This is a genomic window from Desulfopila inferna, assembly GCF_016919005.1.
Lineage (GTDB): Bacteria > Desulfobacterota > Desulfobulbia > Desulfobulbales > Desulfocapsaceae > Desulfopila_A > Desulfopila_A inferna.
On sequence record NZ_JAFFQE010000001.1, the window covers coordinates 1 to 57671 of the forward strand.

General features: G+C 47.6%; 47 protein-coding genes, 1 tRNA gene, 1 pseudogene and 1 riboswitch (1 of these 50 running past the window's edge). Of the genes and pseudogenes, 29 read left to right on the forward strand and 20 right to left on the reverse strand.

What is annotated here, in order from left to right; all coding sequences use genetic code 11:
- Window positions 1-358: 358 nt before the first annotated feature.
- From selA to JWG88_RS00020, 4 genes are all read left to right on the forward strand, one after another.
- The gene (gene selA / locus JWG88_RS00005) at window positions 359-1759 is read left to right on the forward strand and encodes an L-seryl-tRNA(Sec) selenium transferase (RefSeq protein WP_205231629.1); all 1401 of its coding nucleotides are present in this window, start codon (window positions 359-361) and stop codon (window positions 1757-1759) included.
- Between the two features lie 4 nt (window positions 1760-1763).
- Window positions 1764-3902 carry a tetratricopeptide repeat protein gene (locus JWG88_RS00010; protein WP_205231630.1) on the forward strand — a complete coding sequence of 713 codons (2139 nt, stop codon included), beginning with the start codon at window positions 1764-1766 and terminating at the stop codon, window positions 3900-3902.
- Entirely contained in the window at window positions 3892-4584 is a 693-nt protein-coding gene (locus JWG88_RS00015; RefSeq protein ID WP_205231631.1) for an LOG family protein, read from the forward strand. Before JWG88_RS00010 ends, JWG88_RS00015 begins: the two co-directional genes overlap by 11 nt.
- A gap of 182 nt (window positions 4585-4766) precedes the next feature.
- Window positions 4767-5849, forward strand: coding sequence for a type IV pilus twitching motility protein PilT (locus JWG88_RS00020; protein WP_205231632.1), 1083 nt, complete (start codon window positions 4767-4769; stop codon window positions 5847-5849).
- Between the two features lie 22 nt (window positions 5850-5871).
- Here the strand turns inward: JWG88_RS00020 and JWG88_RS00025 are convergent, their stop codons facing one another.
- Together JWG88_RS00025 and JWG88_RS00030 are read right to left on the reverse strand one after the other, a co-directional pair.
- The gene (locus JWG88_RS00025) at window positions 5872-8325 is read right to left on the reverse strand and encodes a DNA internalization-related competence protein ComEC/Rec2 (RefSeq protein ID WP_205231633.1); all 2454 of its coding nucleotides are present in this window, start codon (window positions 8323-8325) and stop codon (window positions 5872-5874) included.
- The gene (locus JWG88_RS00030; RefSeq protein WP_205231634.1) at window positions 8322-9584 is read right to left on the reverse strand and encodes a 3-deoxy-D-manno-octulosonic acid transferase; all 1263 of its coding nucleotides are present in this window, start codon (window positions 9582-9584) and stop codon (window positions 8322-8324) included. The genes JWG88_RS00025 and JWG88_RS00030 overlap by 4 nt, the downstream gene beginning before the upstream one ends.
- 172 nt (window positions 9585-9756) lie before the next feature.
- On the opposite strand from JWG88_RS00030, the gene JWG88_RS00035 reads away from it, so the two are divergent.
- The 3 genes from JWG88_RS00035 to JWG88_RS00045 all read left to right on the forward strand — a co-directional run bounded on the left by JWG88_RS00035 (window position 9757) and on the right by JWG88_RS00045 (window position 13591).
- Complete coding sequence (locus JWG88_RS00035) at window positions 9757-10497, forward strand: 16S rRNA (uracil(1498)-N(3))-methyltransferase (RefSeq protein WP_205231635.1); 741 nt, start codon at window positions 9757-9759, stop codon at window positions 10495-10497.
- A 152-nt stretch (window positions 10498-10649) separates the two neighbouring features.
- Window positions 10650-11558 (forward strand): DMT family transporter, encoded by a 909-nt coding sequence (locus tag JWG88_RS00040; RefSeq protein WP_337833090.1) that lies wholly within the window; start codon window positions 10650-10652, stop codon window positions 11556-11558.
- 503 nt (window positions 11559-12061) lie between these two features.
- Complete coding sequence (locus JWG88_RS00045; RefSeq protein WP_205231636.1) at window positions 12062-13591, forward strand: trimethylamine methyltransferase family protein; 1530 nt, start codon at window positions 12062-12064, stop codon at window positions 13589-13591.
- 327 nt (window positions 13592-13918) lie between these two features.
- Here JWG88_RS00045 and JWG88_RS00050 read toward each other — a convergent pair whose 3' ends face one another.
- On the reverse strand, window positions 13919-14590 hold the full coding sequence (locus JWG88_RS00050) for a GntR family transcriptional regulator (RefSeq protein WP_205231637.1): 672 nt from the start codon (window positions 14588-14590) through the stop codon (window positions 13919-13921).
- Window positions 14591-15258: 668 nt separating this feature from the next.
- Here JWG88_RS00050 and JWG88_RS21790 point away from each other — a divergent pair.
- The 5 genes from JWG88_RS21790 (at window position 15259) to pruA (ending at window position 20355) form a co-directional block, all read left to right on the forward strand.
- On the forward strand, window positions 15259-15390 hold the full coding sequence (locus JWG88_RS21790; RefSeq protein WP_306793024.1) for a hypothetical protein: 132 nt from the start codon (window positions 15259-15261) through the stop codon (window positions 15388-15390).
- Window positions 15391-15499: 109 nt separating this feature from the next.
- Window positions 15500-16411 (forward strand): proline dehydrogenase family protein, encoded by a 912-nt coding sequence (locus tag JWG88_RS00055; protein WP_205231638.1) that lies wholly within the window; start codon window positions 15500-15502, stop codon window positions 16409-16411.
- 69 nt (window positions 16412-16480) lie between these two features.
- A complete protein-coding gene (locus JWG88_RS00060) occupies window positions 16481-18187 on the forward strand; it encodes an aldehyde ferredoxin oxidoreductase C-terminal domain-containing protein (RefSeq protein WP_205231639.1) in 1707 nt (568 codons plus the stop codon).
- Window positions 18181-18399: a MoaD/ThiS family protein gene (locus JWG88_RS00065; RefSeq protein WP_205231640.1), complete on the forward strand. Its 219-nt coding sequence runs from the start codon at window positions 18181-18183 to the stop codon at window positions 18397-18399. The genes JWG88_RS00060 and JWG88_RS00065 overlap by 7 nt, the downstream gene beginning before the upstream one ends.
- A 315-nt stretch (window positions 18400-18714) precedes the next feature.
- A complete protein-coding gene (gene pruA / locus JWG88_RS00070) occupies window positions 18715-20355 on the forward strand; it encodes an L-glutamate gamma-semialdehyde dehydrogenase (RefSeq protein ID WP_205231641.1) in 1641 nt (546 codons plus the stop codon).
- 135 nt (window positions 20356-20490) lie between these two features.
- Here pruA and uvrC read toward each other — a convergent pair whose 3' ends face one another.
- Window positions 20491-22293 carry an excinuclease ABC subunit UvrC gene (gene uvrC / locus JWG88_RS00075; protein WP_205231642.1) on the reverse strand — a complete coding sequence of 601 codons (1803 nt, stop codon included), beginning with the start codon at window positions 22291-22293 and terminating at the stop codon, window positions 20491-20493.
- Between the two features lie 181 nt (window positions 22294-22474).
- Window positions 22475-22688: riboswitch (cobalamin riboswitch) on the forward strand.
- Between the two features lie 92 nt (window positions 22689-22780).
- Between uvrC and thiC the strand changes: the two genes are divergently transcribed.
- Window positions 22781-24103, forward strand: coding sequence for a phosphomethylpyrimidine synthase ThiC (thiC, locus tag JWG88_RS00080; protein ID WP_205231643.1), 1323 nt, complete (start codon window positions 22781-22783; stop codon window positions 24101-24103).
- Window positions 24104-24105: 2 nt separating this feature from the next.
- Here thiC and JWG88_RS00085 read toward each other — a convergent pair whose 3' ends face one another.
- The 7 genes from JWG88_RS00085 to JWG88_RS00115 all read right to left on the reverse strand — a co-directional run bounded on the left by JWG88_RS00085 (window position 24106) and on the right by JWG88_RS00115 (window position 32488).
- Window positions 24106-25719: an ABC transporter ATP-binding protein gene (locus JWG88_RS00085; RefSeq protein WP_205231644.1), complete on the reverse strand. Its 1614-nt coding sequence runs from the start codon at window positions 25717-25719 to the stop codon at window positions 24106-24108.
- Window positions 25720-25721: 2 nt separating this feature from the next.
- Window positions 25722-25991 (reverse strand): acylphosphatase, encoded by a 270-nt coding sequence (locus tag JWG88_RS00090; protein WP_205231645.1) that lies wholly within the window; start codon window positions 25989-25991, stop codon window positions 25722-25724.
- A gap of 561 nt (window positions 25992-26552) precedes the next feature.
- Window positions 26553-26777 carry a MoaD/ThiS family protein gene (locus JWG88_RS00095; protein ID WP_205231646.1) on the reverse strand — a complete coding sequence of 75 codons (225 nt, stop codon included), beginning with the start codon at window positions 26775-26777 and terminating at the stop codon, window positions 26553-26555.
- Complete coding sequence (locus tag JWG88_RS00100; protein ID WP_205231647.1) at window positions 26777-28504, reverse strand: aldehyde ferredoxin oxidoreductase family protein; 1728 nt, start codon at window positions 28502-28504, stop codon at window positions 26777-26779. The genes JWG88_RS00095 and JWG88_RS00100 overlap by 1 nt, the downstream gene beginning before the upstream one ends.
- A gap of 57 nt (window positions 28505-28561) precedes the next feature.
- A complete protein-coding gene (locus JWG88_RS00105) occupies window positions 28562-30487 on the reverse strand; it encodes a molybdopterin biosynthesis protein (RefSeq protein WP_205231648.1) in 1926 nt (641 codons plus the stop codon).
- Complete coding sequence (locus JWG88_RS00110; RefSeq protein ID WP_205231649.1) at window positions 30484-31749, reverse strand: molybdopterin molybdotransferase MoeA; 1266 nt, start codon at window positions 31747-31749, stop codon at window positions 30484-30486. The genes JWG88_RS00105 and JWG88_RS00110 overlap by 4 nt, the downstream gene beginning before the upstream one ends.
- Window positions 31750-31882: 133 nt before the next feature.
- Complete coding sequence (locus tag JWG88_RS00115; protein ID WP_205231650.1) at window positions 31883-32488, reverse strand: hypothetical protein; 606 nt, start codon at window positions 32486-32488, stop codon at window positions 31883-31885.
- Between the two features lie 249 nt (window positions 32489-32737).
- Here JWG88_RS00115 and gpmI point away from each other — a divergent pair, with 249 nt between their 5' ends.
- Together gpmI and yjgA are read left to right on the forward strand one after the other, a co-directional pair.
- Complete coding sequence (gene gpmI / locus JWG88_RS00120) at window positions 32738-34360, forward strand: 2,3-bisphosphoglycerate-independent phosphoglycerate mutase (protein ID WP_205231651.1); 1623 nt, start codon at window positions 32738-32740, stop codon at window positions 34358-34360.
- A 6-nt stretch (window positions 34361-34366) separates the two neighbouring features.
- The gene (gene yjgA / locus JWG88_RS00125) at window positions 34367-34912 is read left to right on the forward strand and encodes a ribosome biogenesis factor YjgA (protein WP_205231652.1); all 546 of its coding nucleotides are present in this window, start codon (window positions 34367-34369) and stop codon (window positions 34910-34912) included.
- A gap of 106 nt (window positions 34913-35018) precedes the next feature.
- Here yjgA and JWG88_RS00130 read toward each other — a convergent pair whose 3' ends face one another.
- A complete protein-coding gene (locus tag JWG88_RS00130) occupies window positions 35019-35993 on the reverse strand; it encodes an MBL fold metallo-hydrolase (RefSeq protein ID WP_205231653.1) in 975 nt (324 codons plus the stop codon).
- A 245-nt stretch (window positions 35994-36238) separates the two neighbouring features.
- Here JWG88_RS00130 and JWG88_RS00135 point away from each other — a divergent pair, with 245 nt between their 5' ends.
- A complete protein-coding gene (locus JWG88_RS00135) occupies window positions 36239-37423 on the forward strand; it encodes an aminotransferase-like domain-containing protein (RefSeq protein WP_205231654.1) in 1185 nt (394 codons plus the stop codon).
- A gap of 50 nt (window positions 37424-37473) precedes the next feature.
- On the opposite strand, the gene folE2 is transcribed toward JWG88_RS00135, so the two are convergent.
- The gene (gene folE2, locus JWG88_RS00140; protein WP_205231655.1) at window positions 37474-38217 is read right to left on the reverse strand and encodes a GTP cyclohydrolase FolE2; all 744 of its coding nucleotides are present in this window, start codon (window positions 38215-38217) and stop codon (window positions 37474-37476) included.
- 302 nt (window positions 38218-38519) lie between these two features.
- Here folE2 and JWG88_RS21795 point away from each other — a divergent pair, with 302 nt between their 5' ends.
- The 5 genes and pseudogenes from JWG88_RS21795 to JWG88_RS00165 all read left to right on the forward strand — a co-directional run bounded on the left by JWG88_RS21795 (window position 38520) and on the right by JWG88_RS00165 (window position 42871).
- A complete protein-coding gene (locus tag JWG88_RS21795; protein WP_205231656.1) occupies window positions 38520-38912 on the forward strand; it encodes an RNA-binding S4 domain-containing protein in 393 nt (130 codons plus the stop codon).
- Between the two features lie 8 nt (window positions 38913-38920).
- A pseudogene (locus tag JWG88_RS00150) lies at window positions 38921-39496 on the forward strand (IMP cyclohydrolase); the annotation flags it as partial.
- 48 nt (window positions 39497-39544) lie between these two features.
- Window positions 39545-40126, forward strand: coding sequence for a phosphoribosylglycinamide formyltransferase (gene purN / locus JWG88_RS00155; RefSeq protein WP_205231658.1), 582 nt, complete (start codon window positions 39545-39547; stop codon window positions 40124-40126).
- The gene (gene pyrR / locus JWG88_RS00160) at window positions 40123-40656 is read left to right on the forward strand and encodes a bifunctional pyr operon transcriptional regulator/uracil phosphoribosyltransferase PyrR (protein ID WP_205231659.1); all 534 of its coding nucleotides are present in this window, start codon (window positions 40123-40125) and stop codon (window positions 40654-40656) included. The genes purN and pyrR overlap by 4 nt, the downstream gene beginning before the upstream one ends.
- Before the next feature lies 1 nt (window position 40657).
- Window positions 40658-42871, forward strand: a complete 2214-nt coding sequence (locus JWG88_RS00165; RefSeq protein WP_205231660.1) for a U32 family peptidase — start codon at window positions 40658-40660, stop codon at window positions 42869-42871.
- Window positions 42872-42881: 10 nt separating this feature from the next.
- On the opposite strand, the gene JWG88_RS00170 is transcribed toward JWG88_RS00165, so the two are convergent.
- Entirely contained in the window at window positions 42882-43982 is a 1101-nt protein-coding gene (locus JWG88_RS00170; protein ID WP_205231661.1) for a cyclic nucleotide-binding domain-containing protein, read from the reverse strand.
- A 529-nt stretch (window positions 43983-44511) separates the two neighbouring features.
- Here JWG88_RS00170 and rpsT point away from each other — a divergent pair.
- The 6 genes from rpsT to JWG88_RS00200 all read left to right on the forward strand — a co-directional run bounded on the left by rpsT (window position 44512) and on the right by JWG88_RS00200 (window position 49844).
- Complete coding sequence (gene rpsT / locus JWG88_RS00175; protein WP_205231662.1) at window positions 44512-44784, forward strand: 30S ribosomal protein S20; 273 nt, start codon at window positions 44512-44514, stop codon at window positions 44782-44784.
- Between the two features lie 250 nt (window positions 44785-45034).
- On the forward strand, window positions 45035-46540 hold the full coding sequence (gene trpE, locus JWG88_RS00180; protein WP_205231663.1) for an anthranilate synthase component I: 1506 nt from the start codon (window positions 45035-45037) through the stop codon (window positions 46538-46540).
- Window positions 46541-46544: 4 nt separating this feature from the next.
- On the forward strand, window positions 46545-47165 hold the full coding sequence (locus tag JWG88_RS00185) for an anthranilate synthase component II (protein WP_205231664.1): 621 nt from the start codon (window positions 46545-46547) through the stop codon (window positions 47163-47165).
- A 38-nt stretch (window positions 47166-47203) separates the two neighbouring features.
- Window positions 47204-48250 (forward strand): anthranilate phosphoribosyltransferase, encoded by a 1047-nt coding sequence (gene trpD, locus JWG88_RS00190; RefSeq protein WP_205231665.1) that lies wholly within the window; start codon window positions 47204-47206, stop codon window positions 48248-48250.
- 124 nt (window positions 48251-48374) lie between these two features.
- Entirely contained in the window at window positions 48375-49160 is a 786-nt protein-coding gene (trpC, locus tag JWG88_RS00195; protein WP_205231666.1) for an indole-3-glycerol phosphate synthase TrpC, read from the forward strand.
- Window positions 49161-49169: 9 nt separating this feature from the next.
- On the forward strand, window positions 49170-49844 hold the full coding sequence (locus JWG88_RS00200; RefSeq protein ID WP_205231667.1) for a phosphoribosylanthranilate isomerase: 675 nt from the start codon (window positions 49170-49172) through the stop codon (window positions 49842-49844).
- Here the strand turns inward: JWG88_RS00200 and JWG88_RS00205 are convergent.
- Window positions 49828-50544, reverse strand: a complete 717-nt coding sequence (locus tag JWG88_RS00205; RefSeq protein ID WP_205231668.1) for a septal ring lytic transglycosylase RlpA family protein — start codon at window positions 50542-50544, stop codon at window positions 49828-49830. The two genes, JWG88_RS00200 and JWG88_RS00205, sit on opposite strands and share 17 nt — an antisense overlap.
- Before the next feature lie 548 nt (window positions 50545-51092).
- On the opposite strand from JWG88_RS00205, the gene JWG88_RS00210 reads away from it, so the two are divergent.
- Window positions 51093-51168: transfer RNA gene (locus JWG88_RS00210), tRNA-Thr, on the forward strand.
- An 87-nt stretch (window positions 51169-51255) separates the two neighbouring features.
- Here the strand turns inward: JWG88_RS00210 and JWG88_RS00215 are convergent.
- The 5 genes from JWG88_RS00215 to dinB form a co-directional block, all read right to left on the reverse strand.
- Window positions 51256-51495: a hypothetical protein gene (locus JWG88_RS00215; protein ID WP_205231669.1), complete on the reverse strand. Its 240-nt coding sequence runs from the start codon at window positions 51493-51495 to the stop codon at window positions 51256-51258.
- Between the two features lie 320 nt (window positions 51496-51815).
- Window positions 51816-52619: an ABC transporter ATP-binding protein gene (locus JWG88_RS00220; RefSeq protein ID WP_205231670.1), complete on the reverse strand. Its 804-nt coding sequence runs from the start codon at window positions 52617-52619 to the stop codon at window positions 51816-51818.
- 1 nt (window position 52620) lies between these two features.
- Window positions 52621-53685, reverse strand: a complete 1065-nt coding sequence (locus JWG88_RS00225) for a FecCD family ABC transporter permease (protein ID WP_205231671.1) — start codon at window positions 53683-53685, stop codon at window positions 52621-52623.
- 33 nt (window positions 53686-53718) lie between these two features.
- Entirely contained in the window at window positions 53719-55566 is a 1848-nt protein-coding gene (gene sppA, locus JWG88_RS00230) for a signal peptide peptidase SppA (RefSeq protein ID WP_205231672.1), read from the reverse strand.
- 122 nt (window positions 55567-55688) lie between these two features.
- On the reverse strand, window positions 55689-56828 hold the full coding sequence (dinB, locus tag JWG88_RS00235; RefSeq protein WP_240194202.1) for a DNA polymerase IV: 1140 nt from the start codon (window positions 56826-56828) through the stop codon (window positions 55689-55691).
- Between the two features lie 236 nt (window positions 56829-57064).
- Here dinB and JWG88_RS00240 point away from each other — a divergent pair, with 236 nt between their 5' ends.
- On the forward strand, window positions 57065-57671 hold the 5' portion of the coding sequence (locus JWG88_RS00240; RefSeq protein ID WP_205231673.1) for a Crp/Fnr family transcriptional regulator. It continues 56 nt past the right edge of the window; the window shows 607 of its 663 coding nt (coding positions 1-607); it begins with the start codon at window positions 57065-57067; the stop codon falls past the right edge of the window.

Sequence of the window (57671 nt, forward strand, 5' to 3'; positions counted from 1 at the left end):
AAAGATGTTTCGTGGGTTGCGACTGATGTCGCGACGAGATATTTAATCTAATCGATTCTAAAAACTCTGTCAAGATTTATTTCTCGTTTATTTCTGCCTCCGTTGCGCTCAAATCGTTGCCGATCACTCGCGCCCCAAGGACCGAGCAAACCTACATTATCGCCCTCAGACTGTCAACGCCTTTTTTGTGAATATTTAGGCTTGAAATGGTATATTGCATCTATAACCGTATATTACTGCAAAAAATGAAAAATCCTGCTATTCAAAATCTATGATTGTTTCAGCTTGAATGACGATAGCCGAAAACGACAATACCAAACTCTACCTTACTTAATATTTTATCACTCTAAAACGTATAATGGAAAAGAAAAAAGAACTGTTGAGGAGCTTGCCGAAGGTCGACGAAAGTATGGTCCGCCTTTATCCCGTTATTCCAGAAAAAATTTCTTCAGTTCAATTGAAAAATATTGTTCGACAATGCATCGAAAGAGAAAGGCGAAAGATATTAAGCGACGTTGATAATTACACTGCGCTCACCGATGAGCAATGGCAAAATCTCTTCCTCTCCCAAGTAAAACAAGGGTTGAGGTATAATCTCAGGCGAGTCATCAATGGCACCGGGGTTGTTATCCATACTAATCTCGGACGCTCTCTGCTCTCCGATAAGGCGGCTGAACAACTTGTCCAATGCAGCCGGCATTATACAAATCTTGAGTTTGATCTCAGCAGCGGAAAAAGAGGCAGTCGTTATTCTCTCGTGGAACAACTCATCTGCGAACTCACCGGGGCTGAAGCCGCGCTTGTAGTGAATAACAATGCCGCAGCCGTTCTTCTTGTTATTGATACTCTTGCCCACGGAAAAGAGGCTATTGTTTCACGGGGCGAGCTTGTAGAGATAGGCGGCTCTTTCCGAATTCCAGATGTGATGGCGAAAAGCGGGGCTACACTGATCGAGGTCGGAGCAACCAACAGGACACACTTTTATGACTATGAACGAGCCATTACTGAAGAAACTGCTCTGTTGCTTAAAGTTCACACTTCCAATTTCAGGATACTGGGTTTCACCAAACAGGTGTCCACCGAAGAGTTGGTAACGCTGGCTCGGGATAGGAATATCCGAGTGATGGAGGACCTCGGCAGCGGCTGCCTGCTCGATCTCTCCCCGTTCGGCCTCCCGAAAGAACCGACGGTGCAGGAGGTCGTCAAGTCAGGAGCTGACATAGTTACCTTCAGCGGCGACAAGCTTCTGGGCGGTCCACAGGCTGGTATCATAGTCGGTAAAAAAGAGGTGGTTGAGCAGGTAAAGAAAAACCCCCTGAATCGAGCCCTTCGCATAGATAAGTTCACTCTGGCTTCACTGGAGAGTATTCTGCGCACCTATTATGATTTCGACGAGGCCCTTCTGCATATTCCCACACTCAGAATGCTGACTGAGGAGGCGGGTCTCATTAAAAAGAGAGCGCAAAAGGTTTTGAGAAAATTAAAGAAAGCGAGTATAGAAAATTGTACATTTTCCCTGCAGCCGACCATGTCCCAAACAGGAGGCGGCGCCATCCCCGCCTATGGTCTCGAAAGCTGGGCTCTGCAGCTGTGTCCTGCCGAGGTTTCTCTTAACAGGTTCGAAAGCGACATGCGTGATAGTGCTCTTCCGCTGATCGGCCGCATAGAAGACAATCGTTTTTTGATTGATTTCCGCACTATCCTGGATACTGACATTGCAGAACTTACCCTTCTTTTAACAGAATATTTTATAAAATGATTTGATGCAGTCTTTAAACCATCCGGCCCCGGTCGAGCCATTACAAGAAGAAGATCTCCACCTTTTTTACTCCTCCTATAGAGAAGTTGTAGCGGAAAAGATTCCATGTTTTGAAAACCTTCTTTTTTTTAACAAGGACAATGTGATAGACGCTGAGCAATATGTATCGTCTTTCGAAACCCTGAAAAAGATGGAAGGCTACTTTAATAGATGCGAGACCCAGGAGAGTCACGATCACTTCTGCTATTGCGCCAATCAGGCAATCATTTTCACGATCCCCATGAAAGAACGGGAGTGTATCGCCGTCATCAGCGGGGTCGATTCTTACTTTAGTAATCATGTCTCAAGCGATTGGTTGGAGGAATTCCGAAAAACTGTTATCTGGAATTTTTTGCTGATTAAGGGTGCAGGAATTGACCCGGAGACTGGTCTGCCGAACAGCAGGGTGTTCTATAACACGCTTGAGCGGTTCCCGGGGGATATCCTGCCCTCGATCCTGCTTGTCGAGCTTTTCCCCAGGGCACGTTCCTCGAGAGAGTCTCAAATCCATACTGCTAAGGCGGTTCGTTCATTAAGAAGCTGTATTGACTGCCAATTGCCGTTATTTTATTTGGGAAATCATCTCTTCGGCGTAATCGGCAGCTTTGTTGAGAGGAAGAGCTGTCTTATCCTTGGCCGCAAAATATTATCCTGGTTGCGCAGTGATGGTTTTAGAAAAATACATATTGGAATGCGCAGGGAAAATGAACTGATTGACCTGGAAAATACAAATATTCATCGCGAAGCAGTTGAACAGGCGTATTTCGCCCTACAGACTGCCGGAAAAAGAGGACCTTTTTCCCTGTGTGATTATCATCGATTGCGAAACCCCGAAGAACATCCTCTGCGGAAGCCCTCTAAGGCTTTATTGGCAAAATTCAGAAGACGATGGCAGGGAGTCGAACATTTCTCCATTGTACAATTTCAATCTGCACAAAGTAAAGATACCGAATTTTTAGCAGCCAGTCTTATTGATAACAGCGTCATTTGTGAAGGCCAGGATGTGTATGTTTTCCTGCCGGAAACCGGATCCCAGGAAGCCCTACGTCGGAGCAAAAAATGGTTGTCGGCTCTAGATGTGGGGGATATCCTGACTGGCGTGGCTTGTTTCCCTCATTTTTCTTTCACCAAAAGCCAGACTGTATTTAACTGCCGAAAGGCCTTGCATCACGCCTCCTTCTTCGGTCCATGTGGCAGTGCAGTCTTTAATGCTGTAAGTTTGAATGTCAGTGGAGATATATATTATGCTGAGGGAGATCTTACCTCAGCGGTGAGGGAGTACCGAACTGGGTTGATATGCGACCCGGTGGATACCAATCTTCTCAATAGCCTTGGAGTATCCTATGCGGATATGGATAAGCACAGGGAAGCACTTCAATGCTTTGAGAAAGTTCTTTCCTTTGATCCCACCAATTTTATGGCTCTCTATAATGCCGGTCTTGGGGCTGAGCTCAATGGCAGGCAGAGCGATGCCGTTGACTGTTTTGAGCGCGCCTGGTGCCAGGACACCGAGTTTTCTGAGGAAAAAGATGATCTTGCTTTTCATCTGGGCCGATTATATTGTCTGGACGGCCGGTACGGCGAGTCCGTAGATGTACTTCTGCCCTGGTATCAAAAGCAGAGTGGGGGGAAGCCGAAGGAAAAAGCTTTGCCCTATCTGGGACGATCATACCACGGTCTCGGGCAGGATGATAAAGCCATGATTTGGCTACAGAGAGCCTTGAAATATTACGAATTTGATGCGGAGTCCATGGGATTGCTCGGCCTTGTTTATTTGATAAATAAGGAGGGCGATGATATTGCCCTCACCTTGTGTGAGAAGAGCACCACTATTGAACCGGATAATATTAACTTGAAAATGTATCTGGCGAAAGTGCAGATTGCCTGCAGGCTTCATGGTGAAGCCAGAGCAACACTGAAAAAATGTTTACGTAATAAGACCACCAGGACAGAGGCTCAACTATTGTCCGCTCTCAATTATAAAGAGGAGGGGCAGGTAAAAAGGGCGAGGTTTTGGATCAAGACGTTACTGGAAAATACAGCTCTGGATAACGACATAGCAGCTCAGGCTCATACAATAGAAGAGGAATTAGATGGACTTTGAAATCAGTAAAGACCGCAGAAGGGTCTCGCGGGAACCAAAATATAATCTGGATAATACCGTTGTAGGCGATTCCTGGAGGATGTTCAGAATCATGGCGGAGTTTGTAGATGGATTTGATGCACTTTCGGCAATCGATGTTCCCGCCGTCACCATCTATGGCTCAGCCAGGACAGCGAAGAATGATCCTTATTATACGATTACGGAAACCCTGGCCGGCGAGCTGGCAAAGGCCGGATACGGAGTCATTACCGGAGGAGGTCCTGGAATAATGGAAGCCGCCAATAAAGGAGCCTTCGAGGCAGGAGGGATTTCCATCGGTTTGAATATAGCTCTGCCGCATGAACAGGAAGCCAACCCCTATACAAACTTTCCTCTTGATTTTAAGTATTTTTTTGTGAGGAAGGTTATGCTGATGAAGTATTCCATGGCATTTATCTGCATGCCGGGAGGTTTTGGATCTCTCGATGAGCTATTTGAATCGCTGACACTGATCCAGACCCAGCGGGTGCGCCCCTTTCCCATCGTCCTTTTCGGCTCGGAGTTTTGGAGCGGACTTGTCAACTGGATGGAAGATGCCCTTCTGGCCCGGGGAAACATTCATGCAGATGATACCTCGCTTTTTAAGGTTTTGGATGAGGTCGAGGATGTACTGCAATATATAACCAGTAATGTCGTAGCGTAAAAGATTGAATGCAATTATTTTTTTGAATATGTTATCTTAGTCGAACTGATTCCTTTGGAATACATGTCTGGTATTAATTTGCCTGTCTGATAACATCCTATGGTTTGGCGGCGGAGCGAGGATTTTTAAAGTTTCTGATTTGGATTATGATAATTATTCATAGATGTTAAAGAGGTTATCACATGGCTCAAATAGATGCGTTTTTTAAACTTATGAACGATGAGGGTGCCTCTGATCTTCATATGGTTGCCGATCAACAGCCGATTCTGCGTATTCGCGGAGATATGGAGCGAGTAAAGTTTAAACGGCTTAACAATGATGAACTTCGGGCAATGCTGTATGAGATCTGCCCGGAAGAAAAAATTAAAGCATTTGAAGAGAACGGTGACATCGATTTCGGCTATGAAATTCCAGGGCTTGCCCGTTATCGTTGTAACTTCTTCAGACAGAAATATGGAGTAGGAGCGGTCTTCCGTGAAATTCCCAGTGAGATAATGACCTGCGAGCAGCTGGGGCTGCCCAAGGTAATCGCCCGTCTCGCGCATCTGCCGAAAGGACTGGTGTTGGTGACCGGACCCACAGGCTCGGGTAAATCTACAACTCTTGCTGCCATTGTCGATGAGGCAAACAAAAACCGAAAGGATCATATTCTCACCATTGAAGACCCCATCGAATTTGTGCATACCAGTCAGAAGTGCATCATCAATCATCGGGAAGTCGGGACGCATACCAAAAGTTTTACCGCGGCCCTTCGGGGGGCATTACGTGAGGACCCCGATATTATTATGGTCGGGGAGATGCGCGATCTCGAAACCATATCTCTGGCGATGGAAGCGGCCATGACCGGGCACCTCGTTTTCGGTACCCTGCATACTTTGAATGCCATGAAGACGGTTGACCGGATCATTGAGATTTTTCCGGCAAATCAACAGGGGCAGGTGCGATCCACCCTGGCAGATGCACTCAAGGCCGTGGTTTCCCAGACACTGTTTAAGCGAAAAGATATCAAGGGGCGCTGCGCTGCACTTGAAATTCTTATTGCGACCCCGGCCGTCCGCAATCTTATTCGAGAGGGTAAGACATATCAGATACTCTCAACCATGCAGACAGGAAAAAAATTCGGTATGCAGACGCTTGATGATGCCATTATGACATTTCTTGATAAGAAAATGATCAGTGCAGATGATGCCTATTCCAATTGCGTTGAAAAGGCCAAATTTGTCAAATACCTGCGTAAACCGCCGACCGATTTTACCGATGTCTGATGTGATTTAGGCACTTTACGTATTAATCAAGCGAAAGGAGAGTATCTATATGGTACTCTCCTTTTTTCGTTGTAACCGTCACTGTTCCCGCTGTTTTGATCGGCAGCACGGCAACATGATGTCTTCGGCACCTTTCCAGCACAGACGGGGCAGGAAATGTTCCATGGTTGCCGGATGAAACCACCATAACATCGGGCCTGACCTTATCGACAAATAATTCCGAGTTCGAGGTTGATGAACCGTGGTGAGTGGCGAGAAGAAGGTTTGCTTTAAGATCCAGTTGATCGGTGACAAGGTGTTCTTCCATTTTCGCGGAAATATCTCCAGGGAAAAGTGCGGAAAAGCTACCGTGTCTATACTTGAGCACCAGGCCGTTGTCATTGCTGGTGATGGCAGAAGGGGTAGAAGTATTGGTCAGTACTGTAAGAGAAGCATCGCCGTTTTGGTGAAGAATCGTGTTTGAGAGAGGGATCTTAACCGTGACATTTTTCTCGGCAGCAGTAAGAAGAAGCCGATTCCAGCCCTCTGCATCGTAATCTTTCTGGGAAAGCCATAAAGTTTTCACCTTAAAGTGACGTAAAATAAAAATGAGACCGTTATAATGATCGCTATCGGGATGGGTTATGACGATATCATCTATTCTGCCGATTCCCCGCCTGAATATATAGGGCGCAATTACCCTTTCTCCTATATTAAAAGCCGGTGAGGATATAGCGCCACCATCGATGAGCAGCCTCCTTCCACCAGGCATTTCAATAAAGGTGCAGCTGCCATGTCCCACATCCAGGTAAGCGATAGTCGACTCTTTGGTCAATGATTTTGTGACTTCTCCTGGAGGCCAGGCAAGGAATAAAAGAGCCACGGCCGGGAGGAGCAGTGAGGGGAGATGGTAGCGCGCAGGATAATGTTCTTTGAGGAAAAAAGGTAAAAAACTGAGATAATATAGATAGATATATAGAATTGAGGGTGCAGGCAGATAGATTGACGAGTTGGGGATTGCCTTGAACAGAGAAGTTGCCGAGACAGCAAGAGAAATACCTATTCCGCCAATGTCGAAGAGGAAATCCGCCGCCATGGGAAAAATAAAAAGAACAGCGCTGGCGATAAAACCGATATTCAGACTCCAGAGACAAATGAGGGGTTCGATAATGAGGTTGGCGGCAACGCCGACGAGTGAAATTCTATTGAAATGATAGATTAGAAGCGGTGCAGTTCCGAGAGTTGCGGCCAAAGAGATGCCCATCGCCGCAACTACCCAGGTAACAGCTGTTATCGGCCATTTTCGCGTAAGAGCATCCTTTATCCTCCCGTTAATTTTGAATATTAACGGAACTGCTGCTGCAATTGCCATCACGGCGGAAAAGGTCAGCTGGAAAGATGGTGAGAAGAGATACCCCGGAGAGAGAATTAGAAGGAAAAGCGCCGCACAAGATATCAGTGGAACAAAGGAATGTTTTTTTCCCGAGCAGATGGCAAGAATAACGATCAGACTCATTATAAATGAACGCAGTACTGGTGCTTTGGCGCCGGCTATAAGTGCATAGAAGAGAAGAGGGGCAATGCAGAGTATTGCAGCAGTTTTTTTTGTATTGATCCTGAAGATAAGCCATTCCGAGCGGCGCAACAGCCAAAAGAAGATAGTAAAGAGGAAAACTCCAAGCAGCGACATGTGCATTCCGGAAATAGCAAGTATGTGCAATACGCCGGCATTTTTGAAAAGCTCAAGAGTGGAGGGCGAGATGGCAGATCTGTCCCCGGTGAGAAGAGCCTTGTAGACTGCTGCCGGCTCACCGCTGAGGCCCGCATCAATAGCTCTGTTTATCCTCTCCCGGAGAAGTTCAGGGAAGTATCTCAGTGCCTCTGAGAAAGATGTACTGTTGTGCACAACCACAACATGCAAAAGTGAAGAGACATACCCCGTGACATAGATATTCTGATTGGCAAGGTAGGCAGGATAGTCGAAGCTTCCCGGAGTCATAAATCTCTGCGGTTCTTGAAGTTTTGCCCGGACAGCAATGGTTTTTCCCGGAAGAATAGAGGACGGAAGCCTTTCTTTGATGGCGTAGCGAATGGTGCCGTGCGACGATTGATATTCGGAGGTCGCTGTACGTATCAAGATAGGATCAACATCAAACCTGGTCACCTCGCCATTAAAGCTGAAAAGGTGTTTGACTTTTCCCACCACCAGAAATTCTTCCTGATTATTGAGATTATTGAAAATATGAGTCAGGGAGGTTGGAGGATTCTGTGCTTCGCTGCCGGCATAGAGTCCAATCTGCAGGAAGAGCGGCAGCAGCAATAGATGGGCAGCCGTGATCCGTCTGCAGGCGGAGAAAAGCAGGAGCAGTGCAAATGTGATCAGGGTTAGGGAATGGTGATCATATTGCGGGAAACCATGGGAGATAACAATTCCCGAGATGTAGGAGAGAGTAATAGCGACAATAAGATGAGAGCGAAGTATTCGGGAAGGGCTCAAATGATTTCCTTGATGAATTCCAGATGGTTTTTAACGACATCCCGATTTTTCAGGACACATCTGAGTGCGGCATCTCCGCTTTGTCTGCGATAGTCTGGATCCTGGAGAAGCGTATCGAGGACGGCTATGAATATCTCCTGGTCCGGAACACTGAAACCACCGCCGCAGGCAATGAGATCCTCACTTATTTCCTCAAAATCCTCCATATAGATGCCGAAGATAACCGGTTTGCCCTGGGCTGCGGGTTCAAGCGGATTGTGCCCTCCGGCGTTGACGAGGCTTCCACCGACAAAGCAGATATCTCCTTGATTGTAGAAGGAAACCAGTTCACCAATTGTATCAAGGATGAATAGATCGGTGGTGAATTCCTGCTCTTTCGAGCGCAGCTGCGGATCTATGCCCGTAGATTTTGCCAGTAGGGCAATTTCCTCCGCTCTCTGTATGTCTCTTGGAGCGATGATGATCTTGAAATCATGAGTTTTCCGTAATACCAGGAAGGCTTCAAGAAGAAGAGCCTCTTCACCTGGATGGGTCGATCCGGCAATGAACAATGGTTTTCTATTATTCCTGAGAAAGCCGGCGGCAATATCCATATGTTGAGGGGGCAGTGATTCAAACTTGAGATTGCCTAATTTGCAGACCCTGTTTTTATCAATGCCGAAGTCAATAAAACGCTGGCTGTCAGCTTCGGTCTGCACGGCAAGAAAACGAAGCGATTGAAACATCGGTAAAAAGAAAAAGGAGTATCGCTGATATCTTTTCATGGAGCGCCGTGATATTCTGCCATTGACAAGAAGCGCCGGAATGTTTCGCTTTTCAAGCTGTCGGAGAAAATTGGGCCAGAAGTCGGTTTCGACCAGGATAAAAAGGTCCGGTGAGATGCGGTTTATATAATATGAGCACACCGGCAGTATATCCAGAGGAAAGGCAATTATCCGATCGCAATAGGGCGAGAGCATTTTTTTACTGAGTTCATAACCGGTTCGGGTGGAGGCCGAGAAGATCAGCGTGGTATCATCAAGTTCTTTTCTCAAGCCGGAAACAAGAGGAAGGGCAGAGGTAACCTCGCCTACGGAAAGGGCATGAATCCAGATGACACGTTCTCGGGATTTCAGCCTGGATAACTTCTTTCGCAGACCAAAACCCAGACGCCTGGGAATATTCTTACGGTATTTTTCCTGCAGTGCTATATAGAGGCAGAGCAGCGGAAAAAAAAGTATGAGTAATACTATATGTAAGAGATTATAAAATATCAGCAAATTTTACCCTCCATTCTGGAGCGGCATAATACCATAATGTCGTTCCCCGGGAAAGCGTAAGGATTAAAAGAAAGTGCAGGCATTAAAAGAAAACTTGTAATTGAACGGCGGGTCTGCACTTGTCCGCCGCAAAGCTGACTACTGCTGGCTCTGGTGCTCAGGAAGGAAATATATGAATATAATATTGGTTGGCGAACAAGAGATAATCCAGGGAAAGATTATTCTTATCGATCGCAGAGCTGAGCATATTGTCAAAGTTCTTAAAAGTGAGATCGGTGATATAGTAAAGATCGGAATCATTAACGGAAAAATTGGTACGGCAAAGATACTCGGTATAAAAAGGAAATTCCCTTTCTCGGTGGAACTCGAAGGGATTTTTACCTCCATGCCCCCGGATAAGAATCCGGTTGATCTATTGCTGGCCCTGCCGCGGCCGATAATGCTGCGCCGCATTCTCGCTCAGATAGCCTCCCTTGGTGTGGAAACACTGCATGTCGTCAATGCCGCACGTGTCGAGAAGAGCTTCTGGGATGCAGGTCTGCTGGAGCCGGAGGAGTATGAGCAGCATCTGATCTCTGGACTTGAGCAGTCAGTCGACACTGTTTTCCCAAGTATCTTCTTTCACAAGCGATTCAAACCGTTTATCGAAGATTTCTTTCCTTCGATTTCCCACAAATATAAATACCTGCTCTATGCCCATCCTGCCGGAAGAAAGCTTCTCGGCGAACTCCTTGGTCCCGGTAGCGGCAAAATTCTTGTAGCCATTGGTCCGGAAGGTGGATGGGTGGATTTCGAGACCGAAAAACTGGAAGCTTATGGTTTCGAGGGGTTTTCAATAGGACCGCGAATCCTCAAGGTAGATACGGCAGTGGTCAATATCCACGGCCGCGCTATGGCTGGAATCGAGGGTTAATGAGAGTGAGTTTATGGCAACAGCAAAAGGATAACTGCAGCGGTTAGAAATTTCTGTGCCTGCATTCATTGCATAATTGCAGATTTGCGTGTATATCCATTTTCCTTATTTAACTCCCTTGTTGTAGTTGACTTTCAGTCGTGAGAAAACCAGTGAAAGCTATTGTAGGTCTAGGAAAAATATTGCCTCAACTTGGATTGTTGACAGCCATGATGCTATGGGCCAGCTCATTTGTCGCCCTGAAAATTGCCTTTCGTGCATATGATCCTATGGTTGTCATTTTCGGCCGAATGCTGGTGGCAAGTATGTGCTTTCTGATTATTGGCTTTCGCTTTCGCAGGTCTTTTACCTATCAAAAAGGAGACTATCTCCGTATTCTATTTATGGCTTTCTGTGAGCCATGTCTCTACTTTCTCTTTGAAGCCCAAGCCATTGTTTATACAACGGCATCCCAGGCTGGTATTATCACTGCGACTCTACCAATTATGGTTATGGTTTCAGCGTCATTACTTCTCAAAGAGAAAACAGGGATCAAAGGCTGGCTGGGAGCAGTTCTCGCCATTGCCGGAGTGCTCTGGCTTACTCTTGAAAGCTCCCCTGTGGAGAATGCACCAAATCCGGCTCTGGGGAACTTTTTTGAATTTGTGGCAATGATTTGCGCCACCGGCTATATGGTAACTCTGCGTCATCTGGTATTGCGCTATTCTCCATTTTTTCTCACCGCCATACAGGCCTTTGTCGGTTGCATTTTTTATTTTCCATTTCTCTTTCTGCCAACCACGACACTACCATCCTCACTGAGTGTGCCATCTACCCTGGCGATCTGCTATCTGGGAGCGGTTATTACCCTCGGTGCTTATGGGCTCTATAACTACGGAGCTAAATATATTCCTGCAAGCCAAGCTGCCTCATATGTCAATCTGATACCTGTGATCAGTGTCCTTCTGGGATGGCTCATACTTGATGAAAGCTTTGCACGGAATCAGATATTTGCCGCTGCGGTGGTAATGATGGGAGTCTGGTTGACGCAGCAAAAATCCAAGGAAATGCAACAGAGCTAGTTCCTGCCGATATCATATTCGGCAGCCGTCGTTTATCTAGCCTCCATTTTTCACGATGCCTTTCTTCGTAGCTTCTTTGTATCTTCGCGAAATATTTAACCCTGATATTCAGAATTCCTGGAACTATTTCCGTTGTAAGTTCCTGAAAAATTGTAATTTAAGCTATAGCAAATGCTTCAATAAAAATAATGCCAATAATCATTGGCAATCATTGTAAAAAGAATATTGTTGTAATGTATGACTCAATGAGTCATGAAGATAATATATGTATTTATAATGACGAGGAAACGACACAGCGTTTATGTGAAGCAGTTCTTCTGGATAAACACACGAGACGTTACCTGGAAAATATTTCGGAGTCAGTTAGAATTTTAGTGCGGTAAACTCTCAAGAGGCTGCTCGGAATTTATTGAAGTATGGAAACAAAAGTACAAGGAGAGATATGAACTATATGTTTTAACAAAGAGATCCAAACATTTATAAGGCAGAGGATACGGTGAATCATGAGAACACGGGCAAAAAAAATAATTGCACTTTTCGATTCGGCGGTGGCAAATGAACAACGCTACGAGTTTCAAAATGCCAAGAGATACTACAGCAAAATCGTTGAAATCTACCCAAATAGTCCAGAGGCAGGAATTGCAAGGGAAAGAATCCAGGACATGGATGCGCTTAGTCGAGAAAAGAGAATCTATAAAAGAATCGACCGCAATGCCAGACGCGTACTCACCGAAATAGGAATTGATATCTCCAGCAACCCTGAATTGATGAAAATATTAATGGATGCTGATGCTATCGACTTCAACAACGAGCATTCGCTCTATATTCCCCTGACTGAAGAATACGTCGACTCGTGCCTCGCCGAAGTGCCCACTTACATGGCCGAAGATCCCGGAGAAAATGCCTTTGGTACAGGTGCTACCCCGCCGTTCCTGCTGCGGCCCGATCGTCAGGATGTTCTGGCGCCGGCCACGCGGCTGGAGTTCGAGGAGATAGTTCAAACCGCTGCAGAATATACGGATACCCTTGGTATCTTCAGCATTCCGGTGGCTACGGATAAGTCGATAGACGATTTCGAATGCTCCAGATTGATGGAGCAGTTTTCCGATCTGAAAATGACCTATACGAAAAATATGACCGATGAGGAAACAGCCTATTTCCGTAATCGGGACGATTGGCTGGACGGCACCAGTTTGATCACTTCTTTGACCTACATGCCGTCCATGGTCGCTCCTTTTATTCGCAGCATTCAAAGCGGCAACAATGTGCTGCTGCTGGATCTCACTATTGCCGGGTCCACAGGGCCGATAAGTCCGGAAGCCCTGCTTACCCAGATCCATGCTCAGGTACTCTTCATGATGATACTGGCCCAGACCATCAATCCGAATGTGAGCTGCGTTCACGGCGGCATTCCCGATGTTCTCGGGATCAGCGGCGATCTCTGTTACAGCGATCCCAGCCAGCCCATCATCAATTCAGCCATGGCCCGGCTGAACATGTGGGTAACCGGCTTTCCGTCGGCGCAATCAGGCGGAAGCACCAGTATTATTAACGATATCCCGGCGGCGGTTGAGGAATCCGAACTCAGCCGCAACACTTTGCGGGAATACGGTGTCCACATTCTGCGTCATGCCATGGGTGCCATGGGGAGTCTGAACTATTTCAGCCTGGAAAAATTTATTCAGGACTGCGAGCGTGAACGAGAGTCGCGCAGAATTATGCTTAAAACCAGACATGATTTTGTCGTACCCCTCTATTTTCCCGAAGACAAGCATGTTCTCAGCGGAATCCGGGAAATTGCAGTAAAAGGCGGGGCTAAAAATGCTGATCATACCCTCAACAATACCGGCGCTTTCATGAAATGGCAAAAACAGCTTATAGAGATGTCCGAAAAGAAGGTTTACTATCCTGAGTTCCGGAATTCTCTGCAGAAACACAAAAAGAACATTGATCGTACCACAAAAGGAGAGAGAGTAAGCCAGTTGCAGGATACCCTGTTTCCTGATGGAGATATACCAACCGAGGAAATCTGATTGAAATGGCCAAAGGGAGGATCAATCCCCGTGATTGTTGAAATCCCCGATAAACCAGACGACAGGTAAATGTTTGCTATCAATTGTCTTATATAAATATGAATACTCCCTTTGTTTTCCTAGTTACAAAGAGAATAAACAGGAGACATCGAACGGCAGGTATTTTGAATGGCGAGGTGGTAATGGCCTCGGTAAAATAAAGATTAATGCTCCTTTTTGACCATGTAATCTATTTTTGGTAATAAGGAGTCCATTTTGGTGTGCTTTTTACATCAGAAATTTTCTGTCATTAGTGACCCGCTTTCTCTTGATCTGTGGGATCCTGCTTTAAATACTTAAATAATCCTCAGGCACCAGATCCACGGTCTCCAGGTCATTCACCGAGCTGCGAATATGCGCTGCAACAGCATCTGCCGCCAGATCTGCATCGTGCTGTGCAAGAGCACTAATAATCGCTTTGTGATCTTCCAGAGAGGGACTTATGGATAACTTACTGAAGGGGTCAAAAAGGATCAAAAATATCCTCGTTCTGTCGAGAAGTTCCTCAATATAGGAGGTAAGTACGCTGTTTTCGGAGAATTCAGCAATTTTTTGATGAAAGGTATCGTTAACGATATAATATTCATCTAAATTATGTAGATTAAAAACTTTTTCTTCTTCGTCAATCAGCTCGTTGAGAATGGCCACCTGTTCTGCTGTGATAGTCAGTGCGGTGAGCCTTACGGCCATTTGCTCAAGATGACCACGAACCAGAAAAGTTTCTTCAATCTCCTGAAGAGTAGGGGTAATGACAAATGCGCCTCTGTTGGGAATGCTGTTCACCAACCCTTCCGCTTCCAGCCTTTTTATGGCGCTGCGCACCGGGGTTCTGCTGACTCCCAGCTTTTGAGCAAGGCTTCCCTCGACGAGCTGACTACCCTGTCTGATGTAGCGTTTTCGGATAGCATTTTTAATCTTTTGATAGACTGTGTCTTCAGAATTTCCTCGAATTGGTTCCATATTCATCATACGTAAAACCTGGCTGTGGCTAAATGAAATAGGCCATATTGTTGAATGAGCTATCGGTGATATTTTGTCTCCGATCTTTAAGTCATATCGAAAGCTTGAGAGTATATCGTCTAATCAAGCTGAGCTGGATTAGAACCTTAAGCAGATTAAATAGAAAAAAATCTCAATAAAATACTAAATTTCACAGGCCAAACAACGAATATTATCCTAAGCTACCGTCCCTGTCTAGAACGAAAATTGTGCAATGACCAATTATTGCAAAATTGATTATCTTTAGAAAAAATAGCAAGTCATTAAAATATGATCACAATATCAAGCATGTTTTATAGGCAATAAAATAATCTAACCGGTTGGGTTGGGTATATTCTGTTCCACTGTTTAATCAGAAAAGCCGGATGTTGAAAATGTTGCCGTTGATGTGTAAAGTCGTCTTGGTTATCGGCAGCAATATCAAGGAAAAATTGCATTGATATAGCCAAATGTGCGATAATTCTTGACAGTGGCTTTTCAGTGACGTACAACGGTGTTCATAAATAGTATACAATAATACGATACAAAGAAGAAGCTTCATTAGTGAATTATTTCATTTTGGTAAAAGTTCAGAAAAATATTTCTGCGATTGCATTGTCATGAACAAGAGTATGTTGGCAGGGAGTTCATTGAAAAAGAGCAATCCGGCAGGGATGATTGCCGGTGCGGAGATAATTCGAGGGGAGAGTGTTTTATCATTGTCAGTTAGGAAAACAGAAAAACCACCAGAAGCTGCACTGGAAAAAATTGATGAAAGGTAAACGCAGAAACCGATGAGTCGTTATATAAAGAGACCGAGACAGCTACGTGTTTGCTGCCTTATATGGGAAAAAATAATATAAAGAACCTGTGAAGGAAGGAAGAGGAAAAATGTTTAATAAACTTATATCTCAAATTTTGCCGTATGTACCCGAGAAAGTGGTGTGGGTCTTCTCAAAACAGTATATAGCCGGTGAAACTATCGAGGAAGCAGTGCAGGCTGCCAAAAATCTCAATGCTGAAGGCATCATGACCACGATCGATGTGCTTGGCGAGTTTATTAAAAACCTCGATGAAGCTGAAGCCAATAAGCACGAGTATCTTGAGGTAATTGAAGCTGCCGAAAAGGCAAATGTTGACGGCAACTATAGTCTAAAACCTACCTCTTTCGGCCTGCTGATCGATAAGGATACGGCATATAGACATATCCGGGAAATTGTAGAAAAGGCAGCCTCCTACAATAATTTTATACGTATTGACATGGAGGATTCACCTTGTACCGATTTGGAGATTGAGCTTTTCCGGAAATTGAAGGAAGAGTTCCCCAAAAATGTCGGGTTGGTTTTGCAAGCCTATCTGAAGCGAACACATCAGGATATTGAGAACCTCAAAGACCTCAATAGTGAAGATGCTCCACTCAATTTTCGACTGTGTAAGGGAATATATGTAGAACCGGCCTCAATTGCCTATAAAAAATATGAAGAGGTCAATAAACATTTTCTGGAAGATATCGAATTGATGTTTCAGGAGAAAATGTATCCGGCAATAGCGACCCATGATAAACCCATTATCGAAGGGGCCTATAAACTTCTCGAGAAATATAAAGTACCCAAGGACAAATACGAATTTCAGATGCTTTACGGCGTTACCCCCGCACTTCGTAAATCGATATTAGAACAGGGACACAGAATGCGCGTCTATGTCCCGTTTGGCAAAAAGTGGTTCGGCTATTCCACTCGGAGACTGAAAGAGAATCCGGAAATGGCCAGTGTGATAATAAAAGCCCTTTTTTATAAAGGCTAACATAGACTGAACATTGAAATATTGTATGCAGAAGCTAAAATCTGCAGGTTTTAAAAAGGGAGATAACAGATGTTTTCCACATTGAGAATTAATACCGCAACCCGTGAAGTAAAAAAAGAGACCCATTCTTCCAAGGAATATCTTCTTGGTGGAAGAACTTTGTCATCCCGCCTCGTCAGCCGTGAAGTACCGGCTGACTGTGAACCACTTGGCAGAAAGAATTCTCTCTTCTTCTGCAACGGTGCCATGAGCGGCACCACGGTATCGAGCTCGGACCGCATCAGTATCGGAGGCAAAAGCCCCTTGACCGGCGGTATCAAGGAAAGCAACGCCGGAGGGATAGTGGGTACCCGCATGGCGCAGCAGGGTTTGCGCTGTATAACCCTGGAGGATGCGCCACCTCGGAACGCCTCCTGGCAGGTGGTCGTCATTGGCAAAGATAATGTTGAGTTCATTAATGGTGAATTCCTGGCGGGAAAAGGAGTCTACGAGAAATCGGAGCTGTTGAGTGAAAAATTCAGCCCCAAAGCCGGCTGCATCACTATCGGCCCTGCTGCCGAAAAGCTTTTGCTCACCTCGGGTATAGCCTGCTCGGATCCGCACGGCGTTTGTTCCCGTTATGCGGGAAGGGGCGGACTGGGAGCAGTAATGGCTTCAAAGAAGGTTATCGCCATTGTGATTAAAAACGACGGTGAGGTCAAACCTGAATATGTCGATCCCGATGGGTTCAAGGAAGGATCAAAGAAGATCATCAAGCTGCTGCGTGAAAACCCGGTATCTTCTCAATTTACAAAATACGGCACCGCTGCAATGGTTGATATCTGTCAGGCGCTGAAAGTTTTACCTACCCGGAACTTCACTCATGGTGTTATGGAAGGGGCGGAAAAAATCAATGCCCAGACCATGTACGATACCATAAAGGAAAGAGGGGGAGAAGGCCTTACCCAGCATGCCTGTATGCATCCCTGTGCCATCCAATGCTCAAATGTCTATCCCGATAAGGACGGCAAACTGCTCTGCTCGCCGGTGGAATATGAAACTATGGCGTTGATGGGTTCCAATCTTTGTCTGAAGAACCTCGATACCATTGCCACAATGAACCGTATTGCCAATGATGCCGGGGTCGATACCCTCGACTGTGGTGCTGCCATAGGTGTGGCCATGGAAGCGGGACTCGCTGAGTTTGGAGACAATGAAGCCGCTGTGCAGATGATGGAGGAGATACGAAATCTGACTCCGCTTGGCCGCATACTGGCTTCTGGATGTAAGGTGGCGGCTCAGGTGCTTGGTGTCCGACATGCTCCGCATGTCCTCGGCCAGGGTGTTCCCGCCTATGAACCAAGGGGATCGAAAGGCATGGCCATGACCTATCTTTCATCACCCATGGGTGCCGATCATACCTTTGGCTTTACTCTCCGCGATGAGGAAGATCCAACCAGCAAAGAAGGAAAAGTCGCGTTGTCCAAAAAATTCCAGGTAATAGGCTCGCGCATGGATGCCATGGGGATGTGCAACTTTGTTCGTTATTCCGTCCGCGACGATATGACTCCATTGCTGGATCTGATTAAGGCCAGATTTGGGGTCGTCATCAGCGACAAGGAATTTGATGATATGGTGAAAGAAACACTGAAGCTGGAGCATCAGTTTAATAGCGATGCGGGAATACCTGCTCATGCTCATCGATTCACCGAATCCTTCTATGAGGAATCTCAACCGGAAACCGGTGAAAAGGTAGATATTACCGATGAGGAGACTGCCCAGGCTATGCAATGGTAACAGTGATTTTTAAGCTCAGCGCGGCCGGTGTGGTCGAGTTGAAGCTGACGCAGCCGCAATCGCTGGAAACCGTTTTGCAAAAATGTGCTGAAACCGCCAAAATCGAGCTTGGCGGTTTCATCGCAATACGGAACGGCAAAGTTATCACGGCGGAAACGCTGGTCACCGAAAATGATACCATAGATGTCTTTCCCGCTCTTTCGGGAGGGTAGCGATCAGCATCAGGGGCGATCATAGCCCCTGATGCTCCTTAATTTCCACCACTTCACTTTCACTAAACCTACCCTTCTGATCCACCGCGACAAGACATTCTTTTTTGAGAATCCTGAATCAGGTATTACCTTGTAATTAGAACAATTTAAAAAAAATGCAGCTGATCGGCTGAAAATCGTATCTGTTATCTGTCAAAAATTTTGAAAGTACCTATGATTACAGATGAATGCATGATTTACATCTCCATAGGCAATACCAGGATGGGTGATTGCTGCCTATCTATAAAATGATCTATTTTAGAGAAGGAATCGGCTATGAATCTACTGAACAACGCACTCATTCAAATACCGGAACCAGGCAATGAACCGGTCTATGACTATTCACCCGGAAGTAGTGAGCGGATAATACTTGAGGCGGCGCTTGCTGAGGCTGCTGCCCAGACCATCGAGATTCCGCTGATTATCGGGGGAAAAGAAATCACCACCGGAGACCTGGGAAGGGTGGTCATGCCTCATGATCACAAGCACCTGCTGGCAAATTTTCATAAGGCCGGTACCGAGGAGGTACGGATGGCTATCGATACGGCGGTATCGACTCAGGCGGAGTGGCAGTCATTGCGCTGGGAAGAGCGCTGTGCGATTTTCCTCAAAGCCGCCGATCTTCTCTCTCAGAAGTACAGATTCCTTATCAATGCCGGATCAATGCTCTCAACTTCAAAGAATGTACTGCAGGCGGAAATTGATGCGGCTTGCGAACTTATCGATTTTCTGCGTTTTAACGTGTATTTCGCTCAACAGATTTACAGGGAGCAACCTAAATCCTCACCGGGAATCTGGAATTATATGCAGTACAGGCCTCTTGAAGGCTTCGTTTTTGCGGTCACTCCTTTCAACTTTACCGCAATAGCCGGAAACTTGCCGACGGCACCCGCCATAATGGGAAATTGCGTGGTCTGGAAACCTGCCTCCTCCTGTGTCTATACTCCTTATCTTTTTATGAAAATTCTTGAAGAAGCCGGTTTGCCCGATGGAGTGATCAACTTTATCCCCGGTTCGGGAGCCAAGGTGGGGGAGATATGCCTGGCTGATCCTCATCTGGCGGGAATTCACTTCACGGGATCCACCGCAGTCTTTCAGAAGATGTGGAAAACAGTGGGAGAGAATATTGAAAAATACGAATCATATCCGCGCATAGTCGGTGAGACAGGGGGCAAGGATTTCGTTTTTGTCCACAGCAGCGCCGATGTGGAACAGGTTGTCACTGCCCTGATCCGCGGAGCCTTCGAGTACCAGGGGCAGAAATGCTCTGCGGCCAGCCGCGCCTATATCCCGAAAAGTTTATGGCCTGAAGTAAGGAAAGGACTTGAGCGTGGATATGAGAAAATAACCATGGGTCCACCGACGGATTTCACACATCTGGTCAATGCCGTCATTGATCGCTCTGCCTTTACTTCAATAACCAAATATATAGATCACGCCAAAAATCAGCCTGATGCCGAAGTGATCATCGGTGGCGGTTATGATGACAGTGTCGGCTACTTTATCGAGCCGACGATCATTCTCGCTCAAGATCCGAGATTCAAGACCATGGTAGAGGAAATTTTCGGCCCGGTGCTGACAGTGTATGTTTATGAGGATGCCACATATGAAGAGACGCTTGAACTATGCGATGAGTCAACCCCATATGCACTCACCGGTGCCATATTTGCAAGAAGGAGGGAGGCCGTTAGCCTTGCCTTGAAAAAGCTCGAGAATACCGCCGGCAATTTTTATATTAATGACAAGCCAACGGGTTCAGTGGTTGGCCAACAGCCTTTCGGCGGCGGTCGGGCTTCAGGAACCAATGACAAGGCGGGCTCTTTTACCAATCTGCTTCGCTGGGTTTCTCCAAGGACCATAAAAGAAACCTTTGTGGCTCCCACGGATTTTTCCTATCCGTTCATGAAGACTAAGTAGAATCTGGTTACCCCTGAAACTCAGCATTTTCTGGTCTTGAGCTGAAGATTAGGGTAATCAGGAAGTAGAAAGAATGCTTTAGGAAATCATTTTTAACTGGAGTCTTTTCCCTTCCGGAATGTGAAAAAGTTATTGCTATTGCCTGAAAAATTGAAAAATCTCTTCGGCCAGTTCTTTGCCGACGCCGGGGACGGTGCCTAGTTCTTCAAGGCTTGCATGTTTGATCTTTTTCAGGCTGCCCATGGTTTTCAACAGCTGTTTCTTCCGTGCCGGACCAATACCCGGGATGTCGTCGAGTTCCGATGCCAGGGTAGATTTATTGCGAAGTTTGCGGTGGAAGGTAATGCCGAAGCGATGCGATTCGTCGCGAATTCTCATGAGGTGCAGAAGAACGGGATCATGCGGAGCAAGCAGAATGGGATTTTTACGTCCCGGCTTATACAGTTTTTCGCCTTCCGATTCCTTTTCCTTGGCGATGCCGAGCCAGTCGAGTCGATGTTCAATCCCCAGCTCCCGAGCAATTCTGAGGGCCATGCCGAGCTGGCCTTTGCCGCCATCCACCATAAACAGATGAGGGAAATTATCTTCCTCCATTGCCCGGCTGAAGCGTCGGTGCAAAACCTCTGCCATCATGGCGTAATCATCAGGTCCTTCAACCGTGCGTATTTTGTAATGGCGGTATCTTTCCTTGGCCGGTCCTCCTTGATAAAAACAGACCAGAGAACCGACAGCCTCCTTGCCGCTTAGATTGGAAATATCGAGGCACTCTATATATTCAGGAACGGTATCGAGCTTGAGCTTTTTGATAAGTGATGTAGAGAGAGATTTCCAGGATTGTGCCTTTTTCTCTTTTTCTTCGAAAAGTTGAGCGGCATTGGTTTGCGCCATGCCGAGAAGATGGGTTCTATCGCCTCTCTGGGGAATGATAATTGACGTCTTTGCCTGTCTCAACTCAGTAAAGCGTTCAGCGAGCAGTTCCATATCCGCTACCTCAAATGGCAGGATAATCTCTTTGGGAATATTGTCGCCATGAAAATAGAACTGGTTGAGTACCTGGGATACAATAGCCTGATCATCACCGAAGGGGTCCGCCAGAAAATAACTTCTGCTGCCGCTGATCAGGCCGCCCCTGATTATCAACACCGCAATGGCCACAGCAGCATCTTCCCTGACGAAGCCGAAAACGTCCTGGTCCCAAATATGACCGGCGGAAACCACCTGCTTTTCTAGGGTCCGGGAAAGGGCGCTTATCTGGTCCCGTTTTTTGGCAGCCCGCTCGAAATCGAAGGCGGCGGAGTACTGCTTCATCTGCCTCTCCAAAGTAGCAAGAAGGTCTTTATTTTTTCCTTCCAGGATCATAATTATCCTGGCCACATTATCCATATATGATTTTTGATCGGCATGACCGGAGCAAGGCGCCAGACATTGTCCCATCTGATAATTAAGGCATGGACGTTTCCTGGTTTGCAGTTTTCCGCCCTTGCAGCGCCGTAGCGGAAACAGTTTCGATATGAGTCGCAGTGTTGCCCACATGGCCGATGAAGAGGAATACGGACCGAAATAACGCGCTCCGTCCTTTTGTCTTCGCCGCGCCATCGTCACCCGTGGCCACTTTTCCTGGACTGTGACTTTAATCAGCGGATAATTTTTATCGTCGCGAAGGATAATATTGTATTTCGGCGCATGTTTTTTGATCAGAGAGGCTTCGAGGATAAGGGCCTCTTTTTCGGTACGGGTAATGATGGTATCGACCCTGTCTACCTGGGCGAGCATAATGGAGGTTTTGCTGTGGCTGCCGCCATTGAAACGGCTGTAGGAGGAAAGCCTTTTGACCAGGTCCTTGGCCTTGCCTACATAGAGCACCGCGGACTTGGAATCGAGCATCAGGTAGACGCCTGGGGAATGCGGTATGGAGCTGATAAGATCTTGAGAAAACATTAGAAAAATTATTTTAAAGTTTTGATTTGCGGTCAAATATTATAGTCATTGCACGGCGGCAATGCAACCAGCCTGGTAACTATTCAGCAAGAAGCCAAAACCGGCAGTTTTCCTTGAATAGTTACTCAGCATGAAGAAAACCATTTTTCCACTTTACATGGAAGCATCTTTCCGGTATTGAGTGAATAAATATCTTGCAGGTGTCACCAGGATGGTAAAATCGACGGTGATGAAAAGGGAATACGGTGCAAATCCGTAACGTTGGGCCGGCGCTGTAAGCGGGGACAAAAGCTGTATATACCACTGTTGCACTCATCTTGACGGTGAGAAGACGGGAAGGTTCAGCTGGAGGACGATCCGCAAGTCAGAAGACCTGCCTGTAAGACAAAAGACTTTGTAGTCCAGACAAGTCCATGGTGGAGTTCAGCTCTTCCATGGACTTTTTTTTTGCCCGCGGACTATCCATACTTAAAGAAGGATAACAGCAATGAAAACACAGATCGAAGTGGCAAAAGAAGGCAAAATCAGCGAACAGATGAGCGCGGTCGGGGAACAGGAAGGTATTGCCGCAGAGGATATCAGGCAAAGAGTGGCAGATGGCCATATCGTCATTCCGGTGCATCCGCATAGACCGCAGCAGAAAATTGTAGGCATCGGCAAAGGCTTGCGCACTAAAGTCAATGCCTCCATCGGCACTTCATCGGATATCTTCGATATCGATCTTGAAGTGCGAAAAGCGAAAATTGCGGAACAGGAGCAGGCTGACACCCTGATGGAGCTCTCGACCGGTGGAGATCTCGATTTAATACGCCGGGAGATTCTCGCAAATTGCTCACTCCCAGTAGGAAATGTTCCACTCTATCAGGCCTTTGCCGAAACCGCGGCAAAATACGGCAACCCCAATAAACTGGAGGCCGAATATCTTTTTGAGCTGATTGAGCGGCAGCTTGAGGACGGCATCTCCTTTATGGCAATTCATTGCGGTATCAATAGATATACCATCGAAAGGCTACGCAACCAGGGCTATCGCTATGGCGGTCTGGTCTCCAAGGGCGGCACCTTCATGGTCTCCTGGATGGAATACAATAACCTTGAAAATCCCCTGTATGAGCAGTTTGACAGGGTGTGTGCATTGATGAAAAAATATGACGCAGTGCTTTCCCTGGGCAACGGTATCCGCGCCGGAGCAATCCACGACAGCCATGACCGGGCGCAGATGGCGGAAATGATCATAAACTGCGAATTTGCCGAACTCGGCAGGGATATGGGTTGCCAGATGATGGTGGAAGGACCCGGTCATGTGCCGCTCGACGAAATTGAAGGCAATATAATGCTGGAGAAGGCCATGAGCGGCGGGGCGCCTTATTATGTCCTGGGGCCATTGCCTGCCGATTCCGGAGCCGGTTATGATCATATTACCGCGGCCATTGGTGCGGCAAGCTCAGCCTGGCATGGGGCCGACCTGATTTGCTACATAACGCCTGCCGAGCATCTCGCCCTGCCTAATGAAGACGATGTCCGGGAAGGGTTGCGGGCTACCCGTCTTGCTGCGCGCATCGGCGATATCGCCAAATATCCGGAGAGGCGCCACCATGAAAAAAAAGTGGCCCTGGCCCGGCGTGATACCGACTGGAAGGAGCATTTTCAGCTGCTGATGTTTCCGGAAAAAGCCGAAGAGGTAAGGCGCAGCAGGACTCCGGAAAATACCAGCACATGTACTATGTGCGGGGATTTTTGTGCAATGGAGAGAGGCATATCGCTCTTCAAGGATGATATCAGTTTAGAAAAGTGTCGTAACGTTCAGGACTGATATCAGGCCAGGGCGGCATTGAACAGCTTTTTGGTATACTCCTGCCGGGGAGCGGAAAAAACTTCCGCGGCAGGACCTGCCTCGACAATATTGCCATGCTGCATGACCACCACCTGATCGGCAAGAGCTCGAACTACTCTGAGATCATGTGAAATAAAAAGATACGTCATGTTGTATTTATCCTGCAGGCCTTGCAGTAATTTGATTATTTGCGCCTGGATCGTCATGTCCAGAGCTGAGGTTGGTTCATCGAGGACAAGAAATTGGGGACGGAGGATAACCGATCTGGCGATGGCGATGCGCTGGCGCTGCCCCCCGGAGAATTCGTGGGGATAGCGCAGGGCCATCTCCGCTTCCAGCCCCACTTCTTCAAGTATTTCCATGACGGCGGTCCGCCGGTTGACGGCGGATATCTCCGGTGAATGGACTTTGAGTCCCTCGGCGACAATATCCTCGACAGTCAATCGCGGCGAAAGTGATGAAAAGGGATCCTGAAAGACAATCTGCATCTGTTTCCTCAATGGGCGCAGTTGCCGGTTCTGCAGACTGTCAAGCCGGTGCCCGTTGAATTGGATCTTTCCCGTGCTGCGCGTCAGCCTGAGTATGGCCATACCCAGGGTGGTTTTTCCCGAACCGGATTCGCCGACAATACCGCAGGTGGAGCCCGCGGCAATACTCAGATTAACATTATCGACAGCTTTGATGATCGTTACATCTTTTGAAAATAATCTTCTTCGCCTGCCTTTGAGGGTAAAGTGACAGTTGAGCCCCTGGGTAGTGACAAGCGGAGAACTGAATGGTTTAGGGTCGGGTTTGGATGAGGGAATGGATTGCAGCAGCTTTATGGTGTAGTCATGTTTCGGTGCGTCGAAAATCTCTCTGGTTGTTCCATTTTCTATGATCCTGCCATCTTTCATTATATGAACGGTATCGGCAACCTTCTGCACCAGAGGGAGATTATGGGTGATGAGGAGAATTGCCATATTGAATTCATCCTGAAGATCCTTGAGCAGCTCAAGTATCTGAGCCTGCACGGTCACATCCAGAGCGGTTGTGGGCTCGTCGGCAATGAGCAGCTTCGGCCTACAGGCTATGGCCATGGCGATCATAACCCTTTGGCGCTGGCCACCGGAAAGCTGATGCGGAAATGAGCGCAGTCTCTCTTCAGGGTTTGGTATACCTGTTCTGTCCAGCAGGCGGGCGGCTTCACGCAGAGCCTCATCGGTATTCATGGCCCTGTGCAGCATCAGCGGTTCTATAAGCTGATTACCGACGGAATAAAGAGGATTGAGGGAAGTCATCGGCTCCTGAAAGATCATGGCAACGGTATTGCCGCGCAATTTCCTGAGTTCTTCGTATTCGAAACTGAAAATATCTTTATTTTCCAGGAAGATGGAGCCTGTCTGCTTCACCGAGCTTATCTGCTCGATCAGGCGGAGAATAGAGAGGGCGGTCACGGTTTTTCCTGAACCGGATTCACCTACCAGAGCCACCGTTTCAGATCTGGCGATGGAAAAGGAAATATCGGTCAGAATCTGAGTGTAGCTTGGTGATTTTGACGATGATTCCTGTTCAAACCAGGTACAGAGTTTTTCTATCTTCAGCAAAGTATTCATAGTCAGTGAACCTGGAAATCCTTATACCGGTGGCCATCATAGCACTCCTGAACCTGTACACCGGTTACATTTGCCTGAGGCGAGCCTTCGTCGAGCCACTCGATCATCTTTTCAATATCACTTTCGCTTCCCTGGAAAACCGCCCCCACAGTGCCGTCCGGCTCATTTCTGACCCAGCCCTTGAGGGACAGTTTTTCGGCTTTCCGCCTGGTATAGTCACGGAAAAAAACTCCCTGTACACGTCCTTTTATGCGCGCATGTACTGTTTTCATAGTTGATTCCTCGTCTAGCAGCGGAAGAGTATAACGAAATTTTTCCAGGCTCATCCCGGCAACTTTGATGACTTTTTACGAGAGCATTGTGTATGGCACTTCTCAATCTTGAAAAGTTAACTGACCTATTCTCCGGGATATCAGATTACTGATGGGTACCCGATAGCTATACGATATTGTTTTGCAGAAAATTTGCAATTTCGGTATTGGCGATTTTCTCCATTTCCTTGAAGGAGATGGTCATGCCGACATCATAAGCGCTTTCGCCGAAAGCTTCAATGCGTACCTAGGTTTCAATGAGGAGCAGAGGAGGGCCCTCATGAATGGGGAGGCTGACCTGTATTCTCGAACCGATAGGCAGAGGTGCTGAATTATCAAAAAGAATGCCGCCTATGCAGATATCTTTGCTTGTTCCGGAAAAGATGGGGAAGAATCCAAGCCAAGTTCCTTGATATTGATATATCCAATGCTTAACTAGGAGATAGCGTCTTATTTCATCCTTGTACAAGAAACAAAGATGCGGATCAGATAATGATCCGCATCTTCGATGAAGGCGGGAGATCAGCCGCCACCGATCAAGGGAAAGATGCCCAGAGAGTCATTTTCATGCAACATCGTCTCATGCCGGCAGTGGCGATTATTGATCATAGTGACGCCTACTTCATCCGGGTTGATGTCCAGCTGGTTGATCACTTGCAGCACCGAGACCGGCTGGTCAAATTCGAACACCTTTACTTTAAAACGGTTCTCCCGGAAAAAGGCAAAAAGTTTTACTTCAACCTTCATTAGAAGTCCCAGAAAGTGTCAATCTCCTCACCGCTGAAGTCCCAGACCACATTGTGCGGCGGCAGCTTCTCGAGGGAGAAAAATTCAGGAAGCCGGTCATCTTCTTTGCTGAAGCCGGCAGCTTCGTTAAAGGCCTTTTCCGTCTTGAGGATGTATTTACCGAGGTTAACGACATCATCACCGGTGAGACTGAGCCCGAATCTGGCATTGATCAGATCGATCAGCGCGGGCAAGCATTTTTCATCATCGAGTGCTGCAAAAGCGATAAAGAGACACATACCGGTTGAATCGATGGCGGCCGTGGCAATCTGCAGGTTTCTGGAGAGCTCGATCTGGCCTTCCTTGGACAGCGGATCGACCGAACCCCCGACATTGAGTATGTTGGTGGCAACCGAATAACCCATGGTATGGTCGGCGCCCATGGTCGAGGTGGCATATGTTATGCCCATGCCCTTGATGGCGCGGGGATCATATGCAGGGATGGCCTGATTCTTGACCACCGGTACGCGGGTCACTCCAAATGATTTTCCAACCATGCCGGCGCCGCCGCCGATGATGCGGCCGAGACCGGTACCGTTGCTTACTTCATCGCGCAGAATTCTACACATTCCCGCACCATCGCCGAACTCCAGGACACCTGCCTCCATGGCTACTCCCATGGCAACCGAGGTTTCGATCGAGTCGAGGCCCAGATTATCCATCAAGCTGTCGGCCTCGGCAATCATGTCAAGATCCTCCACACAGCAGTCGGCTCCCATAGCCCAGATCGATTCATATTCAAAACCCGAGGTTTTATACTGCCCCTGAGCATCATTGTATATCTGTGAACACTGGATGACGCAGCCGACATGACAGCCGTGCTTGGCTTTGCCGCCACGTTCCTGGATCAGGTCATACATGGTTTCTCCGGAAATTTTCTCATGGCCCTCAAACTGACCCTGAGTAAAGTTTCGTGTGGGAAGGCCTCCGGATTCATTGATGATATTGACGAGAACGTTGGTGCCGTACTGGCCCAGACCCTGGCTGATGGGGTGATTGACCAGAGCGCTGGCAAAGGCTTTATTGGCAGCTTTGAAGGCCTCTGGATCGGCAATTTCCACCTTGCCGTCTCGAGGATCGATAGTAATATATTTTACACCCTTTGATCCCATGACCGCGCCAAGGCCTCCGCGTCCGGCAGAGCGTACTTTGTTGTCGGGATCCTTAACGGAGATATTGGCCGCAGCCATTTTCATTTCGCCTGCGGGACCGATGCTGATAACACCTTGCTTTCCTTCAAGTTGGGTGCCCAGTTTCTCGGTAACTTCGAAATTGCCCTTGCCGACGAGCTCTGTCTCTTCGCTGACACTCACAGCACCGGGTGATACACTGATTTTATACCATTTACCCTGAGGCGGCTGGCCCTCGATGATGAGCGCCTTGCAGCCGCACCGAGCCAGCAGCTGGGCAGCGGTGCCGCCGGCGTTGGATTCCTTGATTGTACCGGTCAAAGGGCTTTTGGCGCCGATGGAGATGCGGCCGGAGTTGGCGGCCGGTGTTCCTGAAAGGAGCCCCGGGGCGATTACCAGTTTATTGTTTGGTCCAAGCGGATGGCAGGTGGGGGGGACCTCCGCTGCGATAATTGTAGATGTCAGACCGCGCCCGCCATAGGCAGCCCATTTTTCCGGTACATCTTCTACCGTGGTCGATAAATCCGTCATGTTGATGCGAAAGATTTTTTCTGCCATTTTAATTCTCCTTTTGATATTCCGGAGCCTGGCTCCTCGTTGAGTTGTGTCTTTTTTTCACTGTTCATACAAAATTTTGCCGCAATCCCGGAGATTATATCCGCCCAATTCAAGAATTTTCTGATGAAAGCCGGATTGAGTCCGAATAAGATCCAGTAAGGCCAATACCTTGAAATCCGAGTAAAATTCTTCAGGAATGATCAGATCGTAGCGCTCCTCTGCCACTGGGACAAAATCGAGACCCAGGGCGAGTGCCGCGGCCCGGATTCCCATGCCGGTATCGACGCTGCCCGAAGCCACAGCCGCAGCAATTGACATATGGGTATATTCCTCATGCGCATAGCCGTTAATATCTGCGCGATCAATTCCCTGTTCCTTAAGGATCTTGTCGGTCAGAAGACGTGTGCCTGCTCCGCGCTGACGATTGATAAAGGACAGCTGATTTTTGGCAATATCTGCAAAAGTTGCAATTTTTTTGGGATTGCCCTGAGGGACCATGAAGCCCTGCTCCCGATAGCAGAGATTGACGAGCTTGAGCGGTGTCTGGGGAAGAAGACGGCGCAGGAATGGGACATTATACTCGCCGCTTTCTTCATCAAGCAGATGGCTGCCGGCAAGATGAGCCTCTCCGCGACGGATCGCCATGATACCGCCCATGGAACCGACATGGGCGGAGGATATGCGAACCCTTGGTTTGTGTTTGTGGAGTTGATTGGCAAGAAGATCGATGGTGTTGTCATGACTGCCGATAACCACCAGAGTGGCCTCGATCTCGCTCTTCTCTCGAAGCAATTCTACCTGCACTTTTTCTCCGGCGCCAACGCCTTCGCTGCCGGCCGGTATGGTAAGCAATCCATCGGCTCTGACCAACGACATCACGGCACCTGCACCTTTTCCGGAAGGGGTGCACATCAGATTGGCGCCGACATGGCCCAGTGTTACTCTGACCATTTGATCAACACCCATGGAGGAATGAACCGGCCTTGACATTGTTGCAGCGGTATATTCGCGCGGCACCATATCGGTACCCAGAAACCCGGAGATCATTTCTTCGACAAAAAGCCGCATGGTGAGGAGAGCGGAAACCGGATAGCCGGGAAGTCCGATAACCGGAACATCGTCAACAATGGCCAGGATCACGGGCTTTCCTGGTTTTATAGCAATGCCGTGCACGATGACTTCACCTATCTTCGACAGGACGGAGGAGGTGAAATCCTTGGTTCCGGCAGAAGCTCCGGCATTAAGCACCACCATGTCATTGTCTTTGACGGCAGCGAGAATAGCCTCTTCCAGAAGTACCGGTTCATCGGTCACCGGCAGCGACCGCCTGGCTTCGCCGCCCCACTGATTGAGATATCCTGCCAGTATGCGGCTGTTGAATTCAATAATCTGACCTGGTTCGGCACTTTGTCCGGGTTGCACCAATTCGGTACCTGTGGGGATTACCAGAATCCTGGGGCTGCGCTTTACGGTTACTTCGGTGATACCGGTGGCCAGCATGGCGCCCTGGTCAATGGGGCGAATGCGGTGATTTTCCGGGAGAATAAGCTCCGTGGCTACTATGTCCTCTCCGATGGTGCGAACATGCTGCCAGGGTGTAGCCGGAGAGATCAGCTCAACTCTGTCATCACTGAGCAGGTTGACGTCTTCAATCATCACAACGGCATCAAAGTCCGGAGGAAGGGCATTTCCGGTATTTACTGCCTGGTAGTGTTCCGGCGAAAGGATAACGGGATTGGATTCGTTGGCTGAAGCCAGATCGGCAAATCTTACGGCAATTCCATCCATGGCAGCGGCGTTGTAAGACGGGGAAGAGTTTCCCGCAAAAACAGCCTCGGCAGTCAGCCTGCCGAGGCTGTTGTCAACGTTGATGCTTTCCGTCGGAGCGTTGTCGAAAAATCGGTGTCTTCCAAGGGCGGCGTTCCACAGTTCTCTGGCTTCACTCAGTGGTTTATTGGTAAGGTATATATTTCGTGCGCTCATTGATAAAGATGGACCTTTACATCTGAATTTGTATTGAGTCCCTGCAGGGGCTCTTCAATGACTATATAGCCGTGAGAGCGTGACAGGGTGGAAATCGAACCTGATTTTCCGAGGACAGGGTAGGCCTTCAGCTGATTTTCTTCACGGCGCAGCTGCACTCGGACAATATCTTTTCTACCGGGAGCTGAAGGTATATTTTTGGCAAGTACCGCATCAATGGCAGGAATATTCCACGTTTTTTCGCTCTGTTTCCCGGCAAGCTTTTCCATGGCCGCGCTGACAAAAAGCTCGAAGCAGGTCATCGCCGAAACGGGGTGGCCGGGCAATCCGAAAATGGGAGTATCACCGTGCAGGCCGATGAGAATGGGTTTGCCGGGTTTGAGGGCGACGCCATGGACCAGAACGCCGGGAGTGCCAAGTGAATCGATTGCTTTTTCACCAAGATCCCTGGTGCCCACCGAGCTTCCTCCGGAAAAGACCACAACGTCATTTTCAGAGACAGCCCGTTGAATCGCCGGAAAGAAGCTCTCCTGCCGATCCGAGACGATGCCGTAGTCAGTTACATCCGCTCCTAATCGTCTGGCCTGAGCGGCGATGGCGATAGAGTTGATATTGCGTATCTTGCCGGGTTGTGGTCGGCTGCCATAATCAATAATCTCATCTCCGGTGGAGAGAATGCCGAATTTAATCCTCTTTCTCACCTCGATCTCGGTGATCCCCAATCCTGCCAGCAAGCCGAGGTCCTGAGGCCGCAGCTGGTGGCCGGCGGGTAAGGCCACAGTGTTTTTCCGTATATCATCTCCAGCCTGGATGACATTGGCTCCCTGGCCGACGCTTTTGACAACTTCGATCATGGTTGCATCGACCGGTACCGTATGCTCAAACATCACCACACTATCGGCTTGAGGCGGCAGCAGTCCTCCGGTGGCAATTTTGAAACAGTGACCTCCAGAGAGGCTGTCGCTGGGATTTTCTCCCATGAGCACTTCGCCCTGAATCTGCAGATAACACGGCATGGATTCCGAGGCACCGAAGGTGTCGGCGGCCATAACTGCGTAGCCGTCCATGGTTGAACGGGGATATTGCGGGAGATTTTCCGGGGCCAATATCTCGCAAGCGGTAATGCGGTCCAGGGCTACCTCCAGGGCAATAAGTTCAATCGCCGCTTTGCAGTCCAGGTGATCCAGCAGAAGATGAAGGGCCTGATCAACTGCCATGAGCCCCTGGCGTCCCAGCATGTCACGGGTCTGTGTTTTGGACATTAGTGGTTTACTCCTGAAAAACTGTCAAAAACAAGAAAACGGAAAAAATGAGTCAATGAATTAACCTCCTGTGGCCAAAACACTTACCCCCTCAAGGGGGTACTGTAAAGAGTCCAGTTCCGCCAGGCTGAAGTTAGATATCTTTCCCTAGTATTCTGAGATGATATTGAGCGTTGCCGAGCAGACGAGAGAGAAAGATATCAGGCTGCAGTGGCTGACTGTCCAGTTCAATTGAACTTATGGACTGCAGCAGGGAGGGTCGCCTGCCCAAAAAATCTTGAAGGTTTTCTCCAGTGAAATATCCTCCCATAGCAAGAATGCCTGCGCCTTTTTCCTGGGCAATCATGTTGAATAATTTGAGGTGAACCATGGTTTCCTCTGCACTCTCCAATGGTGCCGTCTGCGAAGAGCGGGTGCGCAGGGCCGCACACATACTGTTTCTTCTAAAGATGGCACCTGCAAGACCGGGCATCGCCGCGGAAAGAGCCACTACGTGCCTGGGGTTTGAGAGCGGCTGTTGAAGATCATCAAGGGCGTTGCCGTCCAGGAAAATGGTCTGGATTCTCTCGGAAATATAAACTATGTCAAAGTCGGGCAGGCTGTCAAGAAATACTCCGAGCGGTGTGTGGGTTTGGCATGGCAACAGGATTCCCGACTGAAGAATTGTGGTGAAGAATTTTATCTTCCCAAAAGGAACGGATATCTTTAAGGAAGGTATTATTTTGCTATTGTGTTGCATTTCTTACCAGGCAATATATTTTATTAATGCTTGTCCTTAAATGACACGCTCTCACTGAGCGAACCCGATATAAAACATCTACCAGCGATAATTGCTCTTTGCAGTCCCGTACCTCGCGAAATAATGCATAATATTAGATAAGAGACTCGCTATATAGTAAGATATTCTTCCTGAAATAGCAAAATAAAGTAATTTCCTGCCTCAGGGTTTATCCAATCCAGGTTTAGCGCAAACCGTAAAGGAGGACAAATGAAAGATTTGGCTTTAAAACCATTGCCGGGCGAGCAAATTAAAGGACCGGTTGTTTTTGTGATCATGGACGGTATCGGCATCGGTTCAAGAGATGAGAATGACGGAGTGTACATGGCCTATACTCCAGTGCTCGACCTGTTGCAGGAGGAACCATTGCAGACTACCCTCAAGGCCCACGGGCTGGCTGTCGGATTACCCACTGATGGCGATATGGGGAACTCGGAAGTAGGACATAATGCCCTGGGTGCCGGGCGCATAATCGCACAGGGTGCCAGACTGATTAATGAAGCTATTGCCAATGGGACGCTTTTTTCCGGAGAGAGTTGGCAGGAGGTTGAAAAAAGGGGAAAAGAAGGGAAAACAGTCCATTTTATCGGCCTCGTATCGGATGGCAATGTGCACAGTAATGTACACTATCTCTATACGCTGCTGGACCACTGTGCCGAAAGCGGCATCGAGCATGTTCGCCTGCACGGGCTGTTGGATGGCCGTGATGTCGGTCAGAAAAGTGCTCTTCAGTACTTTGAACCCCTTGAACAGCGACTGACTGAGATATCGGCAACTGGCAAAGATTACCGATTTGGATCAGGAGGCGGGCGAATGGTCACGACGATGGACAGATACGGCGCCGACTGGAATGTGGTCGAGAATGGCTGGAAGGCACATGTGCTTGGGGAGGGAAGACAGTTTTCTTCGGCGTGTGAGGCGATTCGAACTTCCTATGAGGAAGATCCCGACATGACGGATCAGTATGTGGAAAGTTTCGTCATAGCTGAAAAGGGAAAGCCCGTCGGCACCATAGAAGATGGTGATGCCGTCGTCTTTTTTAATTTTCGCGGAGACAGAGCCATCGAATTGTCACGTGCCTTCGATGAGGACGATTTCAATGAGTTTGACAGAAAACGGGTGCCGGATGTCTATTATGCCGGTATGATGCAGTATGACGGCGATGCCAAAATACCTGAAAACTACCTCATCAACCCGCCTGTCATCGGCCGCACTTTGGGAGAGTATCTCTGTGCTGCCGGTATCACCTCGTTCGCCATCGCCGAGACACAGAAATTCGGTCACGTCACTTACTTCTGGAACGGCAACAAATCAGGCTATATTGACAGAGATCTGGAGAAATATGTCGAAATACCTTCGGATAAAGTTACTTTTGAAAAAAAACCCTGGATGAAGGCGGTCGAAGTCACTGATAGTGTCGTTGAGGCCATTGAAAGCGGGGAATATCAGTTTATCCGGCTTAATTATGCCAATGGCGATATGGTCGGCCATACCGGATTTGAAGCTGCTGTAAGAATTGCAGTGGAGACGGTTGATTTCTGTCTTGGCAGGGTGTTGAAGGCAGTTAAAAAGGCCGGCGGTATTCTGGCGGTCAGCGCGGATCACGGCAATGCCGATTGCCTGTATACAGAAAAGAATGGTAAACGTGTACCTATGGTTGCCCATACCACAAATCCTGTCCCGTTCATCGTCAAGGACTTTGGCGGAGAGCGCAGATTTGCCTTGACGGGTGTGAGTGATCCAGGTCTTCCCAATGTGGGTGCTACTCTCATTACCTTACTGGGCTATAGCCCGCCTCCCGATTATGAGCCCTCGCTCCTGGAAAAAGTGTGAAATATTATGGTTGAAAAAATAAGCCGGTCGGAGCAGAAAAGGCTCTTTAAACAGGTCGAGGAACTGGCTGCGGAACTGGCGGAGCTGAGTGACAATGACCTGAAAAAGTTCCCCGGCAGCGAGGCAATAAAGACTGAAATCAAGCAGTGTCGGGGGTTGAAGGGCGGTGCCCGAAAACGTCAGATAAAGTACCTTGGCAAAGTGCTGCGTCAGGAGCACCTGGACGAGGTTTATTCCTTTCTCAAGGACAGAAAAGGCTCAGATTTAAAAGAAAATCAGCATTTTCATCAAGCGGAGAGGTGGCGGGACATCATCGTTAATGAGGCCATGGAGCTCAATGATGTATGCCGCAGGGACCAAATTTCCTTTGAGCCGGATTACCGCAGTGACTTTCTCCCCGATATCCTTGCAGAATTGCCCAGCTTAAATGAAACGGACTTAAGACGGTGTGCCTACGGCTATGTGCGCACCCGCAATAAAACTCATTATCGCGAGCTGTTTCGGATGATTAAGGCGGCAATAGAAGTAAAGGTGCGAGCCGGCACAAACTAACACAATGGACTCGTAAGCTCGATACTACGCCTACCAACAAGCTTTATCGAAGTCTGCACTCTTCGCAGAGTTCATCCCGGCGATAACTTTTACGAGATCATCAAATTTAACAGCCGCGTAGACATCTGCCCTGTCCGTCGAACTCCATAGTCCGGCCGCTCAAGGGCAGGAACACCGGGATGCCATTTATCAGTTTGACAAGTTGAGCGGTTTTTGTACCGGCCCTGCTTCTGCCGTTTACGGTGGCGGCTTCATTCATATTACCGGGGATTACGGCCCTGGGTCTAATCAGCTCGTTAATAGAATAAGCCGCCTCCCTCGGACCGGAAGTGAAGACGCCGCCGGCGTTGATGACTGCCAGTTCTGCGCCGTAAAAACGGCGAATGGTGACATCCTGATCGGCGAAGATGCCGCTGTCTCCGGAAAGATAAACCACCAGATCGTTTGAGAACGTTAGAACATAACCATTTGCCGGGCCGGTGTAGGCCGTTAATCCATCAAATTTAAGCAATCCGGCCAGCTCTTCGTTAATGAAACTGCTGTCGATACCGTTGCTGTGAGTTACCGGAACTATTGCCAGTCGCACCCCTCCTATCTGACGCTCCCCTCCGAAGCTGAGAGGCTCAACCTGTTCTCCGGATCCTCCGGCATCTTCTACCTTTGTCCGTATAAAGCTATACATTTCGCTACCGAGAAAGGCTTTAGCTCTTTTACCGGCAATAATCGCTGCGGTGTTCGAGTGTGGAAGAGTGGACACTTCGGCCTGCGGCTGAGCACAGGTTCCGCTGTCCACCCTGGATATGTGATAGTCTCCTGCATGGTCGGCGTGCATGCTGCTGAGCAAAACGGCATCTATTTTGCCGAGCCGTGTATCATTCGGTCCGATTACAGTGCGACCCGCATCGAAAAGCAGCCTGGTGCCGTCGGGATCCTCAAAAATCAGGGCACGGTCATAGGCGCAGTACTCACCCTCGTGACTGCCGATAGGGGTGATTTTTACTGTCTGCGCCAAAGAGGAAGCGGAAAAGAAAAAAATAACTGCTGCGCAGAAAATACAATAAGCGGTCGTAATGTTTCTCATATCTGACCTCCTGATCCAGCTAAGCTGGAAGAGTGAAATGCTCTAGTTTCTCTTACAATGTATAGGAGCTCAGATGATGATGTCAAGCAACAGATTGCGGCACATTTTTCAGATTGCCGCAGAGTTTCCTATTCGAATTACCGGTGCAATTTTCCTATAGATATTTCAGATAATTGTGGTAAAGCTGCAATGAGTATGATTTTGAAAACACCAATGTCCCACCTTATCAGAAAGGAAATGCCCAGATGAAGAATGTGTTTGCAGATCGCATGGCTGCTGTTCCCAAATCATTTATCCGCGAGATATTGAAAATCTCCCTTGATCCTGAAATCATATCTTTCGCCGGCGGCCTGCCCAATAAAGATCTGTTTCCAACAGCAGCGCTGCAGGCGGCAAGTGCAAAGGTTTTCCAGATCTATGGAAGTGACTGCCTTCAATATGCAGGCTCCGAAGGAAGTCTCGGCCTGCGCGAATTGATAGCTCTTCGATATAAAGAGAAAAAAAACATTGATGTAAGCCCAAAAAATATCCTTATTCTCAATGGCGCACAGCAGGGGCTCGATCTGCTTGGTAAGGTTTTTTTGAACAAGGGAGACGGGATGGTTGTGGAGGAACCGGGGTATCTTGGTGCTCTTCAGGCATTCACGGTCTATCAGCCCGATTTTCGTCCATTTGGAGTGAATGAGAAGGGTGTAGATATGGTTCGATTCCGGGAAGGTGTGGCAATGGCCGATTCCAAGCTTGTTTATGTCGTGCCGAATTTTCAGAATCCTTCGGGTATCAGCTATTCGGAGACGGACCGGGAGCAGATGTGTAAGTACATGCGGGCCGGAAACGCTATATTGATAGAAGACGATCCCTATGGTGAGCTGCGTTTCCAGGGAGAAGCCATACCGTCATTTTACCATTACCTGCCCGAGCAGACCGTTCTGCTGGGTTCATTTTCCAAAACCGTGATCCCGGGTTTTCGGATCGGTTGGATCGTTGCTCCGGATGATATTATGGAGAAGGTGTTAATCGCCAAACAGGCAGCTGACCTGCATACCTGCCATTTCACGCAATATATTTTTTATCATTATCTTCTGGAAAATGATGTGGATGAACATATTCAAAAAATAATCGAATCGTATGGCAGACAGTGCCGGGCTATGATAGCGGGCATGGAAAAACATCTGCCGGAGTCTATTACTTTTACCCGTCCGGAAGGCGGCATGTTTCTCTGGGGGAAGCTTCCCGAGGGGTTCAGTTCCATGGATCTGTTCAATTATGCAGTGGAGGAGAGGGTGGTTTTCGTTCCCGGAGCACCTTTTTACGTCAAGGGCGATAACCCGCAGACTTTTCGACTGAGCTTTTCCTGTGTGGATGAGGCGACCATTGAGGAGGGGATGCTCCGTCTCAGCAGGGCTGCCACCAGGCTCTTTGCCGACTAAGTCGGGAAATTTCACCTCTCTGCTGCTGTTGCCGGGGCGCAGGCGTGATCTCAGCGCATTTCATTGCTGTCAACATAGGCATAAGCGCTATGTTTATGGATCGATTCAAAACTTTCCACGCTAGCTGAAAACCAAGTGATATCGGGGTGGTCCAAGGCTGAGACTGCTACCTTGCGCACGACATCCTCTACAAACATGGGATTTTTGTAGGCCTGCTCGGTCACGTATTTTTCATCCGGTCTCTTCAGCAGAGAATATACTTCACATGATGCTGACTTTTCAATCATTTCGACAAGATCTTCAACCCAGATGAATTTGGAGAATCTGACGTTGAGGCAGACTTCGGCACGTTGATTGTGTGCACCCGCTTCACTGATTTCCTTGGAACAGGGACAGAGAGTTGTGACCGGTACACAGACAGAGAGGGTAAAATCGCTGGTGGATCCGCAGGTACCAGTAAAAGTGCAACGATACTCCATCAACCCTTTGGTTTCAGTAACCGGGGCCTTCTTCTCGATAAAATACGGAAAAATCATCTCCAGTTCGGCGCTTTTTGCATCGAGTGCCTGCTTGACGTCGTCCAGTATTTTGGAAAAGTTGGTGTAGGTGATATCTTCCAGGTATTTATTGAGTACAGAGGTGAAAATAGAGAGACAGCTCTCCCTGCGTTTGCCGGGAATATTTACCCGTAAGGCCATGGTTGCTACGGTGTTTTGAAGCCCGCCGTCCCGTTCGCGAACTTTGACGGGGAGTTGGATATCCTTTATGCCGACAACCTGTATTTGAGCTGACATGATTTTATGAAAATGAGGAAGCAGTGATTAATATTTTTTCTCTGGGCCGGAAGCGGTTCAAAGAAATGGACAGTGAAGCCATTGGTGAATATACTGTGCTCTTTGAGCAAGTAATTGTGTAATACTCTTTTTCGATTGATTCAACAATAATGATTCATAAAAAGACACGGAGGTTGCCGAGTTGGACTCATTTCGTCCGGGTTTTGATGTAGAATATTTTTTCTGGGCGTTTATGATGGATTCATTGTAATTTGTCGAATTCCTATCTTGAACATGCTGAAGAGGAAGACCTAAGAGTTGAGATGAACAATCCGGTTGAAAATATTCGAATTGATAAATGGCTCTGGGCGGCACGATTTTTTAAAACACGGTCCCTGGCTTCACAGGCCGTCAACGGCGGCAAGGTGCATCTTAATGGAGCAAGAACAAAATCTTCCAGATTTGTAGCCCCTGGCGACAGGTTGCTGATTACCAAGCAGGAGCTGGAGTTTGATATCGTTATTTCAGGGCTTTCCAAATACCGTCGTCCGGCTTCCGAGGCCAGGCTGTTGTATGAAGAATCTGCGGAGAGCATTGAACGCCGTCGGGAGCAGGTAGAATTGCGGAAAATGTATTATGCCGGCCAATCTTCACCTGCAAAAAAGCCCGACAAGCGTGATAGAAGAAAGATTCGGGAATTTATACGGAAAAAATAGGAGAAGCTATGAAGAAGATAGAGCGGGCGTTGATCAGCCTTACCGACAAGTCGGGAATCGTGGATTTTGCCGGGCAGTTGAACAGTCTGGGCGTAGAGATACTTTCCACCGGCGGTACCGCCAAAAAGATGCGAGATGCCGGAGTAGAGGTACGGGATGTCTCAGAGTTTACCGGATTTCCGGAAATGCTCGACGGCAGAGTCAAGACGCTGCATCCCAAAGTGCATGGCGGAATCCTTAACCAGCGAGGAAATGAAGAACATCGCCGACAATGCAATGAATACTCTATTGCCGATATCGATCTTGTGGCCGTGAACCTCTATGCCTTTGAGAAAACCGTTGCCGATCCCAACTGCAGCCTTGCCGATGCCATCGAGAATATCGACATCGGCGGACCGACGCTGCTGAGGGCTGCGGCGAAAAATTTTCAGGATGTCACCGTCATCGTTGATCCGGGTGATTATGAGCTGGTGCTGAATGAAATAAAAAGTGACGGAAATACCACTCTGAAGACCCGGTTTTATCTGGCGACCAAGGTATTTGCCCTGACCTCCCAATATGACACGGCAATTTCCGAATGGCTCGAATCGGTTAATGTAGACAACAACGACTACTTCAGAGGAGAATAGACGATGCTCAAAATGGCGGTCCTCCTTTCAGGAAGCGGCAGAACCCTGGATAATTTTCACGAGAAGATTGAAGCAGGCAGTTTGCAGGCGGAAATTCAGACCGTGGTTTCCAATGTTGCCGATGCACTTGGTCTGGAGAAGGCCAGGAAATATGGCTATCCTGCATTTTTTTGCGAAGGAAGCGAGGCAACTAATAATATTCTTGCTGATTATGATATCGATGTAATTTGTCTTGCCGGCTATCTCAAGCTCTACACTCCACCGCAAACGCTGCAAAAGTCGGTAATTAATATTCATCCCTCTCTGATTCCTTCATTTTGCGGTCAAGGATATTATGGATCCAGTGTGCATAGGGCTGTTAAGGAAAGAGGCTGCATGGTAAGCGGCTGTACAGTGCATTTTGCCAATGAAATATATGATGAAGGCCCTATCATCCTGCAAAAATGCGTGGAACTCGGCTACGACGATTCCGTGGATACAATTGCTTCGAAGGTATTTGATGCAGAATGCGAGGCCTTCCCGGAAGCAATAAACAGGGTAAATGAAAAGGGTGTCGAATTTTTTTGGCAGCGGGTGGTGAAGTGACTGAGACACAGACAATAATGACAGGTGATGATATTACCCTGGCCCTGCGGCGAATCGCACTGCAGATACTGGAAAAGAATCATACTGCCAGGCGACTGGCTGTTGTGGGCATTCACACCTGTGGCGTCTTTCTTGCTGATCGTCTCGTCCGGCTTATTGAAGATATCAGCGGCGGCCCGGTGGATTCCGGGAGCCTTGATATCACTCTTTACAGGGATGACTGGAGCTTGATAACGCAGAGTCCCGTGGTAAAAACCACCGACATCGTTTTTTCGGTGGAAGGGGTCAACCTGATACTGGTTGACGATGTGATTTTTACAGGCCGGACAATACGGGCGGCCATGGATGCCATCATGGATTACGGCAGGCCGAACTCCATTCAATTAGCTTCACTGGTGGACCGCGGCGGCCGCGAGCTTCCTATCCAGCCGGACTATACCGGACTCGTCACCAGCGTGCGTCCCAATGAACGTATTCAGGTCCTACTGAGCGAGCAGGATAATGAAGATCGGGTAATTATTGAAAGCTGATATGGAACTTTTAGCTCCCGCAGGAAATATCGAGAATTTCCATGCAGCCCTGCTGGCCGGTGCCGACGCTGTTTATGTGGGTGCGCCAGGAATAAACGCCAGAAATCTCAGCAGAGACCTCTCCTTAGAGGAGATCTGGGCGATGATCGACTTTGCCCACCAGAAGGGCAAAAAGGTCTTTCTCGCCGCAAACAGCCTTATTCTCGAGCGAGAACTACCCACTCTGATAGAAACCCTTGCCCTAGTGGAAAAAATGCAGCCCGATGCCCTGATCGTTCAGGACTTCGGCCTGATGCAGCTTATCCGCCATCATTTTCCCGATCTGACCATGTATGGCTCCACTCTGATGGGCGCAAGCAGCAGTGAAAGTGTCAAGGCACTTGGTGCGATGGGATGTAAGCGGGTGGTACTTGCCCGGGAACTCACCTTGAAGGAAATCTATGACATTCGCCGAAAGACGGAGATTGATCTGGAGATATTTATCCATGGAGCGATGTGCTACTCCTATTCGGGCTTATGTCTTTTTTCCTCATTCCTGGGAGGGAAAAGCGGATTGCGCGGACGATGCGTTCAGCCCTGCCGCAGAGCCTATAGCTGGAGAGGCCAGGGTGGGAAAAAGAAGGGCGGCAGAGGAGGAGGCGGCAGTTATATCTTTTCCATGAATGATCTGGCCGGCTTTGAGGCTGTCGCCCAACTGAAGGAAATGGGAATTTCTTCGCTGAAAATTGAGGGCAGACTTCGCTCAGCGAATTATGTCAGCAAAATTGTCGAAGCCTACAGGCTGGTCATTGATGCCAATGATTCAGAACGACACCGGGCCATAGCAACCGCGACAAAACTGGCGGATGAAGCCATGGGACGGAAAACTTCGTCGGGATATTTTTTCTCTCCACAACCGCAGGAGGCCATTACTCCTCAGCATTCCGGTAATATGGGCCTTCATCTGGGATCATTCTTTTCAATCGGGTATAAAAAGGGATCGCTGCTGGGCAAGATTAAGCTCAAATATCCCTTGAATATCGGTGACCGGCTGCGCCTTCATATCGAATCCAGCGGCGAGAGAAAAGCATTCACCGTGCATCAAATGCTGCTTGACGGTAAAGAAGCCGAATCGGCACCATCCGGAGGCAATGTGCAGATTTTTCTGCCGGAGGATCAGGAGGCGATAGAAACCAGCAGAGTAGAACTATTCAAGCTTGATGAAAAGAAGAGTTCTACACCTCAAGTTGGCTTCCATGAAGCGATTGTGAGATTCAGGAAGAAATTCGAACAGATACGCGGTCAGCAGAAAAACGCAGTTCGTGGTTTGCAGCGCCACATTTTGCCGACCGAGCAAATAGCTGCCAGCCCTGATCCCCTGATGTCGGGGGGAAAAGGGAAAAAGGGCATAACCCGCAGTAACACACCTGATTTGTGGCTCAGGGTCGAATCCGATAAACTGGTTACCGGGAAGCTTCCCTTTCGGGCCGATGTCTTTTTGCTGAGCTTTGATAAAAGAATGCTGAGCCAGTCGGCAAATATCAAGAGATTTCTCGGCAAGAGGAGCCGCAATGTAGTATGGGCGCTGCCTCCGGTGATGTGGGAGAAAGATATCGCCAGATACCGCAAGCAGATCAGTCTGCTTATTCGATCCGGCTTTCGTAGTTTTCAGCTGGGCCATATCAGCCAGACGCGTCTTTTCGGAAGAGAAAGGGTTCATCTCTATGGCGACTATACTCTCAACCTGGCCAACAGCCAGGCGCTTTCCGCTGCTTCCGCTGTGGGGCTCGAGGGGACACAGGTTGCCGTGGAAATGGATCGCACCGCTCTGGCCGTGCTCATACGAAACCATAAAAATCGTACCGCAGAGACAGGGGCCAGGGCGGTCGGCCATCGCAAGATACGGCTGGGGTTAACGGTATATGGCGCTTTGCCGCTCTTTACTTCCCGTCTGAACAGCCAACATTTCCAGTTCAATAAAAATCTTGTCAGTCCCAAGAATGAGGAATTTTATTTAACCAAGAAGGATGGCATGGTGGCCACCGTACCAACCCGTCCGTTTTCGCTGTTGGGATATCTTCCCGAACTGCAGGATATGGGACTGGATTACGTGGTAATCGACACTACTTCCCAGCGCATGGGAGAAAAGGAGCTGAAAGAGTTGGCGGACAGAATCTCCGGGACCGGAAAATTCCGCAAACTTCCCACCTTTAATTATCTGGGGAAACTGGAATAAGTTTCCCTGACTAATTCGTCGGTCTGGGCTTAACTTCATCCAGACGGCGCATCCCTTCCATGAGCAATTTCATAAAATAGCCGATCTCGGGAGTTTCAAACTCTTCGGGAGGGATTCCCGGAGTGAAACGAAACCTCCCACCGTATTCTTTGAGAATTTCGTAAAAAGCAGACTCGCCGCTGAGTTCAGCGTATTTGGCCTTGATCAGAGAACCTTGCCGGAAAGAGAAGCGCGCTGTTCCCTTGGAAAGTTCATTGATTGTAAGGATTCCTGTCTTGCAATTCATGTTAAGCGTCTGAAAAAGAGCTTCAGCCGGAATGTCGGAAAGGTTGCCTATCATTCCCGAAGAGAGATCGGCTGCTCGAATTGTATTGGATTTATTGAGCCTGTTTGCCATGATTCGTGAAAAATAGAGTTGAACCGTCGGATACCGATCAATGATTTTTGTGAAGTTGTCCCGATCTATATAGAGGATGGAAGCTGGTTCCTTTACCTGAATCGTGGCGCTGACCCGTTCATTGCAGATCAGACTCATTTCACCGAAAACATCTCCTTTTGAGAGGGTAGAGATGGCGATTCCGCCTTCATTGAGGACGCTGACGCTTCCTGATGCAATGATAAAAAAATTGCCCCCGACTTCACCTTTGCGAATAATGATGTCTCCGCTCTTGAAGGTCTTCATCCGGAAGTATTGCATTACCTTGTCGAGATTATTCTGATCTATGCTCTTGAAGAAGGCGAAGCCGCTGAGAAGATTCATCATCGAGGCCAGTTCATCGGAGAGAATGGCATCATTATCCTCCAGGGAAAATAAATCATCCTTGTTATGCTCCAGCCGGATGGAGCCGGTGCAGCCGCTGCAGTTAATCATGCAGACCGGAATCTTGTCACCCCGTTCGTATTGAATGATAAGGCGGGTAAGGTCGGCATTGAGAATTTTACAGCTCTTTCTTTCATACGGAGTGTGCACCACAGATGTGGTAATGTAGGAATTATCCTCATCGCTCTTCATGGCGATGGCAATTCCGGTAACACAGAAAGTATCGCCATAATTGAAATGGGGACATTTTCTGTTTTCTACAACTCTGAATTTAACTTCAGGAAAACCCATTGATAGACTTCTTCCGAGTAATATCTTTATCTTAAGTATACAACACTGTCGAATCGATTTTGCTGACTAATCAATCTCCTGTGTCTTCTCCGCGATAATTTTATGTTCATATCTCTTAAAATACATGGAATCGACAGTTTTCGCACCTCAGATTATCTAATAAAATTCTGTTAAACTTGGAAAAGTCTCGATCTACGTCGTCGTAGATCTGAAAAGGCAGTTAGTCGTACCAGATGAACCGGCGAATCATGGTTTCCGATACAACGGCTGGTATGGCGAATTTTGGCAGGGTTCTTCTCGATAATTTCGATTATATTTCAGTGATCAGCAAACGTCTTGAAAAAACATCATGATCTCAGGAAAGATGTTGACTTAAGAGCATTACTGCATTATATGTTTCTATCTTTGTTATCTGTCTATTATCGAAAAGATTGACAGCGTGTCTTATGTTTTAACGTATTTCTACATACAAGATTTCCGGAAAAACCGGATGCACTATATGAGAGTAATTCAGAGGAGGAATTAATTCGTGGCCAATCATAAATCTGCAGAGAAAAGGAACCGCCAATCCCAGATCCGGCGTTTGAGAAATCGGATCAATAAAACCAAAATGAAAAATGCGATACGGAAAGTTAATGAAGCCGTTGAAGCAGGTTCTGCAGAGGAGGCAAAGGTGGCTTTGCAGGCAGCTATCCCGGTTATTGCCAAAACAGCATCTAAAGGAACAATTCACAGACGGAACGGTTCCCGGAAAATCTCTCGACTCTCTAAGCGTGTAAATAAGCTGGAAGCAACCGCATAACAACAGAGACAAGCATAATAGAAGAATGGGCATCCTGTGATTTGCTCCGTTCTTCCTGATGATTATGAAAGGGGATGAAAACTACGGTTTTTCATCCCCTTTTTTTCTTTAAATCGGCAAAGCCTTTCCCCTTATAAAATGTTGCAGCCATTCGCCGAGATCGTTTTCCTGGAAATGTGGTAATTCTTAAAAAACGTGGTATGTTGAGGTCTATCAATGGAACATTATACAATCACTATTCAATACTAAGATGCCCTACAATACATATTTTCCTGAATATCAGAAATTCAAAGCGATTGCCTCAGCAGCGGATCTTGTTCCCGTTTATAGAAAAATAGTTGCGGATCTCGATACTCCTCTGACGATTTTTGCCAAGGTCGATGACGACCATGAGCATATTTTTCTTTTCGAAAGCATGGAAGGCGGTGAGAAATGGGGAAGATACTCTTTTATCGGCTTTGATCCTCTGCTGAAATTTTCCTCGAACGGCAACCGCATATCCAGCGAATATGTTGATGAAGGCCTCCGCAAAGAATACCGGGATGTCAATCCCCTGGAGGTGCTCAGGGATATTATCGAGGGCTTCAATGCATTTGAATCTGAAGATCTGCCTCGTTTCTGCGGTGGCGCTGTCGGTTTTCTCGGATATGACATGGTCCGTTTTATGGAGGAACTGCCGGACAGGCACCGACCGCTTGATCTTCCCGATTGTTCCTTTATAGTTCCCAGAATTGTGCTGGTGCATGATAGTTTTAAGCAGACGGTAACCGTGGTTTGCTGGACCCATTCCCATGCTGAAGGGAAAACCGAAATCGTATATGACCGAGCTGTTAAAAAAATCGATTCTGTTATCGAACGCATTCAGGGACCGGTTCCCGAAAAATATTTTTCCCTAAATTCCCGCAACGGAAATAAAGCCGTTCATGAGTTTACCTCGAATATGTTGCCGCAGAATTTTCATCAGATGGTCGAGGCGGCACGTGAATATATTCTCGCCGGAGATATTTTCCAGGTGGTTCTTTCGCAGCGCTTTCATACCAAAACCGATTTATCTCCTCTACAAATATACAGGGCTCTGCGCCATATCAATCCAAGTCCTTACCTCTTTTTCCTGAAGCTCGGCGATCTTATCCAGATTGGTTCATCGCCCGAAATCCTGGTACGCAAGGATGGCAGCTCTATTGAACTGCGACCTATAGCCGGTACCCGGAAACGTGGTGAATCCGTTGAAGAAGATGAGGCCCTGGAAAAAGAACTGCTGGCCGATCCCAAGGAACTGGCTGAACATCTCATGCTTGTTGATCTTGGCAGAAATGATGTGGGCAGGGTTGCAGCCGCCGGCAGTGTCGAGGTGCGGAATCTCGCGGTAATCGAACGGTACAGTCACGTGATGCATATTGTATCAGGGGTTCATGGAACCATAGCAGAGGGCAAGGATCAGTTTGATGTCCTCACTGCCTGTTTTCCTGCCGGAACTGTGAGTGGCGCCCCGAAAATCCGCGCCATGGAAATTATTGATGAACTTGAACCGACCAGGCGAGGGGCCTATGCAGGTTCGGTCGGGTATTTCGGTTTCTCTGGGAATATGGATTTCTGCATCACCATACGTACCTTCGTTATGCAGGGAAAAGATTTGTGGATTCAGGCAGGGGCAGGTATCGTCGCGGATTCCGATCCAGAGAGGGAATTTGAAGAAACCGTTAACAAATCAATGGGCCTGAGAAAGGCGGTTGAATTGGCGGAGAAGGGGCTTTGAGCAGATGATCGCTATAATAGATAATTACGATTCGTTTACATATAACATAGTCCAGACCATTGCCGGAAGTTACAAGAAGGCAGGCTGTAAAGCCGATATTCGGGTTTTTCGTAATAATAAAATTAAGGTAGAGGAGCTTGAAGCCTTAAATCCGGAAAGACTGATCATCTCCCCTGGTCCCGGTGAACCTGCGGATGCCGGCATCTCTGTAGAAGCGATCCGGTATTTTTCAGGAAAGATTCCTATCCTGGGCATCTGCCTTGGCCATCAAGCCATTGCTGAAGCATTTGGCGGGGTTACCGTTAGAGCAGGCAGAATTATGCACGGGAAAACAAGTCCTATCCACCATGACCAAAAGGGCATATTTTCTGGCCTGACCGATCATTTTGACGGCATGCGCTATCACTCACTGGTGGTTGAAGAGGAATCACTTCCCGGTTGCCTGACAGTAACCGCGCGGACGGACAGGGGAGAACTGATGGGCCTGCGCCACAAATCTCTGCCGATCGAAGGTGTGCAGTTTCACCCGGAATCAATTATGACCAGAGCAGGGATACTGTTGCTGGAAAATTTTACCTCTCTTGATTATCTGCAGATAGTGAAAATGGCGCAGAATTTTGAATAATGGGCGGGCGGGCGTAAATACAATGAGCTGAGGACATAATGGATATCAAAGCTGCCATAAATGAGGTTATTTGCGGGAAGGACCTAAGCGAAAAACAGATGTTTACAGTGATGAACGAAGTAATGAGTGGAGTGGCGACTCCGGCTCAAATAGGCTCCTTCATCACAGCCTTGCGTATGAAAGGGGAAACGGTCGAAGAGATCACCGGTGCCGTCCGGGTGATGCGGGATAAAGCCACCAGAATAGAAACCGGAGTTGATATTGCCGGGGAAGGAATTGTGGTCGATACCTGCGGAACAGGCGGTGACGGGTCCGGCACCTTCAATGTTTCAACGACCTCGGCCTTCGTAGTGGCCGGAGCCGGAATCACTGTTGCCAAACACGGTAATAGGTCGATATCAAGTAAATGCGGCAGTGCCGATGTTCTGGAAGCGGCAGGTGTTATTCTTAATCTGTCCCCTGAGGATATCGGTAATTGCATTCAGCAGGTTGGAATAGGATTCCTTTTTGCTCCGTCACTGCATGGCGCCATGAAATATGCCATTGGGCCGAGGAAGGAGATTGGAGTGCGGACAATTTTTAACATCCTGGGGCCATTGACCAATCCCGCAGGGGCCAATGTTCAGGTTCTCGGAGTATTTGCGGAAGAACTCACCGAACCCCTGGCCAAGGTGCTCGGCAGGCTGGGGTGCAAAAGGGCTATGGTTGTTCATGGAGAAGGCAATCTCGATGAATTGACAATTACCGGCCGAACCCGGATATCCGAATATAGAAACGGAAAGGTCGAAACCTATACCATTACACCCGCTGATGTGGGATTGGCATTATCGTCCCTCAGTGATATACAGGGTGGTTCCACCGCTGATGAATCAGCTGAGCAGCTCAATTCCATTCTGGCCGGTGAAAAGGGCCCAAAAAGAGACATGGTGCTGCTCAATAGCGGCGCTGCGCTCATGGCTGCGGGCCGATGTACCGACCTGAAATCCGGCATCGGTCTAGCGGCTGAGATTATCGACAGCGGTAAAGCCGGAAAAAAACTGCAGGATTTAATAGAAATGTCTTTAAGGCTGAGCAGGTTAAAATAACTCCTTTTAGGATATAAGTAACTGGCATCTGCTATCAGTTACCTGCGGTTAATTCATCAAGCGCCCGAAACAGATAGTGCAGGTTTCGAAATTACAATGTGAGACAGACACCAACTACCGAAATATGATTCTTGATATAATTGTTGACAGAAAAAAGGAAGAAGTTGCTAGATTGAAGCAGGGTGGCGTCCATCTCCCTGACGAATTTGCCGAAAGGGAAATAGCTGCACCCCGTGGTTTTCGTGAGTCACTTTTGGCCTTTCCCGGTGTGGCAATTATTGCCGAAGCAAAAAAGGCATCGCCTTCAAAAGGACTGATCTGCAGCGATTTTGATATTGAGAAGATAGTATCTCACTATGAAAATGAAGGCGCCCAGGCCATATCCGTACTCACTGATGTTGATTTTTTTCAGGGCAGCCTTCTCTATCTGCTCAAGGCCAGGAAAAAAATTTCTCTTCCCGTTTTGCGCAAGGACTTCATTATTGACGAGATTCAGGTAGAGGAAGCCTCTCTCTTCGGAGCGGACGCCATTCTCCTCATCGCCGCAATACTCGATGAGAAACAGCTTCGGGATTACTATATCCATGCCAAAGAACTGCAGATGGACGTCCTGGTTGAGGTACACAACGAAGCTGAGCTTGAGAAAACTATGAAAATCGACTGTGATCTCATTGGCGTGAATAATCGCAACCTCAATGATTTTTCCGTCGATATCGAGACCACATTTCGTCTCAAAAAATATGTCCCGGAAACCATACCGCTGGTCAGCGAGTCCGGGCTGAAAAGCAGTGACGATATCGCCAGGCTTCATGATAATGGCATCTGCGCCGCGCTCATTGGTGAATCTCTAATGCGTGCCGGTACTGACGGCGCGACTCCGGCGAGTCTCCGCAACGGATCCCTGAGTTAGCCCAAAATTATGAATTATCGTACCCGTATAAAGATGTGTGGTACCACTCGAATGGATGATGCGCAAGTGGCAGCCGCTTTGGGAGTCGATGCCCTTGGTTTTATCTTTGCGGAAAAAAGTCCACGCTATATATCTCCCGAACTGGCCTTGGAGATAACGCGACAGGTCCCGCCCTTAATCACCAAGGTCGGGGTTTTTGTAGATGGCAATCTCCAGGAGATTGAAGAGATTGTCTATTACCTTGGTCTAAACGGGGTACAGCTGCATGGTGGGGAGAGCCCCTCTTTTTGTGAAAGGCTTGCCTCGGCCATGCCGTCCTGTACTGTTATAAAAGCGATGCGTGTGGGAAAACACAGCAAGCCATCAGACTTTTCTTCATATAAAGATACGGTAAAGGGATTTGTACTCGACACCTATGTGGAGGATAAGGAAGGTGGAACCGGGGAGACCTTTGATTGGAATATTGTGAAGAAGCTGCAGATACGCCACCCCTATATACTTGCAGGCGGCTTGAATCCTGAAAATATCCGCAGTGCTCTTGAAATCACCACCCCCTTCGGGGTCGATGTTAATTCCGGCGTAGAGGATGCTCCAGGCATGAAAAACCACCAATCCCTGAAGAGATTCATGGGTACTGTGACTGATTTCGACCGCTTACGCTTAACACTCAGCGAGCCACAATGAATGCCCCGGAATACCCCTTGGCCAGTAAGGCTTCTTCCGCGCGTTTGGCGGATCGAAGATGAGTCCCGGTAAAAATCTGCACTCGAAAAAAGGTTGAATCCGCAGTTTCAGATCGTTGAATGACTGCCGTATGTCCGGCATCCGTAAATCGTTTCTGCAGCCTGAGGGCGTTAGCTTTTTCTCTGAAAGAACCTATCTGTACATAGAATTCACCTTCGTAGAAGTTCGGCTGGTCGATGATTTTACCGTTATGCGAGGGAGCAAGTGCGGTAATTTCAACCCTGGCCGTTCCTCTGCGCAGTATTCCCAGATGCTTTGCCGTCGTATAGCTCAGATCGATTATCCTGCCGCGTACGAAAGGACCTCTGTCATTTATCCGTACAACTGTTTCTCTGTTATTTTCCAGATTTTTAACCAACACCATGGTGTTCATGGGGAGGATTTTGTGGGCCGCGGTCGTTCCGTTCATATCATACCGTTCCCCGTTGGAGGTTGGGCGGCCGTGGAAACCGGGTCCGTACCACGAGGCTATCCCTGTATCTACATACCCGGTTGATGATGGGATTGGATAATATTTTATATTATTTATTACATATGGCCGCTGGGTAGGAGAGCTAAATACAGCTGCAACGGCAGAATCCCCGCAGGTTAGCAGGACCAGCAAGAAAGAGACGGAGAGTTGGAGAGTTGCTATTACCATTATACATCACATCTAACCCAGCTGAGCTGGATAAGAATCTTTAGACAGATGGTTTCCTTGCAAAAAAACCATCTGTTAGGTACTAAACCAAGCTGAACTGGATAAAAACCTGATTCGTTTTCCTGTGAAAAAACAGAAAAACAATCTGTATCAATAAAGATCCCTGTGTTCATTCAATATTTTCACAATAGTTGTATACCATACTCTGTCCAAATCCATACCCACATTTTTTTTGATTACCCCAAAAATTCAGCATGTACTGGCCCAGGCCGGGCCGCTCTTTTCATCGGAACGCCATAAACCCGCCCTGGCGGCTTCGCTGTAGCCGTCCGGGCTGCAGAGATCAGTGAAAAGAACAGTCCCAACCTCGAGTTGAGGATTAGGGGGTAATCATTTTTTTTAACGAAGAGATGTTTATATTTAAAGCGATGGCGCGTTTCCGTTAGATCCTAAAAATTCAACTCAAAGGAGTTGTTTTTTGTGGTATAACCTGATATATAATTCGACTTTTGGAGGGAAGACACCCTTCTACTCAATCTGCATAATCAGCCACTTTAGCTCAGATGGTAGAGCGGCGCTCTCGTAAAGCGTAGGTCAACGGTTCGATTCCGTTAAGTGGCTCCAAAGATAAGAAGGGCTTTCGGTGTAAACTGAAAGCCCTTCTATTTTACCGGTAAGATTGAAGCGAGGGTATGGAAGAGAAGAATCTACCTAATCGATTAGATATTCTCTATCCATGAGAAATTGCGCCTGGTAATCTTCAAGGGCAAAATCACCGGCACATTCCGAGAATGTATGAATTTTTTTAAAGGCGAGCTGGGTTGACGAGCAGCCGTGCCAACATGATTTTCCCGGCATCGGTACGATAAAACGGATATTGTGGTTGATTACATTCTTTCGCCGGGAAGTGTTTGATTCGGTACCATGTATTTTTTTTATCTTCTTTGTCATAGCTCAACCTGAATGTTCTCGATTTATATTTATTGTCCATCCTGTATAAATTTCTATCAATGTTTTGTGTGGATGTAAATGGGTAGGAATACCTCGGCCAGATTAGGTATAATTACCTATGTGTTGCCTATATCTGTATTAAATACAGTTATATGCCAAGTTCGAATAACATTTATGTGGAGTTGAAAAAAAATAAATTAAATCCAATAAATTCATCACGGAATGATCTCATGATGGGAAAACGAGAGGATGTCACCCAAAGAAGTTGCTCTTTCCTGAATTGCGATAGGAAATTTGGTGGTGTTTTTTTTATGAGATTATCATAATGAGGCGGCTGAGGGGGAACGCATTTCGTACTCGATTCTGGGATACTGTTGATTCTTGAAAACCGTGCCATTGACTGAAAAAACACGACGCAGGAGATCCGCCGTGAGAACTGTCTTTACCGGCCCCTTTTCGTGAACCGTACCATTCTTCAAAACGATAAGCTCATCGCAGAAGGCGGCTGCCAGGTTCAAATCATGAACAGCTGCTATCACGGTTGTTCCGGACTCATTCACTTTTTTCCGCAGTACCCGCATTATTTCTATGGTGTGTTCTATATCAAGATTCGATGTTGCTTCATCAAGCATGATTGTTGTCGTCTCTTGCGCCAGAGCCCGTGCTACTATAACCCGCTGTTTTTCCCCACCTGACAGATGAGTGACCGGACGTTCCCTGAGATGTTCGATATCGAGAAGTCTAAGGACCGAATGAACCATGCTAAGGTCGTGTTCCGAGGGTGACGAAAACCTGGGAATATGCGGATGCCTGCCCATCATGACAATGTCGTAAACCGTGAAGTCAAAGCCAATGGCTATATGCTGCGGCACAAGAGCCAGATGTCTGGCCAGTTCTTTTCTTTTGTAACTCTGCAGCGGCTGCGTTTTGTATTCTATCATTCCGGAGAGCAGTGACCGAGTCCCCATGAGTAGATCGATCAAAGTACTCTTGCCGCTTCCGTTAGGGCCGATAAGCCCGTAAAATTGGCCTTGCCCGAGGGTGAAGGAGAGGTTGTCGAAGAAAATATTCTTTCCGTAGTTGAAAACCCCCTCGCTGATTTTGAAAAGATGGTCGTCCTTCATGTCATTGCGCCCCGAGCTGCTTTCTACGAAAGATATAACAGAAAAAAGGCCCGCCGATAAGTGACGTGATTACGCCTATGGGCAATTCCGACGGCAATACCGCCCTGGTGAGGGTATCGGCGAAAAGGAGGAGCATCGCCCCGGCGAAGAAGCAGGCGGGGAGCAGCACCCTGTTGTCGGCACCCAATATCAGCCTTAGCAGATGAGGGATGATAAGACCGACAAAACCAATGATGCCGGAAATGGAAACACATGCCGCGGTAATAAGCGAAGCACTGACGAGAAGAATTTTGCGAACATTGGCTGTTTCTATGCCCAGGGTATCCGACGTTTTTTCGCCAAGCGACATGATGTTGAGATCGCGGGAGAAAAACATAATGATACCGAAAGAGGGCAGGAAAAGAAGAGAGACCAGCAGAACATCCGTCCATGACTTGCCGACCAGACTGCCCATCAGCCAGAAAATTATAATACTGACGTCCTCATCGGCCAGATATTTAATGAATCCAATGCCTGCTGAAAGGATGGCGGAAATAATGACCCCTGAAAGAATAAGTGTGTTGGAAGAGAGGCGATTATCTGCGGAGGCAAGATAAAAGACGGCATAAAGTGTTGCTATGGCGCCCAAAAAGGCAAACAACGGCACGGAAAACCAGAAGGGCAGCACCAGGCCAAAAATATTAAGTATCAGGGCAATTGCAGCACCGAAGGCCGCACCGGAAGAAATGCCGAGGGTATATGGGTCGGCCAGGGGATTGAGCAATATAGCCTGAAACACACAACCTGAAACGGCCAGCCCTCCACCAACTAAAACAGCGGCAAGAATGCGCGGCAGCCGTACGTCCCAAACGACGAAGGGAAAAACCTCATCTATCGCTGCCGGAATGTCCTTCAGAAAAACATGACTGAAAATGATCTGTATCACTTCCATCGGCGATATCTGCAGGTAGCCCATACCCGTCGCCAGGATGATGCCGCATAGCAAGATAACAAAGAGGAAGAGGTTGATATATATAGACTGTTTCTTTATCAAAACTTTGCTGATGTCTCCAGCGCTGTAGAACATACAAGGGCTGCAGCTAATCTCCTATTGCTGTTTTTAATAGTAGTTGATCATACAGTGAGCATATATCCCTTTAGGATCATTAAACAGCAATAAGTCGCGGCTTGCTTTTGAATATAGCTGCAACTTCTCAAAGATTCTGGCTGATGTTTTCCCGTTTGAGAAAAAAGCCAGGATCTTTACATGCAACTGCTGCAACAGAATCTCGGAAATTGAAGGGCGGCCCTTGATATATCGGGTTGAGTACTTCTCCAGATTAGCCAGTGAGGCAGCAGATCGTATTGCCTCATCAAGACTGCCGAGTTTGTCGACAAGGCCCAACTTTTTTGCTGTTGCCCCGTCAAAAACCCGTCCCTGGGCAATAAGATCAAGTTTGTCTCTTTCAATATTGCGGCCGCTGGAGACAATTTCGAGAAATCTTCGATAGCCATGCTCGATGGTGAGTTGAACGGCATCCTGGAGTTCTTGAGAAAGTGGCTGGGTGAGATTCAGACCGGAGGACAGTTTAGAGGTTCCGATGCCGTCGCTGTATATACCTAAACCGGCCAACGAATCTTCAAACGTCGGGATTGCCCCGAAAATGCCGATCGAACCGGTCAGAGTAGTAGGATAGGCCCATATCTCATCAGCATCGGCGGCTATCCAGTAGCCGCCCGAAGCTGCCATGCCTCCCATGGAAACCACATACGGTTTGCCGCTTTTTTTCAGCTCCAGCAGTTCATGGCGAATTATCTCGGAAGCTATAACGGAACCGCCTCCTGAGTTGATTCGCAAAACAATGGCCTTTATGGAATCATCATTGCGGGCATTATAGAGCAAATTAACCAGAGATTCGCTGCCGATGGTGCCGGGCGGCTGTTCGCCTGTCAAGATATTGCCCTGAGCAACTATAATTCCAACTGAATCAATGGTCGAACCATCATTTCCGTATGATCTTGGTATCTTTTTTAAATACTCTTTGAAGGCGACATGCCTAAAGCCTTTTTCTGCTGAAGGACCGGTAATATCAGCAAGATATGATCGAAGTTCCTGTCGGGTCATTAACTCATCCACCAGATTTGCCTGAAAGGCAAGCCGGGCAGTATCTCCGTCTGACTGTTTCAGGAGTGATGATACCTGGTTGGTGTAGAGCTCGATAGTATCATAAGAGATATCTCTTCTACTGGTGATATCTTTCCTGAACTCCTGCCACAGATTATTGAGCCACACGGAGTTTTGCCTTTTGGCCTCATCGGACATGGAATTTCGGGTAATCGGTTCCACCGCCGACTTGTAAGTTCCGACACGAAATACGTGATAGTTGATCTTAAGCTTTTGCAGGGCGTCCTTGAAATAGAGTTGGTAGGCGCCAAGCCCATGGAGATCAACAAGGCCTATCGGATTGAGAAAGACCCTGTCCGCATAACTTGCCAGCAGATATTTATCTTGAGTATAAAAATCTTCTGCGGCAATGACCGGTTTTCCACTGGTTTTAAAGTTGATCAAGGCCTTGCCTACATCACGGATCTGGCTTATTGAACTTACTCCCATATCGCTCAAGTCAAGCACGATGGAATTGATACGCTCATCCTCTTCAGCGGCATGGATCGCATCGAGTATATCCTGGAGTAAAGTCTCTTCCGGTAATTGTGAAAATCCCAAAAGATCATTAAAAAGCTCGCTTAGAGGGTCTATTATCTGTTTTTCATCGACGATATTGCCTGATATAGTAAGGAGCAAGGCGTTGTTGCTGCCGATTGAGGTATCCTCTTTACTGAAAAATGCCAGGCCGACAACGACGATAATAAATAAAAATATGATGTTGAAGATGATATTCCGGAATATCGTTACGGCCTTGCCACCATATTTAAGTATAGTGAAAACTGATGAGATGAGATCTTTCATAAATGTCTTTTGGCTTTATGTTGGCTGCGTTAAGGAATGTATGTGCGATGGAATTTATCAAATGTACTTTAACCATTTAACAATAGAAATCATTTTGTTTCCATCATGAAATCATATGGCCGCTATTTCTGGAATCCTTGGTGCTCAAATACCCGATATTTTTTTTCAAAGGGAAGCAGAAGTTGTACAGGCTTTCTCAGGTTTCTATCTGAGAGTTTGGAGACGGTGATACCGAGCAATCTGATTTTTTTACGGCCTATCTCCGTTGTTTGTTTCAATCTGTTGACCTCAGAGAAGATTTCCTGTGCGGTCAATACAGGTGAAGAGAGGGTCGATGATCGTGTAATTGTAATGAAATCGTGGTATCTTACCTTTAATGTAATGGTTGTGCCGCAGCATTCTTTGCGTAGCAGCGCCTGTTCCAGTTTTTCGGCAAGATAATATAAAATGTCGGAAATTTCTTTGGTGTCGGAGGTATCCTGGTCCAGGGTGGTTTCGCTGCCGATCGATTTTCTCTCTCTGGTTGACGTGACGGTTCTATCATCCCTGCCCCTGACAATGTCAAAGAAAAATGCTCCGCTTTTGCCAAAGTGCAAAAGGAGATCGGCCTTGCTGAATTGGCGAAGATCTCTACCGAACCGGATGCCGAGATTAGCCATTTTCTTTTCTGTGACCTTGCCGACCCCATGAAATTTTCCCACCGCCAGGGTGTCGAGGAAGGAGACGGCTTCATCAGGTAAAATAACATGAAGGCCGTTTGGTTTATCAAGATCCGAGGCGATTTTTGCCAGAAACTTATTATAAGATACGCCGGCGGATGCTGTAAGACCGGTAGCACTAAAAATCCGTCCTCGGATTATTTCAGCAAGTCTGGTGGCAGATGGGTTTTTTAATTTATTGACGGTGACATCCAGATAAGCTTCATCCAGGGATAACGGTTCTATCATTTCTGTAAACTGGGAGAAAATGGACATCACTTCATCGGAGATCTCTTTATAGCGCTTTATTCGCGGGGGAGTAAAGATTGCCTGAGGGCAGAGTCGTACGGCTTTAGAGGAGGGCATCGCCGAATGAATCCCGAACTGCCGCGCCTCGTAGGAACAAGCTGCAACAACTCCGCGCTTCAGAGGATTGCCACCGACTATGACGGGTTTGCCTCTGAGGCTGGGATTATCCAGCTGTTCCACCGAGGCAAAAAAGGCGTCCATGTCAATATGTATGATTTTACGCAGCGGATTCATAACGTGAGTTGCGGCATCCATAAAATATCGCCGGAGTTATCTGATGTTCAGATCCAAAACGATGACGGTGATTACCAGGTCTTTACAAATACACGCATGTATTTTAATAGATGGAAAAATCCATGGATTATGCTATGACATCCCATAAACATATGCAGCTTAATACGACACACTGTGAGAGCGAAATATTATCTAATTGCATAATACAAAATGTCGTTCATCCTTGCTAACGAAATAGAGAAGAAAAGGCTTTAGTCATGAAGAAGAGAGAAATTATCAGGGAGAGCACTTTGTTCAGTGGTCTGCAGGACCGGCAACTTGCTGATATCGTGGATATCAGCTATGAGAAATCCTTCGGTAAGGGAGAAAATATATTTTTCGAAGGGGATGAAGGCAACGGATTTTATCTGATAGCTTCCGGGAAGATAAAGATTTACAAGATGTCACCCGCGGGAAAAGAACATATTCTTCATATTTTCGGCCCCGGTGAGCCCATTGGCGAAGTACCTGTTTTTCACGGGCATCCTTTTCCTGCTTCCGCTGAGTGTCTGGTGAAAAGCAAAGTACTCTTTTTCCCAAGAGATAAATTTTTCGAACTGGTCAATCGAAATCCATCGATTGCCGTGAGTATGCTGGCCGTTCTTTCCATGCGTTTGAGGCAATTTACCAGCCAGATCGAGAACCTGTCGCTGAAAGAAGTTCCGGCCCGTTTGGCGGGATATCTTTTGTATTTACAGGAAGAGCAGGGTGGGCGCCAGGTTGTTGAACTGGAAATTTCCAAAGGCCAGCTTGCCAGTCTTTTGGGGACCATTCCCGAGACGCTTTCCAGGATCTTTGCCAAGATGAGCGAAGAGGGGCTGATTG

What these genes read in the sequence shown, in the direction of transcription:
- selA (WP_205231629.1), top strand. Translation starts at nt 359, where the DNA reads ATGGAAAAGAAAAAAGAACTGTTGAGGAGCTTGCCGAAGGTCGACGAA.
- JWG88_RS00010 (WP_205231630.1), top strand. Translation starts at nt 1,764, where the DNA reads ATGCAGTCTTTAAACCATCCGGCCCCGGTCGAGCCATTACAAGAAGAA.
- JWG88_RS00015 (WP_205231631.1), top strand. Translation starts at nt 3,892, where the DNA reads ATGGACTTTGAAATCAGTAAAGACCGCAGAAGGGTCTCGCGGGAACCA.
- JWG88_RS00020 (WP_205231632.1), top strand. Translation starts at nt 4,767, where the DNA reads ATGGCTCAAATAGATGCGTTTTTTAAACTTATGAACGATGAGGGTGCC.
- JWG88_RS00035 (WP_205231635.1), top strand. Translation starts at nt 9,757, where the DNA reads ATGAATATAATATTGGTTGGCGAACAAGAGATAATCCAGGGAAAGATT.
- JWG88_RS00045 (WP_205231636.1), top strand. Translation starts at nt 12,062, where the DNA reads ATGAGAACACGGGCAAAAAAAATAATTGCACTTTTCGATTCGGCGGTG.
- JWG88_RS00050 (WP_205231637.1), bottom strand. Translation starts at nt 14,590, where the DNA reads ATGGAACCAATTCGAGGAAATTCTGAAGACACAGTCTATCAAAAGATT.
- JWG88_RS00055 (WP_205231638.1), top strand. Translation starts at nt 15,500, where the DNA reads ATGTTTAATAAACTTATATCTCAAATTTTGCCGTATGTACCCGAGAAA.
- JWG88_RS00060 (WP_205231639.1), top strand. Translation starts at nt 16,481, where the DNA reads ATGTTTTCCACATTGAGAATTAATACCGCAACCCGTGAAGTAAAAAAA.
- JWG88_RS00065 (WP_205231640.1), top strand. Translation starts at nt 18,181, where the DNA reads ATGGTAACAGTGATTTTTAAGCTCAGCGCGGCCGGTGTGGTCGAGTTG.
- pruA (WP_205231641.1), top strand. Translation starts at nt 18,715, where the DNA reads ATGAATCTACTGAACAACGCACTCATTCAAATACCGGAACCAGGCAAT.
- uvrC (WP_205231642.1), bottom strand. Translation starts at nt 22,293, where the DNA reads ATGTTTTCTCAAGATCTTATCAGCTCCATACCGCATTCCCCAGGCGTC.
- thiC (WP_205231643.1), top strand. Translation starts at nt 22,781, where the DNA reads ATGAAAACACAGATCGAAGTGGCAAAAGAAGGCAAAATCAGCGAACAG.
- JWG88_RS00085 (WP_205231644.1), bottom strand. Translation starts at nt 25,719, where the DNA reads ATGAATACTTTGCTGAAGATAGAAAAACTCTGTACCTGGTTTGAACAG.
- JWG88_RS00090 (WP_205231645.1), bottom strand. Translation starts at nt 25,991, where the DNA reads ATGAAAACAGTACATGCGCGCATAAAAGGACGTGTACAGGGAGTTTTT.
- JWG88_RS00095 (WP_205231646.1), bottom strand. Translation starts at nt 26,777, where the DNA reads ATGAAGGTTGAAGTAAAACTTTTTGCCTTTTTCCGGGAGAACCGTTTT.
- JWG88_RS00100 (WP_205231647.1), bottom strand. Translation starts at nt 28,504, where the DNA reads ATGGCAGAAAAAATCTTTCGCATCAACATGACGGATTTATCGACCACG.
- JWG88_RS00105 (WP_205231648.1), bottom strand. Translation starts at nt 30,487, where the DNA reads ATGAGCGCACGAAATATATACCTTACCAATAAACCACTGAGTGAAGCC.
- JWG88_RS00110 (WP_205231649.1), bottom strand. Translation starts at nt 31,749, where the DNA reads ATGTCCAAAACACAGACCCGTGACATGCTGGGACGCCAGGGGCTCATG.
- JWG88_RS00115 (WP_205231650.1), bottom strand. Translation starts at nt 32,488, where the DNA reads ATGCAACACAATAGCAAAATAATACCTTCCTTAAAGATATCCGTTCCT.
- gpmI (WP_205231651.1), top strand. Translation starts at nt 32,738, where the DNA reads ATGAAAGATTTGGCTTTAAAACCATTGCCGGGCGAGCAAATTAAAGGA.
- yjgA (WP_205231652.1), top strand. Translation starts at nt 34,367, where the DNA reads ATGGTTGAAAAAATAAGCCGGTCGGAGCAGAAAAGGCTCTTTAAACAG.
- JWG88_RS00130 (WP_205231653.1), bottom strand. Translation starts at nt 35,993, where the DNA reads ATGAGAAACATTACGACCGCTTATTGTATTTTCTGCGCAGCAGTTATT.
- JWG88_RS00135 (WP_205231654.1), top strand. Translation starts at nt 36,239, where the DNA reads ATGAAGAATGTGTTTGCAGATCGCATGGCTGCTGTTCCCAAATCATTT.
- folE2 (WP_205231655.1), bottom strand. Translation starts at nt 38,217, where the DNA reads ATGTCAGCTCAAATACAGGTTGTCGGCATAAAGGATATCCAACTCCCC.
- JWG88_RS21795 (WP_205231656.1), top strand. Translation starts at nt 38,520, where the DNA reads ATGAACAATCCGGTTGAAAATATTCGAATTGATAAATGGCTCTGGGCG.
- purN (WP_205231658.1), top strand. Translation starts at nt 39,545, where the DNA reads ATGCTCAAAATGGCGGTCCTCCTTTCAGGAAGCGGCAGAACCCTGGAT.
- JWG88_RS00165 (WP_205231660.1), top strand. Translation starts at nt 40,658, where the DNA reads ATGGAACTTTTAGCTCCCGCAGGAAATATCGAGAATTTCCATGCAGCC.
- JWG88_RS00170 (WP_205231661.1), bottom strand. Translation starts at nt 43,982, where the DNA reads ATGGGTTTTCCTGAAGTTAAATTCAGAGTTGTAGAAAACAGAAAATGT.
- trpE (WP_205231663.1), top strand. Translation starts at nt 45,035, where the DNA reads ATGCCCTACAATACATATTTTCCTGAATATCAGAAATTCAAAGCGATT.
- JWG88_RS00185 (WP_205231664.1), top strand. Translation starts at nt 46,545, where the DNA reads ATGATCGCTATAATAGATAATTACGATTCGTTTACATATAACATAGTC.
- trpD (WP_205231665.1), top strand. Translation starts at nt 47,204, where the DNA reads ATGGATATCAAAGCTGCCATAAATGAGGTTATTTGCGGGAAGGACCTA.
- trpC (WP_205231666.1), top strand. Translation starts at nt 48,375, where the DNA reads ATGATTCTTGATATAATTGTTGACAGAAAAAAGGAAGAAGTTGCTAGA.
- JWG88_RS00200 (WP_205231667.1), top strand. Translation starts at nt 49,170, where the DNA reads ATGAATTATCGTACCCGTATAAAGATGTGTGGTACCACTCGAATGGAT.
- JWG88_RS00205 (WP_205231668.1), bottom strand. Translation starts at nt 50,544, where the DNA reads ATGGTAATAGCAACTCTCCAACTCTCCGTCTCTTTCTTGCTGGTCCTG.
- JWG88_RS00215 (WP_205231669.1), bottom strand. Translation starts at nt 51,495, where the DNA reads ATGACAAAGAAGATAAAAAAAATACATGGTACCGAATCAAACACTTCC.
- JWG88_RS00220 (WP_205231670.1), bottom strand. Translation starts at nt 52,619, where the DNA reads ATGAAGGACGACCATCTTTTCAAAATCAGCGAGGGGGTTTTCAACTAC.
- JWG88_RS00225 (WP_205231671.1), bottom strand. Translation starts at nt 53,685, where the DNA reads ATGTTCTACAGCGCTGGAGACATCAGCAAAGTTTTGATAAAGAAACAG.
- sppA (WP_205231672.1), bottom strand. Translation starts at nt 55,566, where the DNA reads ATGAAAGATCTCATCTCATCAGTTTTCACTATACTTAAATATGGTGGC.
- dinB (WP_240194202.1), bottom strand. Translation starts at nt 56,828, where the DNA reads ATGGATGCCGCAACTCACGTTATGAATCCGCTGCGTAAAATCATACAT.